This window comes from Nocardia sp. No.11 (assembly GCF_038752175.1).
Taxonomy (GTDB): domain Bacteria; phylum Actinomycetota; class Actinomycetes; order Mycobacteriales; family Mycobacteriaceae; genus Nocardia; species Nocardia canadensis.
Genome location: NZ_JBCGFB010000038.1, coordinates 1 through 53,278, shown reverse-complemented (window position 1 = coordinate 53,278; position 53,278 = coordinate 1). Strand labels below are relative to the sequence as shown.

53 protein-coding genes are annotated in these 53,278 nt (G+C 70.0%); 35 read left to right on the top strand and 18 right to left on the bottom strand.

What is annotated here, in order from left to right:
• Positions 1-934, bottom strand: a 934-nt coding sequence (glyA, locus tag V8688_RS14695) for a serine hydroxymethyltransferase (RefSeq protein WP_342801029.1), incomplete at its 3' end; no start/stop codon positions are given.
• A gap of 171 nt (positions 935-1,105) precedes the next feature.
• Between glyA and V8688_RS14690 the strand changes: the two genes are divergently transcribed.
• Positions 1,106-1,228, top strand: coding sequence for a hypothetical protein (locus V8688_RS14690; RefSeq protein ID WP_255588081.1), 123 nt, complete (start codon positions 1,106-1,108; stop codon positions 1,226-1,228).
• Position 1,229: 1 nt separating this feature from the next.
• Here the strand turns inward: V8688_RS14690 and V8688_RS14685 are convergent, their stop codons facing one another.
• Positions 1,230-2,432 (bottom strand): DUF885 domain-containing protein, encoded by a 1,203-nt coding sequence (locus V8688_RS14685; RefSeq protein WP_342801028.1) that lies wholly within the window; start codon positions 2,430-2,432, stop codon positions 1,230-1,232.
• Positions 2,433-2,632: 200 nt separating this feature from the next.
• Here V8688_RS14685 and coaA point away from each other — a divergent pair, with 200 nt between their 5' ends.
• The gene (coaA, locus tag V8688_RS14680; protein WP_218719534.1) at positions 2,633-3,565 is read left to right on the top strand and encodes a type I pantothenate kinase; all 933 of its coding nucleotides are present in this window, start codon (positions 2,633-2,635) and stop codon (positions 3,563-3,565) included.
• A gap of 1,457 nt (positions 3,566-5,022) precedes the next feature.
• On the opposite strand, the gene V8688_RS14675 is transcribed toward coaA, so the two are convergent.
• Both V8688_RS14675 and V8688_RS14670 read right to left on the bottom strand, forming a co-directional pair.
• On the bottom strand, positions 5,023-6,150 hold the full coding sequence (locus V8688_RS14675) for a hypothetical protein (protein ID WP_342801027.1): 1,128 nt from the start codon (positions 6,148-6,150) through the stop codon (positions 5,023-5,025).
• 135 nt (positions 6,151-6,285) lie between these two features.
• Entirely contained in the window at positions 6,286-7,065 is a 780-nt protein-coding gene (locus V8688_RS14670; RefSeq protein WP_218719531.1) for an isoprenyl transferase, read from the bottom strand.
• A gap of 169 nt (positions 7,066-7,234) precedes the next feature.
• Between V8688_RS14670 and V8688_RS14665 the strand changes: the two genes are divergently transcribed.
• Complete coding sequence (locus tag V8688_RS14665; protein WP_342801026.1) at positions 7,235-7,903, top strand: hemolysin III family protein; 669 nt, start codon at positions 7,235-7,237, stop codon at positions 7,901-7,903.
• Between the two features lie 115 nt (positions 7,904-8,018).
• Complete coding sequence (locus V8688_RS14660) at positions 8,019-9,500, top strand: adenylate/guanylate cyclase domain-containing protein (protein WP_342801025.1); 1,482 nt, start codon at positions 8,019-8,021, stop codon at positions 9,498-9,500.
• A 9-nt stretch (positions 9,501-9,509) separates the two neighbouring features.
• Here V8688_RS14660 and V8688_RS14655 read toward each other — a convergent pair whose 3' ends face one another.
• The gene (locus V8688_RS14655) at positions 9,510-11,561 is read right to left on the bottom strand and encodes a thioredoxin domain-containing protein (protein ID WP_342801024.1); all 2,052 of its coding nucleotides are present in this window, start codon (positions 11,559-11,561) and stop codon (positions 9,510-9,512) included.
• Between the two features lie 142 nt (positions 11,562-11,703).
• Here V8688_RS14655 and V8688_RS14650 point away from each other — a divergent pair, with 142 nt between their 5' ends.
• Positions 11,704-12,894, top strand: a complete 1,191-nt coding sequence (locus tag V8688_RS14650) for an FAD-dependent oxidoreductase (RefSeq protein WP_316576027.1) — start codon at positions 11,704-11,706, stop codon at positions 12,892-12,894.
• Positions 12,895-12,904: 10 nt separating this feature from the next.
• Positions 12,905-13,843: a sigma-70 family RNA polymerase sigma factor gene (locus V8688_RS14645; protein ID WP_342801023.1), complete on the top strand. Its 939-nt coding sequence runs from the start codon at positions 12,905-12,907 to the stop codon at positions 13,841-13,843.
• Between the two features lie 263 nt (positions 13,844-14,106).
• Here V8688_RS14645 and V8688_RS14640 read toward each other — a convergent pair whose 3' ends face one another.
• Positions 14,107-15,297 carry a DUF418 domain-containing protein gene (locus V8688_RS14640; RefSeq protein ID WP_218719527.1) on the bottom strand — a complete coding sequence of 397 codons (1,191 nt, stop codon included), beginning with the start codon at positions 15,295-15,297 and terminating at the stop codon, positions 14,107-14,109.
• Between the two features lie 118 nt (positions 15,298-15,415).
• On the opposite strand from V8688_RS14640, the gene V8688_RS14635 reads away from it, so the two are divergent.
• The gene (locus tag V8688_RS14635) at positions 15,416-16,171 is read left to right on the top strand and encodes a helix-turn-helix domain-containing protein (RefSeq protein WP_316576030.1); all 756 of its coding nucleotides are present in this window, start codon (positions 15,416-15,418) and stop codon (positions 16,169-16,171) included.
• Here the strand turns inward: V8688_RS14635 and V8688_RS14630 are convergent.
• A complete protein-coding gene (locus tag V8688_RS14630) occupies positions 16,125-17,114 on the bottom strand; it encodes an alpha/beta hydrolase (RefSeq protein WP_342801022.1) in 990 nt (329 codons plus the stop codon). The genes V8688_RS14635 and V8688_RS14630 overlap by 47 nt on opposite strands.
• Positions 17,115-17,408: 294 nt before the next feature.
• Positions 17,409-17,624, bottom strand: coding sequence for a hypothetical protein (locus V8688_RS14625; RefSeq protein WP_218719524.1), 216 nt, complete (start codon positions 17,622-17,624; stop codon positions 17,409-17,411).
• Positions 17,625-17,754: 130 nt separating this feature from the next.
• Between V8688_RS14625 and V8688_RS14620 the strand changes: the two genes are divergently transcribed.
• From V8688_RS14620 to V8688_RS14580, 9 genes are all read left to right on the top strand, one after another.
• Positions 17,755-18,966, top strand: coding sequence for a helix-turn-helix domain-containing protein (locus V8688_RS14620; protein ID WP_218719523.1), 1,212 nt, complete (start codon positions 17,755-17,757; stop codon positions 18,964-18,966).
• 87 nt (positions 18,967-19,053) lie between these two features.
• Positions 19,054-20,571 carry an aldehyde dehydrogenase gene (adh, locus tag V8688_RS14615; RefSeq protein WP_218719522.1) on the top strand — a complete coding sequence of 506 codons (1,518 nt, stop codon included), beginning with the start codon at positions 19,054-19,056 and terminating at the stop codon, positions 20,569-20,571.
• Positions 20,572-20,584: 13 nt separating this feature from the next.
• Positions 20,585-20,980 (top strand): DUF779 domain-containing protein, encoded by a 396-nt coding sequence (locus V8688_RS14610; protein WP_218719521.1) that lies wholly within the window; start codon positions 20,585-20,587, stop codon positions 20,978-20,980.
• Between the two features lie 163 nt (positions 20,981-21,143).
• A complete protein-coding gene (gene eat, locus V8688_RS14605) occupies positions 21,144-22,571 on the top strand; it encodes an ethanolamine permease (protein ID WP_342801021.1) in 1,428 nt (475 codons plus the stop codon).
• Between the two features lie 72 nt (positions 22,572-22,643).
• A complete protein-coding gene (locus V8688_RS14600; protein WP_218719519.1) occupies positions 22,644-24,056 on the top strand; it encodes an ethanolamine ammonia-lyase subunit EutB in 1,413 nt (470 codons plus the stop codon).
• A 104-nt stretch (positions 24,057-24,160) separates the two neighbouring features.
• Complete coding sequence (gene eutC / locus V8688_RS14595) at positions 24,161-24,937, top strand: ethanolamine ammonia-lyase subunit EutC (RefSeq protein ID WP_308248556.1); 777 nt, start codon at positions 24,161-24,163, stop codon at positions 24,935-24,937.
• A 1-nt stretch (position 24,938) separates the two neighbouring features.
• Positions 24,939-26,201: a haloacid dehalogenase-like hydrolase gene (locus V8688_RS14590; RefSeq protein ID WP_218719517.1), complete on the top strand. Its 1,263-nt coding sequence runs from the start codon at positions 24,939-24,941 to the stop codon at positions 26,199-26,201.
• A gap of 50 nt (positions 26,202-26,251) precedes the next feature.
• On the top strand, positions 26,252-26,650 hold the full coding sequence (locus V8688_RS14585; protein WP_218719516.1) for an NUDIX domain-containing protein: 399 nt from the start codon (positions 26,252-26,254) through the stop codon (positions 26,648-26,650).
• Between the two features lie 52 nt (positions 26,651-26,702).
• On the top strand, positions 26,703-26,909 hold the full coding sequence (locus V8688_RS14580; RefSeq protein ID WP_218719515.1) for a hypothetical protein: 207 nt from the start codon (positions 26,703-26,705) through the stop codon (positions 26,907-26,909).
• 1 nt (position 26,910) lies between these two features.
• Here V8688_RS14580 and V8688_RS14575 read toward each other — a convergent pair whose 3' ends face one another.
• Positions 26,911-27,171 carry a hypothetical protein gene (locus V8688_RS14575; protein WP_218719580.1) on the bottom strand — a complete coding sequence of 87 codons (261 nt, stop codon included), beginning with the start codon at positions 27,169-27,171 and terminating at the stop codon, positions 26,911-26,913.
• Entirely contained in the window at positions 27,171-28,031 is an 861-nt protein-coding gene (mca, locus tag V8688_RS14570; protein WP_218719579.1) for a mycothiol conjugate amidase Mca, read from the bottom strand. Before mca ends, V8688_RS14575 begins: the two co-directional genes overlap by 1 nt.
• A gap of 121 nt (positions 28,032-28,152) precedes the next feature.
• On the opposite strand from mca, the gene V8688_RS14565 reads away from it, so the two are divergent.
• Positions 28,153-28,611: a DUF4307 domain-containing protein gene (locus tag V8688_RS14565; RefSeq protein WP_218719514.1), complete on the top strand. Its 459-nt coding sequence runs from the start codon at positions 28,153-28,155 to the stop codon at positions 28,609-28,611.
• Between the two features lie 238 nt (positions 28,612-28,849).
• On the top strand, positions 28,850-29,341 hold the full coding sequence (gene greA / locus V8688_RS14560) for a transcription elongation factor GreA (protein WP_218719513.1): 492 nt from the start codon (positions 28,850-28,852) through the stop codon (positions 29,339-29,341).
• Between the two features lie 95 nt (positions 29,342-29,436).
• Here greA and V8688_RS14555 read toward each other — a convergent pair whose 3' ends face one another.
• Complete coding sequence (locus V8688_RS14555; RefSeq protein ID WP_218719512.1) at positions 29,437-30,579, bottom strand: cystathionine gamma-synthase; 1,143 nt, start codon at positions 30,577-30,579, stop codon at positions 29,437-29,439.
• Between the two features lie 99 nt (positions 30,580-30,678).
• Here V8688_RS14555 and V8688_RS14550 point away from each other — a divergent pair, with 99 nt between their 5' ends.
• Positions 30,679-31,860, top strand: coding sequence for an acyl-CoA dehydrogenase family protein (locus tag V8688_RS14550; RefSeq protein ID WP_218719511.1), 1,182 nt, complete (start codon positions 30,679-30,681; stop codon positions 31,858-31,860).
• 21 nt (positions 31,861-31,881) lie between these two features.
• Here V8688_RS14550 and V8688_RS14545 read toward each other — a convergent pair whose 3' ends face one another.
• Positions 31,882-32,211, bottom strand: a complete 330-nt coding sequence (locus V8688_RS14545; RefSeq protein ID WP_218719510.1) for a hypothetical protein — start codon at positions 32,209-32,211, stop codon at positions 31,882-31,884.
• Positions 32,212-32,372: 161 nt separating this feature from the next.
• Between V8688_RS14545 and V8688_RS14540 the strand changes: the two genes are divergently transcribed.
• Both V8688_RS14540 and V8688_RS14535 read left to right on the top strand, forming a co-directional pair.
• Positions 32,373-32,987, top strand: coding sequence for a TetR/AcrR family transcriptional regulator (locus V8688_RS14540; RefSeq protein WP_218719509.1), 615 nt, complete (start codon positions 32,373-32,375; stop codon positions 32,985-32,987).
• Positions 32,984-33,754, top strand: coding sequence for a maleylpyruvate isomerase family mycothiol-dependent enzyme (locus V8688_RS14535; RefSeq protein ID WP_342801020.1), 771 nt, complete (start codon positions 32,984-32,986; stop codon positions 33,752-33,754). Before V8688_RS14540 ends, V8688_RS14535 begins: the two co-directional genes overlap by 4 nt.
• 4 nt (positions 33,755-33,758) lie before the next feature.
• On the opposite strand, the gene V8688_RS14530 is transcribed toward V8688_RS14535, so the two are convergent.
• Positions 33,759-35,045, bottom strand: coding sequence for an NtaA/DmoA family FMN-dependent monooxygenase (locus tag V8688_RS14530; protein WP_342801019.1), 1,287 nt, complete (start codon positions 35,043-35,045; stop codon positions 33,759-33,761).
• Between the two features lie 190 nt (positions 35,046-35,235).
• Here V8688_RS14530 and V8688_RS14525 point away from each other — a divergent pair, with 190 nt between their 5' ends.
• Positions 35,236-35,508 carry a DUF6401 family natural product biosynthesis protein gene (locus V8688_RS14525; protein ID WP_255588076.1) on the top strand — a complete coding sequence of 91 codons (273 nt, stop codon included), beginning with the start codon at positions 35,236-35,238 and terminating at the stop codon, positions 35,506-35,508.
• 56 nt (positions 35,509-35,564) lie between these two features.
• Here the strand turns inward: V8688_RS14525 and V8688_RS14520 are convergent, their stop codons facing one another.
• Entirely contained in the window at positions 35,565-36,404 is an 840-nt protein-coding gene (locus V8688_RS14520; RefSeq protein ID WP_218719506.1) for a hypothetical protein, read from the bottom strand.
• A 193-nt stretch (positions 36,405-36,597) separates the two neighbouring features.
• Between V8688_RS14520 and V8688_RS14515 the strand changes: the two genes are divergently transcribed.
• The 3 genes from V8688_RS14515 (at position 36,598) to erm (ending at position 39,507) form a co-directional block, all read left to right on the top strand.
• On the top strand, positions 36,598-37,245 hold the full coding sequence (locus V8688_RS14515; RefSeq protein WP_316576038.1) for a helix-turn-helix domain-containing protein: 648 nt from the start codon (positions 36,598-36,600) through the stop codon (positions 37,243-37,245).
• Positions 37,245-38,429: an FAD-dependent oxidoreductase gene (locus tag V8688_RS14510; protein WP_218719504.1), complete on the top strand. Its 1,185-nt coding sequence runs from the start codon at positions 37,245-37,247 to the stop codon at positions 38,427-38,429. Before V8688_RS14515 ends, V8688_RS14510 begins: the two co-directional genes overlap by 1 nt.
• A gap of 253 nt (positions 38,430-38,682) precedes the next feature.
• Positions 38,683-39,507 carry an ErmE/ErmH/ErmO/ErmR family 23S rRNA (adenine(2058)-N(6))-methyltransferase gene (erm, locus tag V8688_RS14505; protein WP_218719503.1) on the top strand — a complete coding sequence of 275 codons (825 nt, stop codon included), beginning with the start codon at positions 38,683-38,685 and terminating at the stop codon, positions 39,505-39,507.
• Positions 39,508-39,549: 42 nt separating this feature from the next.
• Here the strand turns inward: erm and V8688_RS14500 are convergent, their stop codons facing one another.
• A complete protein-coding gene (locus tag V8688_RS14500) occupies positions 39,550-40,938 on the bottom strand; it encodes a cystathionine beta-synthase (protein ID WP_218719502.1) in 1,389 nt (462 codons plus the stop codon).
• A gap of 136 nt (positions 40,939-41,074) precedes the next feature.
• Between V8688_RS14500 and V8688_RS14495 the strand changes: the two genes are divergently transcribed.
• Positions 41,075-41,944, top strand: coding sequence for an SGNH/GDSL hydrolase family protein (locus V8688_RS14495; RefSeq protein ID WP_342801018.1), 870 nt, complete (start codon positions 41,075-41,077; stop codon positions 41,942-41,944).
• A gap of 60 nt (positions 41,945-42,004) precedes the next feature.
• Positions 42,005-43,225, top strand: a complete 1,221-nt coding sequence (locus tag V8688_RS14490; protein WP_218719500.1) for an acetyl-CoA C-acetyltransferase — start codon at positions 42,005-42,007, stop codon at positions 43,223-43,225.
• 59 nt (positions 43,226-43,284) lie between these two features.
• Here the strand turns inward: V8688_RS14490 and V8688_RS14485 are convergent, their stop codons facing one another.
• Both V8688_RS14485 and V8688_RS14480 read right to left on the bottom strand, forming a co-directional pair.
• Positions 43,285-44,145: a Bax inhibitor-1/YccA family protein gene (locus V8688_RS14485; protein WP_218719499.1), complete on the bottom strand. Its 861-nt coding sequence runs from the start codon at positions 44,143-44,145 to the stop codon at positions 43,285-43,287.
• A gap of 154 nt (positions 44,146-44,299) precedes the next feature.
• Positions 44,300-45,448 (bottom strand): methyltransferase, encoded by a 1,149-nt coding sequence (locus tag V8688_RS14480; protein WP_342801017.1) that lies wholly within the window; start codon positions 45,446-45,448, stop codon positions 44,300-44,302.
• A gap of 400 nt (positions 45,449-45,848) precedes the next feature.
• Between V8688_RS14480 and V8688_RS14475 the strand changes: the two genes are divergently transcribed.
• The 8 genes from V8688_RS14475 to V8688_RS14440 all read left to right on the top strand — a co-directional run bounded on the left by V8688_RS14475 (position 45,849) and on the right by V8688_RS14440 (position 51,744).
• On the top strand, positions 45,849-46,427 hold the full coding sequence (locus tag V8688_RS14475) for a hypothetical protein (RefSeq protein ID WP_218719497.1): 579 nt from the start codon (positions 45,849-45,851) through the stop codon (positions 46,425-46,427).
• A gap of 63 nt (positions 46,428-46,490) precedes the next feature.
• Positions 46,491-47,171, top strand: a complete 681-nt coding sequence (locus tag V8688_RS14470; RefSeq protein ID WP_342801016.1) for a hypothetical protein — start codon at positions 46,491-46,493, stop codon at positions 47,169-47,171.
• A 72-nt stretch (positions 47,172-47,243) separates the two neighbouring features.
• Positions 47,244-47,867, top strand: coding sequence for a DUF305 domain-containing protein (locus tag V8688_RS14465; RefSeq protein ID WP_218719495.1), 624 nt, complete (start codon positions 47,244-47,246; stop codon positions 47,865-47,867).
• A 171-nt stretch (positions 47,868-48,038) separates the two neighbouring features.
• Positions 48,039-48,554, top strand: coding sequence for a hypothetical protein (locus V8688_RS14460; RefSeq protein WP_255588074.1), 516 nt, complete (start codon positions 48,039-48,041; stop codon positions 48,552-48,554).
• Between the two features lie 87 nt (positions 48,555-48,641).
• A complete protein-coding gene (locus tag V8688_RS14455) occupies positions 48,642-49,949 on the top strand; it encodes a serine hydrolase (protein ID WP_218719494.1) in 1,308 nt (435 codons plus the stop codon).
• A gap of 183 nt (positions 49,950-50,132) precedes the next feature.
• Positions 50,133-50,507, top strand: a complete 375-nt coding sequence (locus V8688_RS14450) for an SHOCT domain-containing protein (protein WP_218719493.1) — start codon at positions 50,133-50,135, stop codon at positions 50,505-50,507.
• Between the two features lie 163 nt (positions 50,508-50,670).
• The gene (locus tag V8688_RS14445; RefSeq protein WP_316576043.1) at positions 50,671-51,402 is read left to right on the top strand and encodes a GntR family transcriptional regulator; all 732 of its coding nucleotides are present in this window, start codon (positions 50,671-50,673) and stop codon (positions 51,400-51,402) included.
• 63 nt (positions 51,403-51,465) lie between these two features.
• Positions 51,466-51,744, top strand: coding sequence for a hypothetical protein (locus tag V8688_RS14440; RefSeq protein WP_218719491.1), 279 nt, complete (start codon positions 51,466-51,468; stop codon positions 51,742-51,744).
• A gap of 42 nt (positions 51,745-51,786) precedes the next feature.
• Here V8688_RS14440 and V8688_RS14435 read toward each other — a convergent pair.
• On the bottom strand, positions 51,787-53,278 hold a 1,492-nt coding region (locus tag V8688_RS14435; protein ID WP_342801015.1), incomplete at its 5' end, for a GMC oxidoreductase.

The following is a 53,278-nucleotide window of genomic DNA, read 5'->3' as shown; positions in this document are numbered from 1 at the left end:
CCTTGACGTCGGCGCCGGTCAGACGCTCGGCGAGGATCCGGGAGCCGGACAGGGTGCGCACCTGGCGGTCCTTGAACTCCTCGGTCGCGGCGATCTTGAAGGCGGCGGCCTTGGCGGCGATCACGTGCATCAGCGGGCCGCCCTGCTGACCCGGGAAGACCGCCGAGTTCAGCTTCTTGGCGAATTCCTGCTTGGCCAGGATCAGGCCGGAGCGGGGGCCGCCGAGGGTCTTGTGCACGGTGGAGGACACCACGTCGGCGTACGGGACCGGGGAGGGGTGCAGACCGGCGGCGACCAGACCGGCGAAGTGCGCCATGTCGACCCACAGGTAGGCGCCGACCTCGTCGGCGATCTCCCGGAACTTGGCGAAGTCCTGGTGGCGCGGGTAGGCCGACCAGCCGGCCACGATCACCTTCGGCTTGGACGCCTTGGCGATGTCGCGCACCTCGTCCATGTCGATGCGGTGGTCTTCCTTCGACACACCGTAGGAGTGGACGTCGTAGAGCTTGCCCGAGAAGTTCAGGCGCATGCCGTGGGTGAGGTGACCGCCGTGGGCCAGGTCCAGGCCCAGCAGGGTCTCGCCCGGGTTCATCAGCGCCATCAGCACCGCGGCGTTGGCCTGCGCGCCGGAGTGGGGCTGCACGTTGGCGAACTCGGCGCCGAAGAGCTCCTTGGCGCGGTCGCGCGCCAGGGTCTCCACCACGTCGACGGCCTCGCAGCCGCCGTAGTAGCGGCGGCCCGGGTAGCCCTCGGCGTACTTGTTGGTGAGCACGGAACCCTGCGCCTGCAGGACCGCACGCGGCACGAAGTTCTCCGAGGCGATCATCTCGAGGGTGTCGCGTTCGCGGGCGAGCTCGCCCGCCATCGCGGCGGCCAACTCGGGATCGAGCTCACCGAGAGACTGGGTATTCACCGAAGCGGTCGTCTGCGTCACGACCCTCAGTCTATGGGCCGCGCGCGGACGCCCGAGCACGGGGATAGCGCAACACCGACGGAGCCGCCACCCGGGAGACGCAGCTCACAGCCCTGCGGCCGCGCCGACGACCCCTATCGAGCAGCACCGGCGGCCGTAACAGCCGCCCCGCCGGTGACCGATGACACAGTCGTGGACCTCCTCCCCGTGACACCGGCCATCGCACCGTCCAACCCGATCGAAGCGCTGCTGCTCCAGGTGAGTTACCTGATCTGCTCGCTGTTCAACCCGGGCGGCTGCGCCGTCATCCTGTAGTTCACACCGGCATCCGCCGGATCGCGCCCGGGGTGAGCGGCTCGTCGAGCAGACGGCCGAACCGCTCGACCCGATCCTGCACGTCGACCGCGCCGTCGAGCCAGCCGCCGAGCAGGCGGTAGCCCTCCACGTAGGTGCTGATGTAGGCCCGCCACAGCGGCGAGGACAGGAACCGCAGCGATTGGCGCGCCCGCTCCGGCGTGGCCAGGCTCCACCGCTGCAGGAAGGCCGCGACCTCGTCCTCGCCGCGCCGCTGATCGTGCAGCAGCAGCGCCGCGTCCTGGCGCACGCTCAGCAGTTTCGCCGACGCGGTCGAGAAGCGCTCGGCCCGTTCACCGTCGAAGCGCAGCCCCAGGTCGGCGTAGATCTCCTGGGCCCACAGTCCCCAGCCCGGCCCGATGATCGACTGCAGCGCCAGGTCGGCCAGGCCCTCGGCCATCAGGCACTGCGGGGTGTTGACCAGGAACAGCGTCTGTTCGTCCTCGCCCGCGGCGACCAGCCCGGCTTCCTTGCGGCAGTGTTCGGTGTGATGGCCCGGGTAGGCCTCGTGCGCGATGAGCGCGGGCAGGTGCGCCATGTGCTGCTTGAGGTCGGAGTTGATCGCGACCTTGGAGTGGAAGTTGCCCAGGTAGTAGTTGAATCCGGACCACGGCTTGTCACCGACCACCTCGTAGGTGACGGTCTCGTGGTCGGGCAGCGGGTAGCGCTCGCGGACCCGCTCGCGCAGCGCGCTGGAGAACGCCTCGACGCAGACCGCGAGCTTGTCCGGCGGGATCTCGTCGCCGCGCCGGTAGGCGGCGGCGCGCTCGGCCAGCGGGCCCTCCCCGCCGAGCACCTCGTCCATCCGGCGGTGTGCCTCGCGGTAGTCGTCGGGGTCGCCGGGCGCGATGTCGACATCGAAGTAGGCGCGGACCTCGTCGACGAACCCGATCTCCTCCCCGGCGAACTTGCGCGCCGAGCACTCCATCGCGACCAGGTGGGCGTCGAGGAATTCGGTGCGCCGTGCCGACAGCCCCGCATCGGCCAGGCCGGCGCGCAGGTCGACGGCCCGCTTCACCAGCTCCGCCGGGTCGGGGACCGGCGCGTTCTCGATGTCGCGACGCAGCTGCGGGTCGCCGGTGTAGGCGTCGACGAAGCCTTCTTCGAGCCGGTCGAAAGCCAGTCCGAGCCGCAGGTATTCAGTGACGAGTGGATGTGACCCCATGCCGTCCGACCTTACGGGGTAATTCGGAAAAGCGGGTCCTACCTCGGTGTTGTCGCTCGTTACCGACGGGTAGCCAAACCCCCTGTTGCGCGCCGACGGCCGGGACGGAGCACAATCGCGGCATGCGGTCAGAGTTATCCCGGATCTCACTGGACGGGCAGCCCAGCTGTGCGTGTGCGCCCGGACGGAGCGTCGGGTAGGTGGCACGGATGAGCGAGCCGAGCCCGTATGTGGAGTTCGACCGGAAGCAGTGGCGCACCCTGCGCAAGTCGACTCCCCTGGTCCTGACCGAGGAGGAACTGACCGGCCTACGTGGTCTCGGCGAGCAGATCGATCTCGAGGAAGTCGCCGAGGTCTACCTGCCGCTCGCCCGTCTCATCCACCTGCAGGTCGCGGCCCGCCAGCGGCTGTTCGCCGCCACCGCGACCTTCCTCGGGGAGAAGCATCCCGACAAGCAGGTGCCGTTCGTGATCGGCGTCGCGGGCAGTGTCGCGGTCGGCAAGTCGACCACCGCGCGTGTGCTGCAGGCGCTGCTGGCCCGCTGGGACCACCATCCCCGGGTCGACCTGGTGACCACCGACGGTTTCCTCTACCCCACCGCCGAACTCACCCGCCGCGGCATCATGCACCGCAAAGGTTTCCCCGAGAGCTACGACCGGCGCAAGCTGCTGCGGTTCGTCACCGAGGTGAAGTCCGGCGCCGAAGAGGTGTGCGCGCCGGTCTATTCGCACAAGTCCTACGACATCGTGCCCGACGAGAAGCACTGTGTGCGCCAGCCCGACATCCTCATCGTCGAGGGCCTCAACGTGCTGCAGACCGGTCCGCGGCTGATGGTGTCGGACCTGTTCGACTTCTCCATCTACGTCGACGCCAGGATCGAGGACATCGAGAACTGGTACGTGCAGCGCTTTCTCGCGCTGCGCGAGACCGGCTTCGCCGACCCCGACGCGCACTTCCACCACTACGCCGGGTTCAGCGACGAGCAGGCCACCGCGGCCGCGCGCGACATCTGGAACTCCACCAACCGGCCCAACCTGGTGGAGAACATCCTGCCGACCCGCCCGCGCGCGACCCTGGTGCTGCGCAAGGACGCCGACCACACCATCAACCGGTTGCGGCTGCGCAAGCTCTGATCAGCGGTGCGTCGCCCGCACCTCGATCACGTCGCGCAGCACCGTCTTCCCGTCGACGGTCAGGTCCCCGGCGATGGTGCCGAACGGCGCCGCCGCGCCGGTGTGGCGCAGCTCGACGGCGAGCGGATCGGTGAGGACGCGCAGGGCCGGGTCGGCGCCGGCCTGGGTCCAGCCGTCGCGGTAGCGCCACACCGTCGAGGACCCGAGCTGCTGCGGTTCGTCGCGGTTCCAGACCAGGCGGGTCAGCACGACATCCGTTCCGTCGCCGCGGATGTCGGCGATCGAGCTGCACGACGGGAACGGCGGGCCCACGGAATCCACTGTCCCGGTAGCGAGATCGAGCCGGTGCACCGAGGCGGTGCCGCAGGCGACATTGTCGCGGCTGTAGCCCGCGACGACGACCGAGCGTCCGCCGGGCGCGATCGCCGCCTGCCGGAACGGCGTGTTCACCTCGGCGATGCGGCCGAACTGCCGCACCGCACCGGAATTCAGGTCGACGACATAGAGGTGATTGATGCCCCAGTTCGCGCCGGGGACGGATTCGATCCGGGTGAGCACGGCGCGGTCGCGGTCCAGGGCGATCAGCTCGGTGCCGGTGAGGGCGGCGCCCTCCCCCAGCGGATCACGCGGCGTGGGCAGCGAGATCGACCGCAGCACAGTGGGATCGGGGGTGCGCAGGTCGGCCTGCATGATCGCGCCGTCGCGCCACCAGCCGACCACCGCGTCGTGCAGCGGGAACACCCGGGCGCACCGGCAGTCGATGCGGCCCGAGGCGACCAGCAGCTCGGCGACCTCCAGCGCGCTCACCACACCGGCCCCGTCGACCGCGTAGGCCAGCGAATTGTCCTGGCTGAAACCGAAATCGCGATAGTCGCCGACCCGGTCGCCGCGCATCCCGGAGGCATCGGCGATCCCCATCCCGGTCGTCGTGCGCACCGCGAACAGCGGCGCCGATTGCGGTGCCGCCGTCACGATCTGCGGCCTCTGCGGCGTCGCGGTCGCGCATCCCGCCCCGAAGACCGCGACCGCCGCCGCGGCGACGACCATCCGAAACCCACTGATCCGCATNGGTGCCGCCGTCACGATCTGCGGCCTCTGCGGCGTCGCGGTCGCGCATCCCGCCCCGAAGACCGCGACCGCCGCCGCGGCGACGACCATCCGAAACCCACTGATCCGCATCACTACCTCCGGCGCTCCCCCGCCTCGGCGCCGCCGTGCGGCGCCGATCGGCCGGGCACTGTGCCCGGCGCGCGGGTATACGGACCCGACGCCGCAGCGGTTCGATCGGCTCCCGAAGCCGGGACTCGTGCCTGGTAATCGGTCGCCGTCGCGCTCCAGCGCTACCCGGCAGCGCGGCGGAACCGCCCGCCGGGGTCGCGGTCGATCACCACGGCCGAGGCCGTGACGGCGCGGAGCCACCCGGATCGGTCGAGCCAGCGGCGGATCGTGGGGCCGATCTACCTTCGGGTCGCGGCAGGCGCGCCCAGCGATACCACCTGGGTGGCGAGTTCGGTACGCGTGCCGCCCTTTTCGACGACGAGCACCCCGCGTGGGGTGTCGCGCGCCGCCGTCGGATCACCCGCGACGACCTGGATCACCGATTCCTGCGCGCGCGGCAGCATGTCGACCACCGGCTGCTCGCCGACCGGCGCCCAGCCCTGGGCCGCCGACTGCAACCGGTCGACGGCGCTCGGCGCGCCCGCCAGGTCGGCCCACTTCCTGGTGGCGACGGTGATCGTGCCGTCGCCGCCCCAGCGCGGGCTGTAGGCCGACGAGCACTCGCCCGGCAGCGCGGGCAGCGCCTGCACGGCGTTGGAGCGGACGTCGATGGTCGCCACGTGGCCGGTGCCGCAGGACGCGCTGCGTGCGGTCGTGCCCGCCAGCACGAAGGTATGGCCGTCGGGTCCGGCGGCGGCCGACAGGTTGGCGTCGAGCCCGGGCACGCGACCCAGCGGCAGGATCGCCTCGGTGCCGATCGCGTAGAGGTGGCTCTTCTCCCACCACAGGCCGCGCGACTCGACCCGGGCCAACAGCAGGAACTCGTCGGTCGCCGCGACCAGCCGGGCCCCGTCCCACGAGCCGCCCGAGAGCGGACTCGGCGAATCCGGCAGTGTCACATCCTGTTCCGGCGCCGGGGGCGCGGTGCCGGACAGGTCCATGGTCATGATCTGCCCCGGTTCCCGCCACCACGCCAGCACCGAGCCGCGCACCGCGACGGCGTCGGTGCAGTCGCACTCGACCCGCGACACCGCCCCGTCGGCGGCCCGGACCGTCACCAGCGTCTTCGACCCCGACTCCACCGCGAACGCGAACTCGCCGTTCCTGGTGAAGTTCACCGCGGCCGACGAATAGCCGAAGCTGCCCGGCGCGCGGAAGGTGTCGGCCCCGCGCACCACCGCCAGCTCGGCCTCGGTGCGATAGGCGAACACCGCGCCCGACGCCTGTGGCTGGTCCTCGGGCGTGATCCGGGGCGGTGCCGTCCGGTCGGCGCCGCAGCCCGCGACGAGCAGCACGGCGCTGGCCACCGCGCCGAGCGCCGCGATCCGCGCGCGCCGACTCGATCCCGGCTTGGTCACAACTCCCACAGCTCACCCCTGCACGTATCGTCGGGCCTGGTCTCGCGCAGCAGCGTAGCCCCCGCGCGCCGGGGATCGGGGCGACTCTCCTACAACTCCCGGACCGCGTCGATCCGCTGGTCGTGGTGCGCGAGCGCGAGGACCTCACACGCCGAAGCGACGGTGCCGCGCGGCGTAATCGCGCAGCGCGCGCAAGAAGTCGACCCGGCGGAACTCCGGCCAATACGCCTCGGTGAACCAGATCTCCGAATAGGCGCTCTGCCACAGCAGGAATCCCGAAAGCCGCTGCTCACCCGAGGTTCTGATGACGAGGTCCGGATCCGGCTGACCCGAGGTGTAGAGATGCTGCCCGATCGCGTCGACCGTGATCGACTGCACGAGGTCCTCACCCGACTCGCCGGCGGCGATCTCCTGGCGCACCAGCGAACGCACCGCGTCGGTGATCTCCTGGCGCCCGCCGTACCCGACCGCCACATTCACGTGCACACCGTCGCGACCGCTCGTGCGCTCGGCCGCCACCCGCAGCCGCTTCGCGATCAGCTCGGGGAACCCCGCCAGCGAGCCGACGATCCGCACGCTCCAGTTCTGCTCCGGCGCCGACAACTCCTCCACCACATCGGTGATGACCTCGAACAGCGTCTCCAGCTCGTCCGGATCCCGGCGCAGATTCTCCGTCGACAGCAGATAGACGGTCACCATCTCGATGCCCTCGTCCGAGCACCAGCCGACCAGCTCGGCGATCTTCAGCGCGCCGACCCGATGACCGTGGCTGACATCGGTGAACCCGTTCTCGCGCGCCCAGCGGCGATTGCCGTCACACATCACGGCGACATGGCGAGGATGCTGCTTGTCGGCCAGCTGCTTGGACAGCCTGGCTTCGTAGATGCGGTACGGCAGACCACGCACCCGACCGAGAAACTCCACGCCCGCACCCTACGCCTGGACCGCCTCTGCGGGTATTTCGCCGGTCGCGAGGGGGACATGGATCGCTGTGGGGGTGGGCACGTTTGTGGTGGTGGGGGTGGGTTCTGACGTACTGTGGACGATAACTTACGGTACCGTAGGTTTAGACCTTGGAGGATGCGTGGAGGCTGTGCGGGCTGGAGTCGAGGAGCCGGTCGTGCTCGGCAAACCGCTGCTGCGGGGGTGGATTCACACGTGGGCGGTGGGGGTCGCCGCTGTCGCGGTGACGGTGCTCGTGGTGTTCGGGTTCCGGGAGTCGCCGACCGCGGGCTGGTCGACACTGCTCTACGGGGTCTCGGTGTGCGCGCTGTTCGGGATCAGCGCGGTCTATCACCGGGTGACCTGGCGCAGCGTGCGGGCGCGGGTGCGGATGAAGCGGGCCGATCACTCGATGATCTTCCTGTTCATCGCCGGGAGCTACACGCCGTTCGCGCTGCTCGGGCTGCCCGGGTCGACCGGGCTGACCTTGCTGGCCATCGTGTGGGCGGGCGCGCTCGCCGGGGTGGCGCTGAAGCTGTTGTGGCCGACGGCGCCGCGCTGGGTCGGGGTACCGCTGTACCTGCTGCTGGGGTGGGCGATCGTGCCGGTGGCGCCCGAACTGCTGCACAACGTGGGTGTCTTGCCGCTGGTCCTGCTGGCCGTGGGCGGGGTGATCTACAGCGTCGGCGCGATCCTCTACGCGACGAAGTGGCCGAACCCGTGGCCGACGCACTTCGGGCATCACGAGTTCTTCCACGCCGCCACCGTGGTCGCGGCGCTGTGTCATTACGTCGCGATCTGGCTGGTCGTGCTGGGCTGAACGGCGCGTGCGCGCGGTGGGCGCGGCGGAGCCTTCTATGCTCGATATTCGTGTCACCCGTCAGCGCAGCTCGTGATAGCCGGGCGTTTCGGCGCGCCGGACCCGGGCGTGCGGGATGAACCGGCTGGTCCGCTGGGCGCTGCGCAGCTACTGGGGCCTGGCGCTGGTCGTCATCACCGCCAATATCGTCGGCCTCGCGGCCATCTTCCTCATCGCCTGGGCCGACGGCGTCTTCAGCCGGGTCGGGCCGAACTGGCAGGAAGCGGCCTCGCTGCTGGCCATCTATCCCACCTTCGCCGTCGGTGTCGGCATCGCGATGGCCATCTACGACCGGCGCCGCTATCTGCGCTGGCTCGACGACGGCCGTAAGCCGACCCCGGAGGAGGCGCGGCGCCTGATCGCGCTGCCCGCGGCGATCACGGTGCGCGCGGTCGTGCTGTGGATCCCGGGCATCGCGCTGACGGTCTGGCTGGTCGACCGGTTCACCGACTACGACAACAAAGCGGTCGTGATCGCCGGATTCGCGCTGGGCGCCCTGGAATCGGCGGGCGCGACGTACTTGATCCTGGACCGGCTGATCCGGCCCGCCGTCCCCATCATCACCGCGGTGCTCGGACCCACCGTGCATCCGAGCTCGACCGTGCTCGTGCGGGTGCTGGTCACCTGGGCGGTGTCGAGCGCACTGCCCGGCCTGATCATCATCACGGTGCTCAACGACCCGGCCACCCCGGCCGAGGACCGGGTGCGCGCCGCCTGGATCTTCACGCTGGTCGCCCTCGCCGTCGGTGCACTCGCCACCGCGCTGCTCGCCCGCTCGGTCGCCACCCCGATGCGCACGATGTACCGGGCGCTGGACCGGATCACCCGGGGCGAACTCGACGTCCGGGTGCCCGTCGGCAGCGCCAGCGAGATCGGCAGGCTGGAACACTCCGTCAACGAGCTGGCCGCGACCCTGCAGGACCAGCAGCACACCGAGGACATCTTCGGCAGGCACGTCGGCTCGACCGTCGCCGAACGCGCGCTGTCGGGCGGTTCCGGCCTGACCGGCGACGTGCGGATCGTGTCGGCGCTGTTCGTCGATGTCACCGGATCGGTGCAGCTGTCGGCCGAGATGGCGCCGGAACAGTTCGTGCACAAGCTCAACCGGCTGCTCGCGACCGTGGTGGCCGCCACCGAGGACAACGGCGGCCTGGTCAACAAATTCGCCGGCGACGCCGCCCTGTGCATCTTCGGCGCCCCCTCCGCCCTCGACGACAACGCCACGCCCGCCCTGCGCGCCGCCCGCCGCATCCGCGACGAGGTCGTGGCTACCGGCGAACTCGACGTCGGCATCGGCGTCGCCCGCGGCCAGGTCTTCGCCGGTGACGTCGGCGCCGACACCCGCCTCGAGTTCACCGTCATCGGCGACGCGGTCAACGAGGCCGCCCGGCTCACCACCATGGCCAAGAACGTCGACCGCCGCGTCCTGGTCAGCGACGCGGTCCTGCAGGCCGCGACCGCCACCGAGCGCGCCCGCTGGAAGCGCTACAAGGACCTGCGCCTGCGCGGCATCCCCGGCCGCACCCGCACCTGGACCGATATCAAGCCGGGACGGTAGCCCGAGGCGTCAGCCGCGCAGGGCGGCGGTCAGCGCGGTCGGGTCGGTGACCGGCAGGTCGCAGACCGAGCCGCGGCAGACGTAGGCGGCGGGAGCGTCCTCGACCAACGGGCGGTCGGCCAGCAGCGGCGCGGAGTCGGGCGGGCCGGCGAGCACGATCGCGCCACCGGGAGCCGAGGTGCGCGCGGCCGCGAGGAGTTCGGTGGCGGCGGAGGACTTCTCGGTGGCGGTGATCGCCACCTGAAGGGGGCCACGCAGCGCGGCTTCGGCGACCGAGAGCCAGTGACCGGCGGTGCGCGGGGCGCGGGCGAGCAGGACCGCGCCGCGGGCGAGGGTGTGCTCGGCGAGCTCGCGGTAGCGGACGGCGCGCTCGGTCTCGGCGACGGCGGAGGCGGTCAGCAGGGCTTCGGCGAGGGCCGAGGAACCCGCCGGGGTGGCGCCGTCGACCGGGTCGCGCGGACGGGCGACGAGGGTCTCGGCGTCGTCGGCGGTGTCGAACCAGCTGCCGGGGCGTTCCGGATCGGCGAAGTGGTCGATCGCGCTGTCCAGCAACACCTGCGCGGCGGCGAGCCAGTCGGGCTCGCCGGTGGCCTGGTAGAGGGCGAGCAGGCCGGTGGTGAGCCAGGCGTAGTCCTCGAGGACGCCGGGCGGGGTGCCCGCGACGCCGTCGAGCGAGGCGCGGCGCAGCCTGCCGTCGACCAGGTGGATATCGAGCAGGAAGCGCGCGCAGCGGACCGCGGCCGCCACCCACGACGGTTCCTCCAGTGCCGCACCGGCTTCGGCGAGCGCGGTGATCACCATGCCGTTCCAGGCGGTGACCACCTTGTCGTCGCGGGCGGGCTGCGGACGCTGGGCGCGCAGTTCCAGCAGCCGGGTGCGCAGGCGGTCGAAGCGGGCCGACTGTTCGGCGTCGACGGGATCGCTGCGGCGGGTGAGCACCGAGGTGCCCTGTTCGAAATTACCGCCCGTGCTGACGCCGAAAGCCTCTGCCGCCCAGACGCCGTCGAGCGGGCCGAGGTCGCCGATCAGTTCCGAGGGCGTCCACACATAGGTGGCGCCCTCGACCCCGGGGCCGCCCGGTTCCAGGTGGGTGTCGGCGTCGAGCGCCGAGGCGAACGCGCCGTCCGCGGTGCCGAGATCGGCGAGCAGGAATTCGACCGTCTCGCGAGTCACGCGGTGCGGCAACGACTCCAGCGGCGTCGGGGGCACGCGGCGGGCGAGATGAGCGTAGGCGCGCAGCAGCAGGGCGTTGTCGTAGAGCATCTTCTCGAAGTGCGGGATGAGCCAGCCCGCGTCGACCGAGTAGCGGGAGAAGCCGCCGCGCAACTGGTCGTAGATGCCGCCGCGGGCCATCGCCTCGGCGGTGCGCTCGACCAGGTCGAACACGGCCTGATCACCGGTGCGCTCCCAGTGCCGCAGCAGACCTTCCAGCAGCGCCGACGGTGGAAACTTCGGCGCCCCACCGAAACCGCCGTGCTCGCGGTCCTCGTCGGCGGCGATCGCCAGCACCGCCTTGTCGAGAAGTTCCGGTACGACGGCGAATTCGGCGTCGGGCAGCCCGGTCGCCTGCGCCCGCAGCGCGTCGGTGACCTGCTCGGCCGCCTTGTCCACGTCCTCGCGCCGGTTGCGCCAGGTGTCGGTGATGGCGCTGAGCAGCTGGGTGAACGACGGCATCCCGCCGCGCGGCTGTTTCGGGTAGTAGGTGCCGCAGTAGAACGGCGCGCCGTCAGGGGTGAGGAAGCAGGTCATCGGCCACCCGCCCTGCCCGGTCATGGCGACGGTCGCGTTCATGTACACCGCGTCCAGGTCGGGCCGTTCCTCCCGATCCACCTTCACGCACACGAAGTCGGCGTTCATCTGCTCGGCCGTGGCCGCGTCCTCGAACGACTCGTGCGCCATCACATGGCACCAGTGACACGACGCGTAGCCGATCGACAGCAGGATCGGCACATCCCGCTCGGCCGCTTCCGCGAGCGCATCGGCATCCCACTCCCGCCAATGCACCGGATTGTCGGCATGCTGACGCAGATACGGCGAAGTCGCGCTACCCAACCGGTTCACAGTGCCAGCCTTCCAGATCGGTGAGACCTCAGCCTAGTGCTGCCCCGTTTCCCGGAGAGTGACCCATGCCACTGGTGGACCCTGTCAGGAAATCCGGAGCTGTCTCGTTCAAGGAGCACACGAAGCAGACAGGGAGCCAATCATGAAGCACCGCATCGTCGTCCTCGGAGCCGGTTACGCCGGGGCCTTCACCGCCGGGTATCTGGCCCGTCAGCTGCACACCGCCGACGTCGAGATCACCGTCGTCAATGCCGCACCCGATTTCGTCGAGCGGCTGCGTCTGCATCAGCTCGCCGCCGGGCACGATCTTCCGCACCGGCCGCTGACCGAGATCTTCGCCGGCACCGGCATCGAGCTCCGCGTGGCCCGGGTGACCGGCGTCGACGTGGACCGCCGGACGGTGACGATCACCGACGACGTGGGTACCGACCGCCTCGGCTACGACACCCTGCTCTACACGCTCGGCAGTACCGCCGCCGAGCACGGGGTTCCCGGCGTCGCCGAACATGCCTTCCACGTAGCCGCCCGGCAGTCCGCACTGCGCCTGCGGGCCCGCTTGGACGAACTGACCGAGGACGGGCAGGTCCTGGTGGTCGGCGGCAATCTGACCGCGATCGAGACGGCCACCGAGATCGCCGAAGCCCGTCCGGGGCTCCGCGTCGGTCTGGCCACCAGCGGTGAGCTGGGCGGCTGGCTGGGGCCGAAAGCGCACGAGCACCTCCGGCGCGCCTTCGACCGGTTCGGCATCACGGTCCACGAGCACACCGAGATAGCGCGGGTCGAACAGCACGGAGCCGTCGCCGTCGACGGAACCGTGCTCGCCGCCGACGCGACCGTGTGGGCCGCCGGGTTCGCCGTCGGGCCGATCGCCGCCGCCAGTGCGCTGGCGGTCGAGCCCGACGGCCGGATCACGGTCGACCGGCAGATGCGGTCGATCTCGCACCCGGAGGTGTACGTGGCCGGCGACAGCGTCTTCGTCCTCGGCGAGAACGGGCTGCCCCTGCCGATGTCGTGCGCGTCGGCGGGATTCACCGGCGCGCAGGCGGCGGCGGCGATCATCGGTGACCTGACCGGGCGCAAGATCAAGGCGACCAAGCTGTCCTATGTCGGCAACCATGTCAGTCTCGGGCGCGAGGACGGCATCTTCCAGCTGGTCGACGGCCGGGCACGCGCCAAGTCCGGTGCCCTGCGCGGGCGACCGGCGGCGCGGGTCAAGGCGGCGATCGTGGCGACCAGCGCCTGGGCGATCAGCCGCCCGACCTTCGGTAGGCCGAATCACCGATACCGCTTGGCCACCGACCGCGCGGTCTCGCCCCGGGTGGTCCCCGCCTAGGGTCGTGCGCATGGACCTCGTCGCCGTGGAGCACTTCGAGGCCAGCCGGAACCGGCTGGCCTCGTTGGCGTACCGCCTCCTGGGTTCGGCCGCCGACGCCGAGGACACGGTGCAGGACGCGTTCCTGCGGTGGCAGGACGCCGACCGGGAGTACGTCGACGTGCCGGAGGCGTGGTTGACCAAGATCGTCACCAACCTGGCGATCGATCGCCTCCGCTCGGCCCGGGTACGCCACGAACGTTCGGTCGGCGCGTGGCTGCCCGAGCCGCTGCTCGACGGCGATCCCATGCTGGGTCCGGCCGAGACCGCCGTACAACGCGAATCCGTGACGCTGGCGGTGCTGCTGCTGATGGAGCGGCTCTCGCCGGTCGAACGGGCCGTCTACGTACTGCGCGAAGCCTTTTCCCACAGTCATGCCGAGATCGCCGGGATTCTCGGCATCACCGAGTCCGCGAGTCAGCAGCATGCCCACCGGGCCCGGCGCCGAATCGCCGCCGCGGGCAACGAGACCGGCACCGACCAGGCGGCCGCACGGCGGATCGTCGAGGCGTTCGTCGCGGCCGCGACGTCGGGCCGGACCGAGCGCCTGGTGGCCCTGCTGACCGACGACGCGACCGGCGTCTCCGACGGCGCGCTCGGCCTGGCCGGCACGCTGATCCGGTACTCGACCCCGGCACGGCTCGCCGCCGCGGTGCGGATCGGCTTCACGCCGACGCCCGCCAAGCACGAACTCGTCGGCGGCTCGCCGTCGATCCATGCGGCCGTCGTCAACAGGTGCCCGGCCATGCTGTTCACGCTCGACGATCGCGTTCTCGGGGTGGCGATCCTGGAGATCCGGGACGGCAAGATCGCCGGCGTCGGCAGTGTCTCCGCCCAGGCCCGGCTCGGTCGACTCACCGAGCGATGGCGACAGCGCCCGCACGACGCCCCGCTGATCGAATCCTGGTGAACACGAAGAGGTCTCACACTTCCCCAGCGATCGCGACATAGGCCGCGATGGCGCCGACGGTCAGGCGGAACGGGGAGTACACCGCCAGGTCCCATCGGGTGAACAGGGTGCGCTCGGCGAGCGACCCCGAGTAGACCGGACCCAGGGATCCGCGGAGCAGGAGGCCGCCGGCGATGGTGGCGACGGCCGCGCGGCCGAGGCGGGCGGGCAGCGGGCAGCGGTGCCACGGGAGCCGTCGGGCGGCAAGGATCTCCTCGCGAACCTCAGCCGACCGGGGACAGCGGCGCTCGCCAGGCCGGCCTGCGCCCGATGGTCACCCAGCGCAGCAGCCACTCGGCGGGCCCGTATCGATACCAGCGCAGCCACAGCGCGCTCACCCACAGCTGCACCGCGAAGATCACCGCGGCCAGCGTCATCGTCTCGAGCGGAGACAAGCGCCCGGCCAGGCCGAACCCGACCCCGGTGAACAGGATCAGCCCGATCGCGGACTGGCCGAGGTAATTGGTCAGGGCAATCCGTCCCGCCGGCGCCAGCGCCGAGCGGATCCACGCGGTGCGCGGACTGTGCATCAGACGCAGCAGCGTCGCGACATACGCGGCGGCGAGCAGCGGCGCGGTGGCCACGCTGACGGCGACGGCCACCGTATGCCCATTGCCGCCACCGAAGGTGTACGCCAGACCACCGGCCACACCCACCGGAAAGCCGATCCACTGGACACGCCGCAGGATCGGTTCGTCGCCACGCACCCGCGCGAGCACCTTCCGCCGACCCGCGACCAGGCCGAGCAGGAACATCGCGAGCGCGGTCGGCCCCTGCAGAGTGAGCGCTTGCAGGATCAGCAGCCACAGGCCGTCGAGGTGCCGGCCGATGATCTCGCCCCAGCCACCCAGCATCGCCGCGGTCGACTGCTCGGCGGCGGCACGCGCCTGCTCCGCCGACGGCAGCACGGCCGACGCGTCGAGGAACAGCCCGCTCGACACGAGGCCCACCAGCACGACGCCGTACAGCGCGGCGGCCACCCGCAGCGCGGTGCGGTCCGCGCACCCCCGCATCCAGAACAGGACCAGACCGGCCACCGCGTAGGTCGTCAGCACATCCCCGCCGTACAGGAACACGATGTGCAGCACGCCGAGCAGGATCAACCCCGCGATCCGGCGCAGCATGCGCGGCTCGAAGGCGGCCCCGGCCGCGGCCGCCGATTCCATCTGCAAGGTGAAGGAGTAGCCGAACAGGAAGGAGAACAGCACATAGAACTTCATGTCGACGAACACCGACGACACGCCGCGCACGACCTCGTCGAGACGCGAGGTGAACTGCGGGTCGACGACCAGATTGCCCGGATACCCCGAGGCCATGAAGGTGATGTTGACGACGAAGATCCCCAGCAGCGCGAAGCCGCGCAGGGCGTCCACATCGTGCACCCGGGACCCGGGAGCGACCAGTTGATCGGTCATGAGATTGCCCGTCTCGTAGATAGTGTCTAGGAGATAGTATCTCAGGGAGACTAACTATGGCGATAGTATTCCCGCAGCGGCCGAGCCGACGCCGCCGAACTCCGAGGAGGTAGTTGCCGTGACGGCCGACGAGGCGATCCCCGCCGACCTGGCCAGGCTCTGGCGACTACCCACCCCGGCCCGGCTCGGACGACCGGCCGAACTCGATGTCGACACGGTCGTGCGCACCGCGGTGGACCTGGCCGACCGGGGCGGCCTGGACGAGGTGACGCTGACCAAAGTCGCGGCGGCCCTGGGCTTTACGAAGATGGCGCTCTACCGCCACGTCGGCTCGAAGGACGAGCTGTTCGAGCTGATGGCCGACTTCGCGCTCGGTCCCGCGCCGACGTGGACGACCCCGGCCCAGTGGCGCGAGGGACTCCGCCGCTGGGCCCACGCCCTGCTCGCGGCCTACGCCGCGCACCCGTGGGTGCCGCAGCTGCCGATCGCCGGGCCGCCGCGCGGACCCCACGCGATCAGCTGGATGGATGCCGCGCTGCGCCCCCTCGCGGCGACCCGGCTCGACTGGGCGACCAAGGTGGGCGTCGTGATGCTGGTGAGCATGCACGTCCGGCAGGCGAGCCTGCTCACCCAGCAATTGACCGACGGCAGAGCGGAATCCGGCCTGAGCGAGTCCCAGGTCAACCAGAACTACGGCGCCGCGCTGGCCCGGCTCGTCGACGCGGAGCGATTCCCGGAGGCGGCCGGACTCTTCGCCGCGCCGGTCTTCCGGTCGCCGTCGGACCAGCCCGCCGACAGCGACTTCGTCTTCGGTCTCGAACTGATCCTCAACGGCGTTGCCGCGGAGATCGGTGCGCCACAAGACGATCGGTGAGGAACTCGACCATCTGGGCCCGCGCGGCCTTCGCCTGGGAAACCAGTCCGGGCAGGGTGATGAAGGCGTGCGGCGCGCCGGGATGTTCGGCGAGCCGCACCGGGGTCCCGGATTCGCGCAGCCGCTCGGCGTAGCGGCGGCCTTGGCCGGCGACCGGATCGACCGTCGGGATCAGGACGAGTGCCGGGGCCAGCCCTGCCAGCTCGGCGTAGAGCGGCGAGACCGCGCGGGCATCCGAGCCCGGCGGAACGGCCAGCCGCTGGAACAGATCGAGGCGTGGGCGGGTCAGCATGGGGCTGTCGGCGTGCTCGGTCATCGAGGGATAGTCGAATATCGTCGCGGTGAGGTCGACGGCCGGATTGACCAGGATCTGCGCCCGGAGCGGGAATTCGGTGGCCGCGGCCCGGATCGCGGCCATGGCGGCGATCAGGCCGCCGGTGCTCTCCCCGGCCACGGCGACCCGTGCCGGATCGATGCCCCAGTCCTCGGCGTGCGCGACCACGTGGCGCAACACATCCCAGCCGTCGTCGACGGCCGCGGCCAGCGGAGTGCCCGGCGCGAGCAGCCGATGCTCGACCGAGACGACGAGCGCGGGCAGACGGGCGGCGAGATGACTGTTGGCCCAGTCGCATTGGGTCGCGGTGCCGACGAATCCACCACCGTGGACGTGCACGATCAGCGGCAGGGGCGTGGCACCGTCGCGCACCGGCCGGTACACCCGCACCGGGAGCACGCGATCGGGCAGGACCACTTCCCGCCAGTCGATTGCGGCGCCACGATCGGGAGAACCGGTGATCACGCGGGCGAGACGGGCGGAGGCCTTGCGGTTGGCGGCATCCCGGACGACGACCAGATCCTCGGGCGTGAGCGACGGCCAGTCCGGCTCCTTCTGTAAGGCGTGCAGCAGCCGTACGCCCCGGGGCGCTCGTTCGCGTGCGGTCATATCGATCCTCCTCGCTCACGCCGCGTCACCGATGACGCGGTTTCGGATACGACACACAGCATCGGCCGCAGGCCGATCGAGGTATTGGACAAATATTCCCGTCGCGGATCCCGTGCCACGTCCAGGTGTACCGGGACCTGTCGCCTCCGGCGGACGCACTCGTTCGCGGCGCGACGATCGATCAGCGATGTCGCCGCCCAGCGGATCAACCGACGGTCGCGGTCGCGTACGGCCGACCGGCCCACGCGACATCGTCGACCGAGAGCCACGGCGCGCTCGCCGGCGCCGCCGGTGTCAGCCCGGTGAAAGCCCCGCCTCATCACCGGCGTCGACGAGAAACCCGTCCCCGACATCGAGGAAGACCGTCACCGCCGGATACGGCACCAGCCGCAGCTCGACATCCGTCGTGGCCTGCCCGGCGAACCCCGCCATCGCCACCCCCGGCAGCGACGACCCCGGGACCGCGACATCCACCGCGGCCCCGGCGATCCGAACCGGCTCGACAGGCACACCGCCATCGGACGAGCGGTCGACGAGGCCGTCGTCCGCCCTCGAAAGTGCTGCTCAGCGGGCGGAGGTGGGGCATGATGAGAGGTGCAGACCGTATCGTGCAATCGAACAGGAAGACGCGAAACCGCTGATGGCATCGCAGCTGACACTCTCGGCACAGCGCGCTGCGCTGGAGCGGGAGTGGGCGCAGTGGGTGCCCGCGGGGGAATCGGCGCTCGGGCGTAGTTCGGCCGTGCGGACCGAGGTGGCGCAATCGTGGCTGCGGTCGTTGCGGACGGTGGATCCGGGGCGGGACTGCGCCCCGGAGAGCGAGACCGACATCGGGCCGCGGTGGGCGGAGTCGCCGCTGCGCGGGCCGGTGACCGAACTCAAGGAACAACTGCACAGCGTCGCCGACGACGCCGGATACGTCGCCGCGGTGACCGACGCGTCGGGCACCATCCTGTGGACCTACGGCGGACCGGTCATGCGCAGGCGGGCCGAGCAGGTCAACTTCGCGCCAGGGGGCCGCTGGGACGAGGCGCACATGGGCACCAACGCCCTGTCGCTGGCATTGCGCACCGATCAGCCGCACACCGTGTTCTCGGCCGAGCATCTGGTCGCCGCCCTGCACGGCTGGGTCTGCTACTGCGCGCCGATCCGCGCCGCCGACGGCACCCTGCTCGGCGTGCTCGACCTGTCGACCACATGGAAGCGCTCCCATCCGCTGGCGATGGCGACCGTGCGCACCATGACCACGGCCATCGAATCCAAACTGCACGCGGCGCTGCCCGCGCCGGCGGGCATGCGGCTGACCTGCCTGGGCACCGGCCGGTTGATGCGCGACGGCACCCCGATCCGGCTGCGCCCGCGCCAGCTCGAGATCCTCACTCTGCTCGCCCTCGACGACGACGGCTACAGCCACGAACGCCTGCACTACGCCGTCTACGGCGATCGAGCGGTCGGCGCGAGCACGCTGAAATCGGAGATGTCCTACCTGCGCCGCGCCACCGGCGGCGACATCACCAGCCGCGTCTACCGCTTCACCACCGCCCTGTCCTGCGACGCCGTCGACGTCGTGCGCGCGCTCGAGACCGGCGACCTCGACACGGCCGTCCGGCTGTATCACGGTCCGCTGCTGCCGGATTCGGACACGCCGGGCATCAGCGAATGGCGCGACTACCTCGAGGTCGCCATGCGCAATGCCGTGCTGGCCAGCCCCGACGCCGACCACGCGCTCACCTACGGCGAGGCCGCCCCCGACGACATCGCGGTGCACGAACACGCCCTGGCCCTGCTGCCCCCGCGTGACGCGCGCCGCGCCGTCGCCGCGGCCCGCCTGCACAGCGCACTTCGCGCCTGATCGGTCCGGCTTCAACGTTTCATCAACCCTCGCGGCGGATAGTGATGGGCGTCACGCTTCACCGGAATCAGCGAGGAGCCTCCGCACATGATCTACGCCAAGCCGGGCACCGAGGGCAGCATCGTCAGCTACGCGCCGCGGTACGACAATTTCATCGACGGCAAGTGGGTCCCGCCCGTCGAGGGCCGGTACTTCGAGAACACCTCGCCGGTGGACGGGCAGCCGTTCTGCGAGATCGCCCGCTCGACCGCGGCCGACATCGAACTGGCCCTCGACGCCGCCCACCGCGCCGCCGACGCCTGGGGTGCGACCTCCGCCGCCGAGCGCGCCAACATCCTGAACAAGATCGCCGACCGGATCGAGGCGAACCTCGAGGCGCTGGCCGTCGCCGAGACCTGGGACAACGGCAAGCCGGTCCGCGAGACCCTGGCCGCCGACCTGCCGCTGGCGGTCGATCACTTCCGCTACTTCGCCGGTGTGCTGCGGGCGCAGGAGGGCGGGATCAGCGAGGTCGACGCCGACACCATCGCCTACCACTTCCACGAGCCGCTCGGCGTGGTCGCCCAGATCATCCCGTGGAACTTCCCGATCCTGATGGCGACCTGGAAGCTGGCGCCCGCGCTCGCGGCGGGCAACGCCGTGGTGCTCAAGCCCGCCGAACAGACCCCGGCCTCGATCATGAAGGTGGTCGAACTCGTCGCGGATCTGCTGCCGCCGGGTGTGCTCAACGTGGTCAACGGCTTCGGTGTCGAGGCGGGCAAGCCGCTGGCGTCGAGCCCGCGCGTGGCCAAGGTCGCCTTCACCGGTGAGACCACCACCGGCCGGCTGATCATGCAGTACGCCAGCGAGAACATCATCCCGGTGACGCTGGAGCTGGGCGGCAAGAGCCCCAACATCTTCCTGCCCGACGTGATGGCCGCCGACGACGACTTCCTGGACAAGGCCGTCGAGGGCTTCGTGATGTTCGCGCTCAACCAGGGCGAGGTCTGCACCTGTCCCTCGCGCGCGCTGATCGCGTCCTCGATCTACGACGAGTTCATGGCCCGCTGCGTGGAGCGCACCAAGGCGATCGTCAGCGGCAATCCGCTCGACGAGGCCACCATGATCGGCGCGCAGGCCAGCAACGATCAGTTCGAGAAGATCCTGTCCTACATCGACATCGGTAAGAAGGAAGGCGCCGAGGTCCTCACCGGTGGCTCGGTGCGCGCCGTCGACGGGCTGGCCGGGGGCTTCTACATCGAGCCGACCATCTTCAAGGGCAGCAACGACATGCGCGTGTTCCAGGAGGAGATCTTCGGTCCGGTCGTCGCGGTGACCACCTTCGACTCCACCGACGAGGCGCTGAAGATCGCCAACGACACCCTCTACGGCCTCGGCGCCGGCGTGTGGACCCGCGATATGAACACCGCCTACCGGCTGGGCCGCGGGATCAAGGCGGGCCGGGTGTGGACCAACTGCTACCACGCCTACCCGGCGCACGCGGCGTTCGGCGGCTACAAGAAGTCCGGCATCGGCCGCGAGAATCACAAGATGATGCTCGACCACTACCAGCAGACCAAGAACCTGCTGGTCAGCTACTCGCCGCAGAAGCTCGGCTTCTTCTGATGGCGCGACGCTGATGGTAGGGCGAGTAGACCTCACCGACCAGGCGGCGACGCTGCTGCGGGAACTGACCGGGCAGCACGGCCCGGTCATGTTCCACCAATCCGGCGGCTGCTGCGACGGCAGTTCCCCGATGTGTTACCCACGCGGCGAGTTCCGCGTGGGCGCCTCGGACGTGCTGCTGGGATATCTGCCGGGCGAGACCCCGTTCTGGATGAGCGCCGACCAGTTCGAGTACTGGAAGCACACCCATCTCACCGTCGACGTGGTGCCCGGCCGGGGCAGCGGCTTCTCGCTGGAAGCCCCCGAAGGCGTGCGGTTCCTGATCCGCTCGCGCCTGCTCACCGACGACGAGGTGGCCGCGCTGGAATCCCAGCCGCCGCCGCCCACCGGTGACACCGTTCAACAGTGATGTGAAACACGCGCAATCACATCGTTTCCGCAGGTCGGCGGCGCTCGATACGCGCCGCTGACCTGCGGGTTCCACGGCCGTAACAGTCGTCAACCATTCTTCAACCCTCGACGATCACCGTTGCCGTCGCTACGCGCTTGTTTGTTGATGAGGAGATTTCCCTGTGAGTACCGACGCGATTCCCGCCGCGGGGTCGGACACCCCCGCCGACGACTATCTCGCCAAACGCACCCTGCGCTCCGGCTCGGCCGGCTGGGTGCTGCTGGCCGGCCTCGGCGTGAGCTATGTGATCTCCGGTGACTACTCCGGCTGGAATTTCGGCCTCGCCGAGGGCGGTTTCGGTGGTCTGCTGATCGCCGCGATCGTCATCGCGGCCATGTATCTGGCCATGGTGCTCGGCATGGCCGAGCTGTCCTCGGCACTGCCCGCGGCAGGCGGCGGCTACACCTTCGCCCGGCGCGCGCTCGGACCGTGGGGCGGATTCGCCACCGGCACAGCGGTTCTCATCGAGTACGCGATCGCGCCCGCCGCCATCGCCACCTTCATCGGCGCCTACGTGGAATCGCTGAACCTGTTCGGGATCACCGACGGCTGGTGGGTGTATCTGGCGGTGTACGCGCTGTTCATCGGCATCCACCTCGGGGGCGCGGGCGAGGCGCTCAAGGCGATGTTCGTGATCACCGCGATCGCGCTGGTCGGCCTGGTCATCTTCGCGATCGCCGCGCTCGGCAAGTTCGACGTGGCCAACCTGACCAACATCGCGCCCGACCTCGACGCCGCCGGTTCCTCGTCGTTCCTGCCGTTCGGCTACCTGGGTGTCTGGGCAGCGATCCCCTTCGCCATCTGGTTCTTCCTGGCCGTCGAAGGCGTGCCACTGGCGGCCGAGGAGGCCACCGAGCCGGAGAAGAACGTGCCCAAGGGCATCATCGTCGCGATGCTGCTGCTGGTGGTCACCGGCGCGGTGGTGCTGTTCCTGGTGACCGGCGCGCTCGGCGCCCAGGGCGCGTCGTCCTCGGGCAACCCGCTGGTCGAGGCGCTCGGCGACAGCCCGGCGGCCAAGGTGGTCAACTACATCGGCCTGGCCGGTCTGGTGGCCAGCTTCTTCTCCATCGTCTACGCCTACTCCCGGCAGACCTTCGCGCTCTCGCGGGCCGGCTATCTGCCCACCAGCCTGTCGGTGACCAACTCCCGCAAGGCGCCGGTGCTGGCGCTGATCGTGCCGGGTGTCATCGGCTTCGCCCTCTCGCTCACCGGCGAGGGCGCGATGCTGCTGAACATGGCCGTGTTCGGCGCGGCCGTGAGCTACGTGCTGATGATGGTGAGCCACATCGTGCTCCGGGTCCGCGAGCCGAACATGCCGCGCCCCTACCGCACCCCCGGCGGCATCGCGACCACCTCGTTCGCCCTGGTCATCGCGGCGGCATCGGTCGCGGCGACCTTCCTGGTCGACCCGAAGGCGGCACTGTTCACCCTCGGTGTGTTCTGCGCCTTCATGGCCTACTTCGGCCTCTACAGTCGCAAACACCTGGTCGCCAAGTCGCCCGACGAGGAATTCGCCGCGCTGGCCAAGGCCGAACAAGACCTCGAATAACCGCACCCCAGGCACCCGGCGGCGACGCGATCGCCGCCGGGTCACCGATCCCGCGAAAGGAGGCGGCACCCGATGACCGTGTACCGCAGTTCCGCCGGCACCACGACCTATACGTTCGACGGCCTGGTCGATCTCCTGGCCAAGGCCACCCCCGAACGCAGCGGCGACCAGCTCGCCGGCTGCGCCGCCGCGACCGACGCCGAACGGGCGGCCGCGCAGTGGGCGCTGGCCGACGTGCCACTGACCACCTTCCTCGACGAAGTGGTCGTGCCGTACGAGACCGACGAGGTCACCCGGCTGATCATCGACAGCCACGACCGCACCGCGTTCGGCCCGATCGCCCACCTCACCGTGGGCGGGCTGCGCGACTGGCTGCTCGCGGTCGCCGCCACCGACGACGCCGCGACGACGCTGGCCGCGGTGTCGCCCGGACTGACGCCGGAGATGGTGGCGGCGGTCAGCAAGATCATGCGCAATCAGGATCTGATCGCGGTGGCCAAGGCGACCGTGGTGACCGCGGGCTTCCGCACCACCATCGGCCTGCCCGGCCGGTTGAGCACCCGGCTGCAACCCAACCATCCGACCGACGATCCGCGCGGGATCGCCGCCGCCACCCTGGACGGGCTCCTGCTCGGCTGCGGTGACGCGGTGATCGGCATCAACCCGGCCACCGACTCGCCCCAGGCCACCGCCGACCTGCTGCACCTGCTCGACGAGGTCCGGCTGCGCTTCGACATCCCGACCCAGTCGTGCGTGCTCTCCCACGTCACCACGACCATCGGGCTGATCGAGGCGGGCGCGCCGGTGGATCTGGTGTTCCAGTCGGTGGCAGGCACCGAGGGCGCGAACGCCGGCTTCGGCGTGAACCTCGCGCTGCTGCGCGAGGGCAACGAGGCCGGACGCTCACTCGCGCGCGGCACCGTCGGCGACAACGTGATGTACCTGGAAACCGGGCAGGGCTCGGCGCTGAGCGCGAACGCTCATCTGGGCGTGGGTGATCGGCCGGTGGATCAGCAGACGCTGGAAGCACGCGCCTACGCCGTCGCCCGGGAGCTGCGGCCGCTGCTGGTGAACACGGTCGTCGGGTTCATCGGACCCGAGTACCTCTACGACGGCAAGCAGATCATCCGGGCCGGGCTAGAGGACCACTTCTGCGGCAAGCTGCTCGGCCTGCCGATGGGCGTGGACGTCTGCTACACCAACCACGCCGAAGCCGACCAGGACGACATGGACACCCTGCTCACCCTGCTGGGGGCGGCGGGCTGCGCCTTCGTCATCGCCGTGCCGGGCGCCGACGACGTGATGCTGGGCTACCAGAGCCTGAGCTTCCACGACGCGCTCTACGCGCGGCAGGTGCTGAACCTGCGCCCCGCACCGGAATTCGAGGCGTGGCTGTCCGGGCTCGGCATGCTCGACGCCAACGGCCGGATCCGCCAGGTGGCACCGCTGTCGTCACCGCTGCGCGCCCTGGCGGCGAACCGATGAAACCCATCGCGACCAAGCCCGTGCTGCGCATCGTGCGATCGAATACCGAGCCGAGAGGACACGTCGTGGGCGAGTCGACACCGGACGAGCGCGCCGAAGCCGCTGTGGCCCAGGAGTTCTGGCGCGATCTGCGGCGCAACACCCAGGCCAGGATCGGGCTCGGCCGCACCGGTGACGCCCTGCCCACCACCGAGGTCCTGGCCCTGCGGGCCGCGCACGCCGCCGCCCGCGACGCGGTGCACGTCCCGCTCGACGTGGAGATCTTCACCGAGCAGATCGCGAGCATGGGCCTGGGTGAGCCGGTGACGGTGACCAGCAAGGCCGCCGACCGCTCGGAATATCTGCGCCGTCCCGACCTCGGCAGGCTGCCCGCCGACCTGTCCGGCATCGACAACCACGGTGCCGACATCGGTTTCGTGCTCGCCGACGGGTTGTCCCCGCGCGCGCTCACCGACCACGGCGCGGGTCTGCTGGGCGCGCTGGCCGACGAACTCGCCGACCGCTACACCCTGGCCCCGCCGGTGATCGCCACCCAGGCGCGCGTGGCCCTGGGCGACCACATCGCCGCGGCGATGGGCGTGCGGACGGTCCTGGTGATCATCGGGGAACGCCCCGGCCTCTCGGTCGCCGACAGTCTGGGCATCTATCTGACCCACGCCCCGCGTCCCGGCCGCGCCGACGCCGAGCGCAACTGCATCTCCAACATCCACCCGCCCGACGGACTCACCTACCTCGACGCCGCCCGCGTCGTGGCGGGACTGGTCGCGGGCGCGCGCAGGCTCGGACGCTCGGGCGTCGACCTCAAGGACACCTCCCGCGCCGACAGTCTGGGCGCAGATACCTCGACCATCGCCGCGGCGCTGGAGAACAAGGACCACTGACATGACGAAGATCTCCGCCCTAGCGGCGGTGGCGATGACGGCTGCCCTGATGACCGCGACCGCCTGCGGAACCGACGAATCACGCTCGGTGTCGGAGGCCTGTTCGACCCTCGACGCGAGCCAGGTCTGGTACGGGGACAACAAGGAACGGATCGCGCGGTTCATCGAGGAGACCGGGCGGTGCGGCGCGGGCGGTACCGGCGCGGCGCCGCTGGCGCTGTTCGATTGGGACAACACGGTCGTGAAGAACGATATCGGCGTCGCCACGTTCTATTGGATGCTGGCCAACGACAAGGTATTGCAGCCCGTCGACCGGAACTGGGCCACGGTCGGCGCGCATCTGAGCCCGGACGCCGCGGGCGCGCTCGCCGCGGCCTGCGGTGCCGCCGATCCGAACACCCCGCTGCCCACCTCGACGAACACCGCCTGCGCCGACGAGCTGGTCGCGGTGGCCGACAGCGCCAAGACCACATCGGGCAAAGCCGCCTTCACGCAGTACGATCACCGCCGCACCGAACCCGGCTACGCGTTGGTCGTTCAGCTGATGCGCGGCTACACCGAGGCCCAGATCACCGACTTCGCCCGCGCCGCCCGCGCGCAGAACCTCGCCGCGGCCGAAGGAGCCGAGCAGACCGTCGGCACCACGAAGGTCGACGGCTGGGTGCGCTACTACCCGCAGATGACGGACCTCATCCGGGTGCTGCGGGACAACGGGTTCGACGTGCGCATCATCTCCGCCTCGGCCGAACCGGTGGTCAAGGTCTGGGCCGAGGAACTGAACATCCCCGGTGACCGGGTCATGGGCGTTCCCCTGCTGGCCGACAACGGCGTCTACACCGGGCACCTCCCCGGCTGTGGCGATGCCGGGACCGACCAGGTGATCACCTACATCGACGGCAAGCGGTGCCGGATCAACGAGCAGGTGTTCGGCGTCCGGGGCGCCGCGGCCTTCCAGCAGCTGCCCGCCGACCGGCGCGCCGCCTTCGCCGCGGGTGATTCCGACACCGACGTGGTCTTCCTCGGCGACGCGACCGGCCTGCGCCTGGTCATCAACCGCAACAAGACCGAACTGATGTGCAATGCCTACGGCTCGGCGGACGGCACGTGGGTGGTGAACCCGATGTTCCTCGGCCCCAAGCCGCGCAAGTCCGATCCGTATCCTTGCGCGACGGCGGGTTACATCACCCCCTCGGGCGGCGGCGCGCCGTTGCACCGTCCCGACGGCAGCGTGATCCCCGATCAGCAGGACCTCGTGTTCGGGTGAGAGCCGGATCACCGGTCGACGATGTGGCGAGTCACCCTAGAGTGATCTCCATGATCCGCACCGCCGCCCTCGCCCATGTCCGCGACCGCAGGCTGATCCAGACGCGCCCGGAAGGCAAGGACGTCTTCTACATGGCGGGCGGCAAGATCGATCCGGGCGAAACCCCCCTGGAGGCGCTCCATCGCGAGATCGAGGAGGAACTCGGCGTCGGGCTCTCCGGCGTCGCCGAACTCGGCATCTTCGAGGCCGAGGCCTTCGGTCACGGCAAGAACACCGGCCTGCACATGACCTGTTTCCTCGCCGACTTCACCGGCGAACCCCACGCCACCGGCGAAATCGCCGAATTCCGCTACTTCACCGTCAGCGAATACGCCGCCATGGACCACGTGGCCCCCGGCTCCATGATGGTCTTCCGCCGCCTCCACGAGCTCGACCTCATCGATTGGTGAGTACCAGGCGTTTCGGCGAAACATTGCGCGCCGGTGCGACGATCACACTCTCGTGACGGGGACAGAGGCACTACAGAGCACGGAGTTGACCGCGGCCGAGCGCAGAGCCGCGCTCCGCAGGCTCGTGGTCATCTTCGGGTTGATGAACAAGATGATCGAGCTCAGCGCGACCGGTGCGCCGCGGCAGCTGGCCGAGCACGCGGCCGCCGCCAGGGATCTGGTCGGCGAGCTGGTGACCGATATGGCGCAGCTGCCCTAGCTCAGTCGGTCTTCGGGGCCGGCGGGGTGCTGTCGCCGGCTTCCGGCTCGATGGCGCCCGGCTCGGTGCCCTCGTCCGCCTTCTGGTCCGGTTCCGGGTGCTCGGGCTCGAACGTCTCGGGCAGGCCCTTGAGATGCTTGTTCATCGAGCGCACGAGCAGCACGGTGCCCGCGAGCAGGATCAGGATGACCAGCAGGCCCAGCGGCGACGCCTTGCCGAACTCGGGTCCGGTCGGGGTGTTCTGAGCGAGGTAGACCAACATCACCGGTCGGCGTCCTCGATGCCGGCGAACAGGTCGGTCTCCGGGATGGCGGTGCTCACCCTCGTCTTGGCCAATTCGAACTCCTCGGTCGGCCAGAGCCGCTGCTGCATCTCCAACGGGATCGCGAAGAACGCCCCGTTCGGATCGATCTGGGTAGCGTGCGCGCGCAGGGCGTCGTCACGCTGGGGGAAGTATTTGGAGCATTCGATCTGGGTGGTGACCCGGCTCCACGAATCGCCGCGCTTGAACTGCTTCATCCGGTCCAGCCACTCCTGCAGCGGGAACGGTTCGCCGATGCGCTCGTACTCCTCGGCGAAGGCCTCCAGGCGCTTCATGCTGAAACCGTGGTCGTAGTACAGCTTGAGCGGGGTCCACGGCTCGCCCGCCGCGGGGAACTTCGCCGGATCGCCCGCCGTCTCGTACGCGGCGACCGACACCTCGTGGCACCGGATGTGATCCGGATGCGGGTAGCCGCCGTTCTCGTCGTAGGTGGTGATCACGTGCGGCTTGAAATCGCGCACGACGCGCACCAGTGCCTCGGTCGACTCCTCGAGCGGCACCAGCGCGAAGCAGCCCTCGGGCAGCGGCGGCAGCGGGTCGCCCTCGGGCAGGCCGGAGTCGACGAAGCCGAGCCAGTGCTGGCGCACGCCCAGCGCGTGGGCGGCCGCGGCCATCTCCTCGCGCCGGACCTCCTCGATCCGGTCCAGGACACCGGGGGTGTCCATCGCGGGGTTGAGGATGCTGCCGCGTTCACCACCGGTCAACGTCACGACCAGGACGTCGACGCCCTCGGCCGCGTACCTGGCCATGGTCGCGGCGCCCTTGCTCGATTCGTCGTCGGGGTGTGCGTGCACCGCCATGAGGCGAAGGCCACTCACGTCTCGTTCACCATCGCTCTCGCTCGCGGGTGTCAGAACTTCGTTCCCTATAGTTCCATCCGACCCCCCGTTTGTTCCGACCACCCCCGGGAGCGAGAAACCGATGACCGAGCCCGCACCGGACTCCGCGGCGACCTCGGCCGCCGCCGCAGCCCGACACGCCGACCGTTACGGCACAAAACCACCGGCGCGCCGGACGTGGGTGCTGGTCGTTCTCGGGATCGGTGTGCTGGTCGCCGGGGTCGGCGTCGCCTTTCTGGGGTTCCAGAAGTACGGCCCGAAGGCGATCGAGACCGAGCAACTCGGCTACGTGGTCGTCGACGACGCCACGCTGACGGTGCGGATGAAGGTCACCCGCGACGACCCGCGGCAGCCCGTCGTCTGCTTCGTGCGTGCCATGGATCGCGACAGCGCCGAGGTCGGCAGGCGGGAGGTGCTCGTGCCCGGCTCCGATTCCACCAGCGTCCAGGTGACCACCACGGTCAGGTCCTCCGCGCGCCCGTCGGCGGGCGATATCTACGGCTGCACCGACCAGGTCCCGGGCTATTTGCGCGCCGAATAGCAGGCTCGCCTAGCCTGACCTGCATATTTATGAGACATGCTAAAATGGCCTGATACACGGTTCCGGGGCTCGGAGCCGTGTTTGCTGCATTGGCGGCCAGCGGTGCTGTTTCCGGGTTACGGGTTCACCCCCAGGATCGCTCCAGCCGTCGGGCTGGTGCATGCCCTCCTCCGGAGGGTACAGCGCCGGTTTCAGGGAATCCCGGTGCGCCGGGAACAACTACTAGGGAGTGATCGAGATGACCGAGAATGTGACCTGGCTTACCCAGGAGTCGCACGACAGGCTCAAGGGCGAGCTGGACTCGCTCATTGCCAATCGTCCGGTCATTGCCGCCGAGATCAACGAGCGCCGCGAAGAGGGCGACCTCAAGGAGAACGGCGGCTACCACGCCGCGCGCGAGGAGCAGGGCCAGCAGGAGGCGCGGATCCGCCAGCTGCAGGAGCTGCTGAACAACGCCAAGGTCGGCGTCGCCCCCACCAAGTCCGGCGTCGCCCTGCCGGGTTCGGTCGTCACGGTCTACTACGACGGCGACGAAGACGACACCGAGACCTTCCTGATCGCGACTCGCGAAGAGGGCCTGGGCGCCACCAACCTCGAGACCTACTCGCCGAACTCCCCGCTGGGCGGCGCGCTGATCGACGCCAAGGTGGGCGAGACCCGCGAGTACACGCTGCCCAACGGCAACACCATGAAGGTGACGCTGGTCAGCGCCGAGCCGTACCACGGCTGATCCTGGCCTGACCGAGCCCGCACCAACCGAACCCGAACGCGAGCGGCCGCACCCGAACATCGGATGCGGCCGCTTCGTCATCTGTGGGGTCCCGGTCAGCTCAGAGCCTGCTCGACATCGGCGAGCAGGTCGCTGATGTCCTCGATGCCGACCGAGAGGCGCACCAGGTCGGCGGGGACCTCCAGCGCCGAACCCTCGGTGCTGGCGTGGGTCATCGCGCCCGGGTGCTCGATGAGCGACTCGATACCGCCCAGCGACTCGGCCAGGGTGAAGATCTCGGTGCGCGAGCAGAACTTCAGCGCGGCCTCCCGGCCGCCTGCCAGTCGCACCGAGATCATGCCGCCGCTGCGGCGCATCTGCTTCTGCGCGATCTGGTAGCCCGGATGGGTCGGCAGGCCCGGGTAGATCACCTGCGAGATGGCCGGGTGGTTGGTCAGGAACTCCGCGATCACCTCGGCGTTGTCGCAGTGCTTCTCCATCCGCACGGCCAGGGTCTTGATGCCGCGCAAGGTGAGGAAGGCGTCGAACGGGCCGGGCACCGCGCCCGCGCCGTTCTGCAGGAACGCGAACGCGGTGTCGAGCTCCTCGCTGTTGGTGATCAGGGCGCCGCCGACGACGTCGGAGTGCCCACCCAGGTACTTGGTGGTCGAGTGCACGACGATGTCGGCGCCGAGCAGCAGCGGCTGCTGCAGGTACGGGGTGGCGAAGGTGTTGTCGACGACCAGCTTGGCGTCGGCCTCATGCGCGATGTCGGCCAGCGCCGGGATGTCACCGATGCTCAGCAGCGGGTTGGTCGGGGTCTCGATCCACACCAGCTTGGTGTTGGGGCGGATGGCCGCGCGCACCTGGTCGAGATCGGCGATGTGCGCGGGCGAGTGCTCGATGCCCCACTGGCTGAAGACCTTGTCGATGAGCCGGAAGGTGCCGCCGTAGGCGTCGTCGGGGATCACGATGTGATCGCCGGGGCGCAGGGTGGCGCGCAGCGCGCAGTCGGTGGCCGCCATGCCGGAGGCGAAAGCCCGCGCGAAGCTGCCCGATTCGAGGGCGGCGAGGTTGCCTTCCAGCGCGGTGCGCGTCGGGTTGCCGGTGCGCGCGTATTCGTAGCCGCCGCGCATGCCGCCGACGCCGTCCTGGGCGAAGGTGGAGCTCGCGTAGATGGGCACGTTGACCGCACCGGTCTGAGGATCGGGTTCATATCCGGCGTGGATGGCCCTGGTCGAGAATCCCAGCTCACTCATGGCCTCAGACTAGTTGGCCGGTTTCCGGGCCGTGCGCAGGGGTATTCGCGGTGTACCGAGTGCCGGATTCCCCGCCGACCGTGCGGCTACGCTGGCGCCATGGTGACTGTCGAAGAGTTGTTCGCGATCGACCCGTTGCTCTCCCCGGAGGAGCGCGAGATTCGCGACACGGTGGCCCGTTTCGGCGAGCGCAGGCTGCGCCCGCACATCGCCGACTGGTTCGAGGCAGGCACGTTCCCGGCCAGGGAGATCGCGCCCGAACTCGGCAAGCTCGGACTGCTCGGCATGCATCTGGAGGGCTACGGCTGCGCCGGGGCCTCGGCGACCGCCTACGGCCTGGCGTGCCAGGAACTCGAGGCCGTCGACTCCGGCGTGCGCAGCATGGTCTCGGTGCAGGGCTCGCTGGCGATGACCGCGATCCACTTCTTCGGCTCCGAGGAACAGAAGCAGCGGTACCTGCCCGCGATGGCGGCGGGCGAGGTGATCGGCTGTTTCGGGCTCACCGAACCCGACTACGGCTCCAACCCCGGCGGGATGCGCACCAGGGCCAAGCGCGACGGGGACGACTGGGTGCTCAACGGGTCCAAGATGTGGATCACCAACGGCTCGGTCGCCGACATCGCCGTCGTCTGGGCCTACGCCGAGGAGCCGGGCGAGGCCAAGCCGCGAGTGCGCGGCTTCCTGGTGCCCGCCGGCACTCCCGGCTTCACCACCCGCGAGATCCACCGCAAGCTGTCGCTGCGCGCTTCGCTCACCGCCGCACTGGATTTCGACGATGTGCGACTGCCCGCCGACGCGGTGCTGCCCGCATCGGGCGGGCTGAGCTCCCCGCTGGCGTGTCTGAGCGAGGCCCGCTTCGGCATCGTCTTCGGCGCGCTGGGCGCCGCGCGGGACTGTCTGGCCTCGGCGATCGACTACGCGCGCACCCGCGAGGTGTTCGACAAGCCGCTGGCCGCCTACCAGCTCACCCAGGCCAAGCTCGCCGATATGGCCCTGGAGCTCGGCAAGGGCCAGTTGCTGGCGCTGCACCTGGGCCGGTTGAAGGACCGGCACGAGATCACCGGCGAGCAGATCAGCGCGGGCAAGCTCAACAGCACCCGCGAGGCCATCGCGATCGCCCGAGAGTGCCGAACCATCTTGGGCGCCAACGGGATCACGCTGGACTACCCGGTGCTGCGGCACGCGAACAACCTGGAGTCGGTGCTCACCTACGAAGGCACCGCCGAGGTGCACCAGCTGGTGATCGGCAAGGCGCTGACCGACGCGAACGCCTTCCGCTAGCCGGAACCCGGCCGGTCGGGGTCAGCGCCCGGTCGGCACCCCCGGCCCGCGCCCGGCTACCGGCGCGGGCCGAATCAGGCCGCCCGCGAAGGCGATCCCCAGCACCGAGACCACGACGGTCAGCACCGTGAGCGCGATCGGGACGGTGATCGCTGCCGGGATGCCGAGCACCGTGAGCGACGCCAAACCGCCGCAGCCCCACGCGAACGCGGCGACGAGCCTGCCGAGCAGCGGGGCGTACGGCGACCGGCGCAACGAGCGGACGACGCCCTCGCGCGCCAAATACCCTGCTACAGCAGGAAATACAGGGGTCATGCCGAGCAGCTGAATGGCCGGTTCGGTGACGTCCACTACGGGCCCCTTCGCTCGCCGTGCTGGTTAGCCGAAAGTTGTCTCGAGTCGGTGCTACCCGCTCAGAATCCACCCGGTGCCCCGTTGACGCAACTTCGCCGCACCCCGAGACCTACGATAAACCCTTGACGAGAGTTGTGATATGCATCACAATTCTAACTGTGTTAGGTGAAACTACTCGCGATAGGCAGGCCGAACGCCGTGAGGCGACACGGCGGGAGATCCTGCAGGTCGCATGGGAACTCGCCAGGGAGAACGGGCTGGCGCAGATCACCCTGCGCGATGTCGCCGCCAGGGTCGGCATGCGCGCGCCCTCGCTGTACACCCATTTCCCGGCCAAACTCGCGATCTACGACGCGATGTTCGAGCAGGCGTGGACCGAATACGAGCAGTACGCGGTCCGGGTGACCGCCACCCTGCCCACCGCGCCGCGGGCCCGGCTGCTCGCCCTCGCCTACGGCTTCTTCGATTTCGCGGTCGCGGACCTGGCCCGCTACCAGCTGATGAATCAGCGCACGGTGCCCGGGTTCGAGCCCTCGCCCGCGGCGTTCGCACCGTCGGTGCGGGTGGTGCGCGCGGCCGTCGCCATGTTCGCCGAGGCAGGTGTCACCGATCGGGGTGACATCGAGATCTGGTTCAGCCTGATCGGCGGCCTCATCGACCAGCAACTCGCCAACGATCCGGCCGGCGACAGCAGACGCAGGCTGATCGAACGCGCGATGACCATGTGGGCCGACAGCGTCGGCCTGCCCCCGGAACCGAGGGATCCCCCATGACCACGACAACCCCGGCGCCGACCACACCGCGCCGCAGCGCCCTGCCCCGCCCCGAGTCGATGACTCTGGCCGCGACCGAATACGCCCGCATCGCCGGCGCCGTCGCGGCGCTCGACCCCGCCGACTGGGATCGGCCCACCGATTGCCCGGACTGGACTGTGCACCAGTTGATCTCGCACGTCGTCGGGATGGCCGCGATGACCGTGTCGATCACCGAGATGATCCGGCAGAACCGGGTCGCCGATCGACGGCCGAACGGCGAGGAACAGCGCATCGACGCGCTGACCGCCTTCCAGGTCACCCGCTACGGCGTCCGCTCCCCCGCCGAGCTCACCGCCCTGCTCGCCCGCCTCGGTCCGCGCGCCGCGGCCGCCCGGCGCAGGCTGCCCGGCTTCCTGCGCAAGCTGGCGATGCCAGGGTCCGAGCGGGTCAACGGTGTCGACGAGCGATGGACGGTCGGCTACCTGACCGAGGTGATCCTCACCCGCGACCCGTGGATGCACCGGATCGATCTGAGCCGGGCGACCGGGCGGCCGCTCGAACTCACCGCCGAGCACGACGGCCGCATCGTCGACGATGTCGTCCGCGAGTGGGCCCAGCGCCACGGCGCCCCGTACCGGCTCACCCTGCACGGCCCGGCGGGCGGTACCTGGGCGAGCGGCGCGGCCGATGGCCCGATGCTCGAGCTGGACGCGATCGAGTTCTGCCGCATCCTGTCCGGCCGCGCGAGCGGCTCCGGGCTGCTCACCACCGAGGTGCCGTTCTGAACCGCTAGCCGATCGCGGGCAGCTCCAGGTTCTCCCGATAGGTGCCCGCCAGGTAGTCGGAGTCGACCAACCCGCGGCGGCGCAGTTCGGGAAGCAGGCCGTTGACGACGAAGTCGCGGGTGCGCTCCTGCGCCAGGCCGCCCAGGGAGATCACGTCGAGCACGTCGGCCCGGTAGCGCTCCTCGATGGCGTCGGCGAGCTGCTCCGGGGTGCCCGCGGCGGCCCAGTGGCCGGTGTCCGCGGCGGCGACGACGAGTTCGCGCACGGTGGCGCCGGTGGCGGCGAGCTTGCTGAAAATCTCCACCCGGCCGCGTCGGCGACGCACCGTATCCAGCTGCGGGAGCAGGCTTTCCGGCAGCGGCTTGTCCAGCGGGAGGTCGGACAGGTCGATGTCGCCGCCGAGCATGTCCGCCAGCTGACGGCGGCCCGCGTCGAAGTCGGTGGCCTCGGCCGCCTCGCGGACGAGTCTGCGGGCCTCGGCTTCGGTGGCGCCGTAGGTCGCGTGGAAGGAACTGAAGATCAGCGGCAGGCCGTCCGCCCTGCCCAGTTCCGCGGCGCGGGTCCGGATCTTCTTCGTATAGGTGACCGCGTCTTCCAGCGTCGGCAGCGAGGTGAACACCACCTCGGCGAACCGCGCGCCGAGTTCGATGCCGCCCGCCGACTGCCCGGCCTGGAACTGCACCGGCCTGCCCTGCGGCAGCGGCGGGATGTTCAGCGGTCCACGCACCGAGAAGTACTGTCCCGCATGCTCGATCGGCCGCACCCGCGATTCGTGGAGCGTCGCGCCGCCGTGACCGTCGGGCCGCAGCGCGCCGGGCCGCCAGCTGTCGAACAGCGCGTTGACCACGGTCAGCACCTCGGTCGCGCGGGCGTAGCGCTCCTCCGGGCGCGGCAGATCCTGGTCGCCGTAGTTCTCCTCGCCGAGGGAGGAGGTCACCGCGTTCCAGGCCGCGCGGCCGTTGCTGACGTGATCGAGGGTGCCGAACAGCCGAGCCAGGTTGAACGGGTGCTGGAAGGTCGTGGTGACCGTCGCGATGAGGCCGACATGGGTGGTCACCGCGCTCAGCGCGGCCAGCTGGATCAGCGGTTCCTGCGCGCCGATCGCGCCCTGGGCGCCGAAGGCGAGCAGGTCGGCCGCGAATACCGCGCCGATCTTGTTGTCCTCGGCGATCCGGGCGATGCGCTGGGCCTCGTCGAGGGTGGAGCGAGTCGGATCGAGTGCGGCGGCGTAGACATCACGCGACCCGCTCACGCCCGTGACGGTCTTCAACTTGCGGCGTTCGGTGCCCATGCCGGCCAGTCCAGCAGAGTGGCGGCGGGCCCGACCATGGTTGCGCTCAACACAATTCGAGCGGAATGCGCGATAGCGCCGAGTTAGCCGTCGGCCGGATACTCGGGATTGTTACCATTTGGTGGTGTTTGCGCCCGGCCCCGCGTTGCTCGAATTATCGGCACGTCGAAATCTGCGACAACTGAATACCATGTACGGAGTTCCCGCGGCGGCCGCTGCCGCGCAGGCCCCCGGCCTGTCGGCTCAGCTCGACCAGCACGGCGCGGCCGTGCGGGACATTCTCGCTTTCGGCGTCGGCGGATCGGCACGTATTCCGATCGCCATTCTGCTGTCGGGGTATGCGCGCGGGCTGCTCGACCAGGTCGCCGAGGCGCTGCTCCCCGCGGCCCCGCACTCCTGGCACACGGCCGACTGGTGGCAGCTGCGCTTGGCCGCGGTCTGCCTGCACGCTGAACCGGCCTGAACACCGGAATCGGCGCTCCGCCACCGTGACGGTGACGGAACGCCGGCGCCGGTCGGTCAGCGTGCCGTGTCGCCGCCCCACTCCGGGCGACCCGGCTCCGGGTAGCCCGCGCCGGGGGTGACCCACTGCTGCGCGCCTTCGGCGGGCGCCGCGACCTGCCCACCCGCGCGCGCCGCGTCCTCACGGCCACGCTGGTAGGCCTCGGCATGACCCTTCATGGCGGGCATCTCCGCCTCGAGATTGCCGAGCCAGCTGTTCCAGCGCTGCTCCATGGGCCGGACCAGGCCGCCGCCGACACCGACCACCAGGATGCCGCCGATGGTCGCGAGCACCGCGATCAGGATCGGCGTGGTCACCGAGGTCGCGACGCCGATCTGGTTCAGCGCGGCGATGATGCCGATTCCCCAGATGAACACCGAGGCGATGCGGCCGAGCATCCGGCCGTAGGACAGCCCGCCGAGCACGGAGGTGACCAGCTCGCTCACCGCGTGCGCGATGGCCGCCGCGATCACCACGATCACGATCGCCACCGCCGCCTTCGGCAGCCAGGCCACGATGCCGGTGAGCAGATCGCTGACCGGGTTGGGTCCGAAGACACCGAAACCGATCTGCAGCGCGATCAGCAGGATGGCGTAGTAGGCGATCTTCGCGAGGAGATCGGAGGCGTCGTATTTACTGCGGGACATCATCTTCTGGAGCTGCCCGCGCTCGACCAGCCGATCGAATCCGACGCGCTCGAGCACCGCGTCGACGATCTTGGCGACCACTTTCGCGATGATCCAGCCGATCACCAGGATGGCGACGAACGCGGCCAATTTGGGGAGGAATTGCGCTACCGAACTCCAGGCATCGGTGAAACCTTGCTGGAAGTCGATCGCGATTACGGAGTTGTCCACAACACGTCCTTTCGCTCGTCCCACCCGGATGCCGTCCTTCGGTGGGTACCCGGGTTCCCGGAGCCGAATCGTCAATTTGCGAGAAATTTGCTCTTGCCGGAATCGGGTGTCGACGGCTGGTCGGACGGGGTCTTGCGCCCCGTGGTCTTCTCGGCCATCGTGTAAGTAAGTGGTTACTTACGACGGAGGGCATGTGACGCCGACATCGCGGGACCGGATCATGACCGAGGCCTTGCGCCTGTTCGGGGAACAGGGGTTCGCCAAGACCTCGGTCGCCCAGATCGAGCAGGCGGCCGGACTGTCCGGCGGGTCGGGGGCGCTGTACCGGCATTTCACGTCCAAGGACGAACTGCTGGTGCGCGCCGTGGCGACCCGGCTCGAGGATCGCGGCGAGTGGAATCGTTTCCTGTCGCCGGAGTTCTCCATCGCCGCGGCGCTGGATTCGCTCACCGCCGGGGGCGAGCTGGTCGAGAAGCTCGTCGCGCTGTGCCGGATCGGCCTGGCACGCCTCGACCACGACCGGGACGTGACCCGGATCCTGTTGCGGGACAACTCGATCCCCGGCGAACTGCTGGAGGTGTTCCGGCAGCAGGAGTACGCGGTGGTCATGTCGGCGGTCACCCGCGGCTTGATCGAACTCGCCGGTCCCGGTGCGCGTGTTCGGGATTGGGATGCCACCGCCGCCGTCCTGGTCGGCGCGCTCGCGCACTTCTGGATGATGCGCGACATCTTCGACGGCGGACACCCGGCGAATGTCGACGCCGACCGCTATCTGCGAGCCACCGCAGAGCTGATCGCCGCCCGGCTCGACCGGGCGGGAACCGAGGGAGAGGACAGCTGATGCGTACACCCATCACCGTTGTCGGGGGCGGACTGGCCGGCCTGACCGCCGCGATCGCCGCGGCCGAGACCGGAGCACCGGTCGTGCTGCACGAGGCGCACCGCACGCTCGGCGGTCGCGGGCGGGCCACCCCGGCGCCGTACGTGGCGCACGAGGGCGCCCACGTGTTCTACGCCGACGGACCGCATTACCGCTGGTTGAAGGAACGCGGTTTCGTCGCAGGCCTCGGCTTCCCGTCGATCGGGGAGGCGGTGAAGATCGGTTTCCGCGCCGACGACCGGATCCGGAAGGCGCCGCCGCTGGGGATGCTGCGCGCCCAGTCGCGCAAGTGGCTCCAGGCCCCGGTCGACGTCGACTTCCACCGCTGGGCCGCCGAGCGCTGGGGCGAACGCACCGCCACGCAGATCGCCAACGCGATCAGCGTGGTCACCTACGACGCGAACACCGGCAGGCTCTCGGCCGCCTTCGTCTGGGACCTGTTCCAGCGGGTGCTCGGGCCCGCCGTGCCCGCGGTCCGCTGGGTGCGGGGCGGCTGGCAGCAGACCATCGACCGGATGGTCACCCGCGCCACCGAACTGGGCGTGGCGATCGATACCGGTTCGCGCGTGGACGCGGTGCCCACCGGCGGGCCGGTCATCGTCGCCACCGACCTGGACTCCGCACGACGGCTGCTCGGCGACGACTCCCTGCGCGGCGTCAGCGGTTTCACCGCCCTGCTCGACCTCGGCGTGACGAAGGACAGCCGCGACCGCAACCTGGTCTTCGACCTGGACGCGGGCGGCTTCCACGAGAGCTACACGATGCAGGACGACACCATCGCGCCGACGGGCGAATCACTGTTCCAGCTCCAGATGCCGGTGCGCGACACCGAGTCCCGCGCCGAGGCGCACCGCCGCCTGGAAGCCTTCGCCGACGCCACCGTCCCGGAGTGGCGCTCGCGCACCACCTTCCACCGAACGGCGACGGCGAAGGGCCGCACGGGCGCTCTCGACCTGCCCGGCACCACCTGGCGCGACCGGCCCGCCATCGATCGCGGCGACGGGGTGTATCTGGTGGGCGACATGGTCGCGGCACCGGGAATGCGCGGCGAGATCGCCATCAACAGCGCCCTGACCGCCGCCGCGTCGGCCGTCGCCGGCCTGCGTACGGCGTCCAGCGCTGTGCCGAGCACCGACCCCGCCTAGCCGTCGGTGACCGATCCGATCGACGATTCCCGATGTCGGTCGGGTCGGGCCGAAATTCGGTTGCGCCGCTCGCCACCCGATTCCTAGGGTGAGCCACATGTCGTCTTCCATGTTCGCGTGCAACGTGTTCATTCGCATCCGCTCCGCCCGGGCTCTGGCCCGCTAGCGGACGCGGATACCTCATCGGCGTCCACCGGCGCGCCCAGGGCCCATCGAGCTCTCACCTACTCGATGACCCGAAGGGGCAACTGCCGTGGCGCAGGATTTTGCACACCGAAACTACTCACACACTCAGCGCAAGGTCACCGGGCGCGGCGGCGGCCGGACGCCGCGCGATCTGGCGAGAAGGACGCTCTCGCAGAACTTTCTGGTGGACCGGACGGCCGTCGACGCGATGCTGACGGTCGCCGATCCGGCGGGCGAGATACTCGAACCCGGCGCGGGGGAAGGCGTCCTCACGCGGGCGCTGGCCGGCCGTGGCGCGCGGGTCACGGCCTACGAGATCGATCCGCTGCTGGCGGCGAAACTCTCGGCGCAGACCAGGGCCGAGCGCGGAATCCGCGTGGTGCGTGGCGATTTCACCAAGGCCAAGGCGCCGCGCACGCCGTTCGCGGTGGTCGGGAACATCCCGTTCTCGGTGACCTCCGAGATCGTCGACTGGTGCCTGGCCGCACCGGCGCTCACCTCGGCGACCCTGCTCACCCAGCGGGAATACGCGCGCAAACGCACCGGCGACTACGGGCGGTGGAGTCTGCTGACCGCGACGAGCTGGCCGTGGTTCGGCTGGCGGCTGCACGGACAGGTGCACCGCACCAGCTTCCGGCCGGTCCCCGCCGTCGACTCCGCCATCCTGCGGATCGACCGGCGTCCGGAACCGCTTGTCGCGCACCGGGACTCCTACACCGAACTGGTGCGCACCGGATTCTCCGGGGTCGGCGGCACGGTGCGCGCCTCGCTGCGCGCCCGATACCAGGGCGTGGACGCGGCCCTGGCCGAGGCGGGCATCGCCGATGACACCGTGGTCGCCTACGTCCACCCGGAACAGTGGGTCGCCCTGCATTCCGCGCTCACCCGCTAGCCGGGCACCGCTGCCGCCCCGGCGCGCGGGGCGGCAGCGGGCTCAGTGGCCGATGGAGCCGGTGCTGAGGAAGCCGAGCAGGTCGTGGCGGGTGATGACGCCGACCGGCTTGCCGTCCTCGACGACCATCAGGGCGTCGGAGTCGGACAGCGCCTTGGTGGCGGTGGACAGCGGTTCGCCCGAGCCGATCAGCGGGAACGACGGGCTCATGTGCTGGGCCACCGAGTCGGTCAGCTGTGCCCGGCCCTCGAAGACGGCCGAGAGCAGGTCGCGCTCGGTGACACTGCCGGCGACCTCGCCCGCCATCACCGGCGGCTCGGCGCCCACGACCGGCATCTGCGAGACGCCGTACTCGCGCAGGATCTCGATCGCGTCGCGCAGGGTCTCCGACGGGTGGGTGTGCACCAGGTCGGGCAGCGCGCCGGACTTGCCGCGCAGCACGTCGCCGACGAGCGGTTCGGGCCCGGCCTCCAGCGGGGTGGTGAGGAAGCCGTAGGAGCTCATCCACTTGTCGTTGAAGATCTTCGACAGGTAGCCGCGGCCACCGTCGGGCAGCAGCACCACGACCACGGCGTCGGGATCGCGCCGGGCGACCTCGATCGCGGCGACCACGGCCATGCCGCAGGAGCCACCGACCAGCAGGCCCTCCTCGCGGGCCAAGCGGCGGGTCATCTCGAAGGAGTCGGCGTCGGAGACGGCGATGATCTCGTCGGGAACGCTCGGGTCGTAGGCCGAGGGCCAGAAGTCCTCGCCGACACCCTCGACCAGGTACGGGCGGCCGGTGCCGCCGGAGTACACCGAGCCCTCGGGATCGGCGCCGATGATCTTCACCTTGCCGCCCGAGACCTCCTTGAGGTAGCGGCCGGTGCCGGTGATGGTGCCGCCGGTACCGACGCCGGCGACGAAGTGGGTGACCTTGCCTTCGGTGTCGCGCCAGATCTCCGGACCGGTGGTCTCGTAGTGGCTGTCCGGGCCGCCCGGGTTGGCGTACTGGTTGGGCTTCCAGGCGCCCTCGATCTCGCGGACCAGGCGATCGGAGACGTTGTAGTAACTGTCCGGGTGCTCCGGCGGCACGGCGGTCGGGCAGACCACGACCTCGGCGCCGTAGGCACGCAGGACGTTGCGCTTGTCCTCGCTGACCTTGTCCGGGCAGACGAACACGCACTTGTAGCCGCGCTGCTGGGCGACCAGCGCGAGGCCGACACCGGTGTTACCCGAGGTGGGCTCGACGATGGTGCCGCCCGGCTTCAGCAGCCCTTCCTCTTCGGCGGCGTCGATCATCTTGACCGCGATCCGGTCCTTGGAGCTGCCGCCCGGGTTGAGGTATTCGATCTTGGCGGCGACCAGGCCCGCGTTCGGGCCGACCACCGAGTTCAGCCGAACCAGAGGGGTGTTGCCGATGAGGTCGACGACATGATCCGCGATACGCATACCCCCATCGTTGCAGAGCCGTAGCTCGACGTCGCGACCTGGTCGGATCCTGTGAGCAGTGGCACCACCGGCGGCGCCGCGCTCGGCCGGTCCGGCAGCTGCTGCGCGGCCGATTCGCGCCGTAGAATTTTCGGATGTGAGCGCACCTCGAATCAGCTGGCGGACCGCTGTCGTCACCGGGGCCACCACCGTGCTCGCCGGATCGAGTGCGGGCACCGTCTCCTGGGCGACGTATCGACTGCTGATGACGCAGGCCGGGGCGGCGCGCGCGGTCATCGGGCGCGACACCTCCAAACCACCGGAGGCCGACGGCGTCTACGCTCCCGGCGCGCAGCTGCCCGAACCGTGGCGCAAGGGCGTACCCAGCGACCTGCACCTGATGATCTTCGGTGACTCGACCGCCGCCGGACTCGGCTGCCTGAGCGCGGCCGACGTCCCGGGCGTGCGGCTGGCGCGCGGGCTCGCCGACGCCACCGGCTCGCGCATCCGGCTCAGCACCAAGGCGATCTCCGGCGCCACCTCCAAGGGCCTGGCCGGGCAGGTGGACGCGATGTTCGTCGCGGGGCCGCCGCCGGACGCCGCCGTCATCCTGGTCGGTGCCAACGACATCACCAAGAAGCACTCCATCCGGGCCTCGGCGCGCAGGCTGGCCGCCGCGGTGTCGCGGCTGCACGCGGCCGACGCGCTGGTCGTCGTCGGCACCTGCCCGAACCTGGGCACCGTCACCGCGATCCAGCAGCCGCTGCGCACGGTGGTGGCGAACTGGAGCGTGCGTCTGGCCAAGGCGCAGACCGTCGCCACCACGCTGGCAGGTGGTACCCCGGTGCCGATGGGTTCACCACTGGTCGCCTCGGAGTTCCGCGCCGCCCCGGAAATACTGTTCGCCACCGACGGATTCCACCCCTCCGCGGCGGGGTACGAATTGGCCGCCGCCCAGCTGCTTCCGGTCCTCGTCGAGGCGGTGCGCAGCCGACCTGCCCTTCCCGTCACGCACGGCGAGACGTAGATTCACGAAAGACCGGCAAGGTAAACAGCCGTTCACAGAACCATCCGAAAAGGAGTCCTCATGCCCGAGGCCGTTATCGTCTCCATCGCCCGCTCCCCCATCGGCCGTGCCGTCAAGGGGTCCCTGGCGGGTATGCGTCCGGATGACCTGACCGCCCAGATGGTGCGCGCCGCGTTGGCCAAGGTCCCCGCGCTCGACCCGAGCACGATCAACGACATCATGCTCGGCACCGGCTCCCCCGCGGGTGAGGGCGGCTTCGGCATGGCTCGCAACGTCGCCGTGCAGCTGGGCCTCGACACCGTGCCGGGCACCACCGTCCAGCGCTACTGTGCGTCGTCGCTGCAGACCACCCGGATGGCCTTCCACGCGATCAAGGCCGGCGAGGGTGACGTGTTCATCTCCGCCGGTGTGGAGACCGTCTCCCGCTACGCCAAGGGCTCGGCCGACAGCTGGCCCGACACCAAGAACCCCGAGTTCGCCGAGGCCGAGGCCCGCACCAAGAAGACCGCCGAGGGCGGCGCGGGCCAGTGGCACGACCCGCGCGAGGACAACCTGCTCCCCGACGTCTACATCCCGATGGGCCAGACCGCCGAGAACGTCGCGACGCTGACCGGCATCTCCCGCGAGGACCAGGACCACTGGGGCGTGCGTTCGCAGAACCGCGCCGAGGAGGCCATCAAGAACGGCTTCTTCGAGCGCGAGATCACCCCGGTGACCCTGCCCGACGGCTCGGTCGTCAGCAAGGACGACGGCCCGCGCGCCGGCGTCACCTACGAGGCGGTCAGCCAGCTCAAGCCGGTCTTCCGTCCCGACGGCACCGTCACCGCGGGCAACTGCTGCCCGCTCAACGACGGCGCGGCCGCGCTGGTCATCATGAGCGACACCAAGGCCAAGGAGCTGGGCCTGACCCCGCTGGCCCGCATCGTCTCCACCGGCGTGTCCGGCCTGTCCCCCGAGATCATGGGCCTGGGCCCGGTCGAGGCCGTGCAGCGCGCGCTGGCGCTGGCGGGCAAGTCGGTCTCCGACATCGACCTGTTCGAGATCAACGAGGCCTTCGCCGTGCAGGTGCTCGGCTCGGCTCGTGAGCTGAAGATCGACGAGGACAAGCTCAACGTCTCCGGTGGCGCCATCGCGCTGGGCCACCCGTTCGGCATGACCGGTGCCCGCATCACCGCGACCCTGCTGAACAACCTGCAGACCTACGACAAGCAGTTCGGTGTCGAGACCATGTGCGTCGGCGGCGGCCAGGGCATGGCCCTCGTGATCGAGCGCCTCAGCTGAGATAGACATAAAAGAGCGGCCCACCGAATTCGGTGGGCCGCTCTTTTATGTCTCGGCTGTCAATCCCGCTGGAAGTAGCTCAGCAGGCGCAGGATCTCGACGTAGAGCCAGACCAGGGTGACGGTCAGGCCGAGGGCGACGCCCCAGGCGGCCTTCTCGGGGGCCTGGGCGCGGATCAGCTGATCGGCGGCGTCGAAGTCCAGCAGGAAGCTGAACGCGGCGATGGCGATGCAGACCAGGCTGAACACGATCGCCAGGGCGCCACCGTCGCGCAGGCCGAAGCCGCCGTCGGTGAAGAAGCTCGCGATCAGGTTGCCCACCATCAGCACCAGCACGCCGACCATGGCGCCGAGCAGCATGCGGGTGAAGCGCGGGGTGACCCGGATCGCGCCCGTCTTGTAGACGACCAGCATGCCGAAGAACACGCCGAAGGTGCCGAGCACCGCCTGGCCGATCAGCGCGCTACCGCCCACACCGCCGAAGGTCACGTCGGTGAACATCAGCGACAGCGCGCCGAGGAACAGGCCCTCGAACGCCGCGTAGGACAGCACGATGGCGGGGTTGTCCATCTTGCGGCCGAAGCTCGCGACCATCACCAGCACGAAGCCGATCAGGCCGCCGCCGATGACGAACAGCGGAGCCAGCGAGGGGTTGGCCGAGGACAGCGCGAACGAGGCGATCGCCGCGACGGTCAGCACCGCGAGGGTGATGCCGGTCTTGGTGACCACGTCGTCGATGGTCATCGCGCGGGTGGCGGGGGCCTGCTGGAATTGCTGGCCGTACTGCTGCCCGTACTCGCCGTACTGCTGCTGGTTGCCCAGCTGACCCGCGCCGGCCACGCCCGAACCGAAGTTCGCGTAACCGCCGACACCCTCCTGGCGAGGTAAGTTCTTGAACACCGGATTCGATGAGGTACGCACCGTGCGCCTTTCTTGGAGTGAATAGTCGCTGTTCGCCTGACGGCGGGCAACAGCTCCAACTGCCCTGTACAACGCGTCGTGATCGGACATAGTTCCCAGCGGATCGCCGCACCGCCCGACCGGACAAATCGGACTCTACCGCGTCCGACCGGCTCTATCGTTGTACGTCGCGCAGACCACGAACGGACCGCGTCACCGTGAACTTCTGGTTCCGGCCGATCACATCGGTGTGCCCGACCATCCGCTCGACCACGCCGCGATAGTTCAGGTGCGAGTTGTAGACCGTCCACAGCTCCCCGCCCGGCCGCAGCACCCGGCCGGTCTCGGCGAACATCTTGATCGCCGAGCCGGTGTGCACGGCCGCGCCGACGTGGAACGGCGGATTGCACAGCACCAGGTCGGCGCTGTTGTCGGCGGCCGAGGACATGGCGTCGTCGCGCACCACCGTCACCCGGTCGGCGACACCGTTGGCGGCCGCGGTCGCCCGGGCCGAGGCGACCGCCGCGGCGGACTGATCGGTGCCGACGACCCGCAGGTGCGGCCGCGACTTGGCCAGCGCCACCGCGAGGATGCCGGTGCCGCAACCGAGGTCGATGGCCTCGCGCGCGTCGGGCTTCATCCGGTCCAGATGCTCGAGCAGGAAGCGGGTGCCGATATCGAGGCGGGGCCCGGAGAAGGCGGCGCCGTAGGCGAGCACGTCACCGTCGATCTCGGCGATGCGCTCGGCCACCGGGAACCGCGACTCGCCGACCGGCTTCGGCTCCGCGACGACCAGCACCCGGGACTTCTGCCTGCCCCGGCCCGCGCGCACCTGCCCGAAGGATTCGGCGAACACCTCGTTCATGGCCGGGGTGAGGTACTTGTCGCGGCCGCCCGCGAACACGACGACCTCCGGCGCGGCGTACCTGGCGACGGCCTCGGCGATCTCGGCCAGCCCCGACAGCATCCGGGGCAGGCGCATCAGCACCACCCGCGCACCGGTCAGCAACTCGGCGTCGAGGCCGTGCGCGGTGTAGCGGTCGGTCAGGCCGAGGTTCTTGGCGTTGCCCGCGAGCGCGAGTTCCCCGGTGAGCAGGTCCTGATGCACCCGCACACCGGTGAGGTCGTGGCGGGTGGCCGCGCCGATGGTGAGTGCGCCGTAGGCGTCGCCGATCACCGCAACCTCGCCGCTACCCACCGCTGCCAGAGCCTCGGACGCGGTGTCGAGGAGCAAACGGTCGGCGGCGTCGACGGCATAGAGGTTCGGCGCCTCCACGTCCGGATACCGGCGCAGCCGGGTGAATACGTCCTCGACTCTGTCCACGCGACAAGTGTGCTAGATCGTTGCCCCACCGTCACATCCGGCCCTGATATCCGCCGGTGGCCTTGCTCACAGTGCGTAATGGGAGTGGGTATTCCGATGGGCACGAACAGCTTCCGCCGATTTGCGACACCCTTGCAGACCGGCGCGAGCCGGCCGATCTCACGAATCCCGTTGTTCCCCAATGTTTCGGCCAGATGAACGAACAGAGACCGGCCCCGAACATCGCGGTGACGGCGGCCGGGCGGGCGGGCGAATCCGTCGCCACCGCGGGCCGAGCACGGCACCAGCGGCGATCGGGCCGCTCCGCGCGCGGTTCGGCACTCCAGCAAACTCACCGTAGCCCGAACACACCCACGTTCGTGCCCTCGTCACGGCGCCTGCCCTGCGTACCATCAGCCTCATGCGTAACGCTCTCGTGTTCGGATTGGTCGCCCTCGCCGCGCTGACACTGCCCGGCTGCGGCACCGACGACGCGCCGGCGGCTACGCCACCTCCGACGAGCACCACCAGCACCTTCGCCGATGCCACCGGCGCGGCGCCCAGCGACAACGCCCCCAAGTCCGGCGCGGCCTCGGCGGGCGCGGCCCTGACCGTGACCGACATCAGGATCGGCAAGCAGCCCGGCTTCGACCGGGTGGTCTTCGAGCTCGGCGGCACCGGCACCCCCGGCTGGCAGGTCGAGTACACCGATCGCGCGGTTCAGGACGGCAGCGGCAAGACCGTCGATGTGGCCGGTCGCTCGATTCTCGAGGTGCGCATTCTCGGATCGGCCTATCCGTTCGATTCCCCGGTGCCGCCCTTCGCCGGGCCCGACCCGGTGACCGACCCGAACGTCCCGAACATCACCGGCGTCTACAAGAAGATCGTGTACGAGGGCACCACCCAGTCGTTCATCGGTGTCGACGCCGACGCGCCCGCGTTCGCGGTCACCACGCTGACCGACCCGCCGCGCCTGGTCGTCGACATCGCGAGCCCGTAGCCGCTACCCCTACCGTGTGCGGGTATTCCGGGTCCCCCGATCGCGCTGGTTAGACTGGGCGTCGTGACCGACCAGCATTCGCGCGTGCGCGCACCCGGCATCGCCAGGGTGCTCGCGGTGTTGGCGCTGCTGGCCGGAATCGTCGCCATGCACTCGGCGGTCTTCGGCACCGCCCACGCCCACGACACCGCGTCCGAGTCGCATGCCCTCCCGGCCACGCTCGACACCGCCGCGGTGAGGCACGCCGCTCCGGCACCGAGCGACAGCGCGAACACCACGACCTCCGGTCTCGCCGACGGCCCGCCGAACCACGGCCTGCTCGCGGCCGCCCTCCCCAGCGACGACCCACTCGCCGCCACCGGCTCAGTCGACGCCGCCGCGCACCTCGCTTTCCCCGGCGAGGACCAGCTCACGGACACCGACATCGCACCCCCCGGCGACAGCCGGCTCGCGGCCGCCGCCGCAGGGTCCGACGCCACCCACATCGCCCGCCCCGGTGACGACAAGCACGCGATGGGATCCGGCTGCGGGACATCGGAGTGCGACGAGCGCGCGGGTATCCACGGCTGTGTCTTCGTCTTGGCCGCGCTCGCCGCCGCCCTGACCCTGGTCCTGCTCTACCGGCTCACCGACGACGACTCGACCGGCGGCGCCGCCGCCGCCCGGCCCTGGCGGGGCAGGCGCGAGCGCCCGCCGCCGTGGACCGTCCTGACCCTGTCCCAACTGGCGATTCTGCGGATCTGACAGGTCCACCGCCCCGGCTTCGCCGGTGGCGGGACCGAATCACATCCACATCGAATCCCCAGGAGGATCACCATGTCCATCAGCCGTACCCGCGCCACCGTTCTCGCCGTCACCGCCGCGAGCGCCCTGCTGCTCGCCGCGGGTTGTAGCGACGACAACGACACGGCCACGCACGACACCCACTCCGCGACGAGCACCACCAGCTCGGCCGCGCCGTCGGCCGCTGCCCGCACCGACTTCAACGATGCCGACGTCACCTTCCTGCAGATGATGTACCCGCACCACGCGCAGGCCGTCGACATGGCGAAGATGGTGCCGACGCACACCCAGAACGCGCAGCTGATCGCCTTGGCCGCGCAGGTGGAGAAGGCTCAGGCGCCGGAGATGCAGCAGATCACCGGTTTGCTGGCCGGCTTCGGCAAGCCGGCGCCCAGCGCGAGCGGCGGCCACGACGGGCACGCCATGCCCGGCATGATGACCGACGCGCAGATGAGCGCGCTGCAATCCGCCCAGGGCGCCGATTTCGACAAGCAGTGGCTGGAGATGATGATCGCCCACCACGAGGGCGCGGTCGCCATGGCCCAGACCGAGCTCGCCGGCGGCGTCAACCCTGAATCGCGGCAGCTGGCGACGGCGATCGTGGCCGATCAGCAGGCCGAGATCGCCACCATGCGCGGCATGCTCGGCCAGAGCTGAGCGGGAGCGGCGCCGGGGCAGCCGGTCCCGGCGCCGCGACCGGTCGACGTCTCGGTTGGTCATCGAAATCGCCACCGCGAGCTGACGTCACCCGCCTCCAGCCAGTACGGTCGATATGTTCGGCTCCGGCGCAATCCGCGGGCCGACGGTCCCGAGGGAGGAGAGGGAGACATGAGACAACGGGAACGAATGGGGGTCGGCACGGCGCTCGTGGCCGTGGCGACCGGCCTGGTCCTGGTCGCCTGCACCAAGCAGGTGCCCGGCGACGCGCAGGCCAACCAGACCGACCTCGCCTCTTACACTTCCGAGGTCGCCGCCTCGTCGGCGGCGCGGGTGGCCAAGGCCAACGACGCGGCCTGCGACGGCCTGCGCGCGGCCAACAAGAGCTCGGTGACCGCGTTCAACGCCTATATCGACGCCAGCAACACCAGGGCGGCCGACACCGACGCCAAGGCCAACGACGCGGTCACCACGCTGCGCAACAACGCCAAGGACCTGGGCCGCAAGATCACCAACGACGTGATCTCGACCCTGGCCACGCCGCTGCGCTCCTACCGCGACAACACCAATACCCTCGCCGACACGCTCGAGCGCCGCGCGCCGACCGACGAACTCAACGGCGTGATCGACACGTTCAACGCCGCCAAGGACACCGCGATCGACGTGTGCAAGCCGTACGGAAACTGAGCACCCGTAACAAGAACGTGACTGTTCACGATTCACCTCCGGAATCTCTTTCTGGAGGGTGGAGTGCGCAGCTATCTGAAACATGTTGTGGCAGCGGCGGTTACGGCGCTGACGCTGACGTCGGGTGCACTGCTGCCCACGGTGGCGCAGGCCGAACCGGTGACCGCCAAGCAGTGTGAGGTCAGCTCGGGGCGCACGCCGCAGACCGCGACGCCCGCCGAGGCCGCCTTCGACCCCGCGCGGCTCGCCGACGCCATGAATCTGGCGATCGACACCACCCGGTTCAACATCCAGCTGTACCGGAACAACTGCCTGGTCGCCACGGGGCCGCGCAATGCCGAATCCGGCGGCGTGGCCTGGAATCTGTGGAGCGGGACCAAGAGCGTGGTCGCGCTGGTCGCGGGGCTGGCCGTGGACGAGGGCAGGCTGGACATCGACGAGCCGATCGGGCGCTATCTGCCCGCGGGTCTCGGCGACGAGGCGCACCGGTCGATCACCGTGCGCAACCTGCTCACCGAGTCCTCCGGGATGGAGGTCGCCGTCGCCGCCGAGGGCGCGACCGGGCTGGCCGCACTGGATCCGAACGTCGTCGCCCAGGCGCTGGCGATGCCGATCGAGCGCCCGCAGGGCACCATGTTCCGCTACAGCCAGCGCGCGGTGGACCTGCTGGTCTATGTCATCGGGCAGTCCGTCGGTGAGGACTTCCAGAGCTTCGCGCAGCGAAAGCTGTTCGACCCGTTGGGCATCGCCCGCGGCGACTACTTCTGGGCCCGCGACCGCGCCGGGAACACCTACGGCCACGCGCATCTGATCCTGCCACCGGACGACTTCGCCAAACTCGGCCTGCTCGTAGGCAATCGGGGTCGCTGGAACGATCAGCAGGTGATCTCGGACGACTACATGCGCGCGGCGCTGTCACCCTCGGCGAGCATGCCCTGCTACGGCTTCCTGTTCGTGATCAACGGCGCGCCGTGCGTCCTCGAGTTCCCCGGCCTGCCGCTGGACGCGGTGAAGATGTCGGGCATGCTGCGCAACGACAGCTACATCGTGCCCAGCCTGGGCCTGATGCTGAACTGGACCGGCGTCGCGACGCCGGGTGCCTCGTCCACCTACACCCACAATGTGATGCGCACGCTGGTCTCGGCCTTCGTCGACCAGCAACTCCCCGATCCCGGACCGTACCGGGAACGCCCGGACGTGAGCGTCACCGATCCGATGATCGCGCGTCCCGACGCGCTGCTGGGCACCTTCGGGATCGGGCCATACGCCTACCCGGGGTGCAGTTTCCTCGACTGCCTGGGCGAGACTCCGAAGCCGCCGTTCTCCGACTGGCCGCCCGGTTGCGTCGTCCTCGGCTGCGTCGGCAACAACCCGGCCACCCCCGGCATCCGCTGACTCGCGGGTGGCGGCGACGCGCCGCCACCTGTGCCGTCCGGGTCCTGACGCGTACGCTGACTGGTACCCACCCTGAACAGGGTCAACGAAACACCCGACGACCGGCAATTTTCCAGCAAGAAGCGTGCTTCAATCGATCGCCCCACAACAGACGATCGATCCCTCTCCCCCTCGAGGTGTGCCATGTCATTCTGGGAAGTCATCTGGCTCATCATTGTGAGCTTCGCGTTCGTCGCCTACCTGCTCATGCTCTTCATGATCATCGGAGACCTCTTCCGCGATCACAAGACCTCGGGCTGGGTGAAGGCGATCTGGATCGTCTGCTTGCTCATCTTCCCGTTCCTCACCGCGCTGGTGTACCTGATCGTGCGCGGTCAGGGCATGGCCGAGCGCTCGAACGCCGAGGCCGCGAAGATCCAGCAGGCGCAGGATTCCTACATCAAGGAGACCGCGGGCACCAATCCCGCGGCGCAGATCGCCGACGCCAAGCGGCTGCTCGACGAAGGCTCGATCACCCAGGCCGAATACGAACAGCTCAAGGCCAAAGCGCTGTCCTGATCACCCGTTCCACCGCAGGCCCCGCACCGATACCCTCGGTCAGCGGGGCTTTCGGCGTTCCGGAGGAGAATTCCCTGGGCCGAGGGGTCGCCGTCGCGTATTCTCGAACACACCGGACAGGACCAGTAGGGACCGGTGCACCCTCACCGAAGGAGCCACCTTCATGCCCGCACCGCTGCGCGACAGCGCAGTGCCCAAACACGAACAGCTGCGCGCGATCCTGCTGCAGAAATGCACGCGCGAGCTACAGCCGGGCGATCTGATGACCAGCGAACGCAACCTCATGCAGGATTACGGCGTCAGCCGGATCACCGTACGCGAGGCGATCGGGCAGCTGGTCAACGAGGGCTATCTGGTCCGGGTGCGCGGCAAGGGCACCTTCGTCGCGCACCGGCCGGTGCAGTCGCGACTGCATCTGGCCTCCTTCACCGAGGAGATGCGCGCCCTCGGACATCAGCCGACCACCCTGGTGCTGGTCGCCGAGGAAGCGGTGCCGCCGGAGGCCACCGCCCGCGCGCTGCGGCTGCCGCCGGACACGGACGCCTACCACGTGCGCAGGCTGCGGCTGGCCGACGAGGAGCCGGTGAGCGTCGACGACGCCTGGTTCAACCCCGAGCTGCTGCCCGGCCTGATCTCGCACGACCTCACCGGTTCGATCTACCGGACGACCGCCGATCGCTACGGCAGGCCGATCGAGCGGGCCGAACAGACCGTCGACGCCCAGGGCGCCGAGTCCGGCGTCGCGATGCTGCTCGGCGTCAAGAAGGGCGCTCCCGTCCTGCATTTCGACCGGGTGTCGTTCAGCGCGGAGGTGCCGATCGAGCACACCCACAGCTGGTATCGCGCCGACCGCTATCGCGTGCAGATGGAAGTCGGCCGTCGATCACAGGTATGAAACTGTCATATTTCAGATACTGTATGAGCGCTATCACAGCGAAGTGCTCGGAGGTATCACCCCATGTCCATTCGTAAGTCCACCACCCGGGCGGGCCTGCTGGCCGTGCTCGCCGCGGGAACCCTGCTCGGTGCGGGCGGCACCGCCAACGCCGCCGGCGGTCTCGATTGGGACCTGTGGCCCTCGGGCTCGGTCGAAATCGGTCCGCCGACAGGCAGTTCGATGGGCTCGGTCGACGCCGACTTCGGCAGCGGCACCGGCTCCTTCGACGCCGACCTCGGCTCGGCCGGACCGCGGCCGCCCTCGACGGGCTCCGCGGTGCTCCCCGGTTCCGCGGGCTGATCGACGGTCGGCGCGCCACCTCGGTGGCGCGCCGATCCCCGCTCAGATCAGCGTGCCCACGTCGGTACGGACCAGATTCTCCAGCGCGCGCTCGGCGACCGCGGCGATGGTCATCGACGGATTGCACGCCGCGGTATTGCCCGGCATGAGCGCCCCGTCGAGAACGTAGAGCCCACGCTGCCCGAGGACGCGACCGTCGAGATCGCAGACCGCGCCCATATTCGCCCCGCCGAGGGGATGCCAGGTCGAGGGGAACAGGGCGTTGGTGTCGATGAGCGTGCTGCCCGGGCCCGCGATGCGCCGCACCGCCGGATCGATGTGACCGTCCTGGATCGCCCGGTCACCGTCGCCGGGCCAGCGCAGGGTCGCGGTATCGGCGCCCGCGTCGTAGCCGAACTCGCCCCGCCCGGAACTGACGCCGTAGCCGACCAGCATGGTGGCGCCCGGGTCGACCGGCAGCGACGGGATCGACGCCTGGATGACGGTGAAGGCGGCCCGCGGGTCGTCCCAGTTCTTGCTGCCGTAGACCACCGGACCACCCTGTGCCGCACCGAATCCCGCCGATCCGTCGCGCCACACGTAGATCCGGTCGGCATTGGTCCCCCAGCCCCGGCCGAGCTCGTCGGGCAGATCGGGGATGTGGCCCAGCGCCTGGGCCCGCACGAGCATCCGGGTGGTGTTGAGGCTGCCCGCCGCCAGCACCAGCGCGCCGGTGGTGATGACCTTGTTCTCCAGTACGGTGCCCGCGGTGTCGACCCGGTCGACGCGCACCACCCAGCGCCCGTCGGCGGCGCGCTCGATCCCGGTCACCTCGTGCAGGGTGCGCACCTCGACCAGGCCGGTCGCTTCCGCCGCGGCGACATAGGTGACGTCGACGGAGTGTTTGCCGCCGTTGTTCACACCGAGCGCGCCGTCGCCGTTGGTATAGGACGGCGTCATCTCCCCACGCAGTTCGGCGAGGGCGTAGTTCCAGTCGATCGGCATCGGGATCTTCGACAGCGGCAGGCCCGCGCCACGCACGCGGTCGGCGAAGATTCTCGCGGCGGCGTAGTTCTCATGGGCGACCAACTCGTCCGGGGCGGTGGCGAGCCCGAGCATGCGGGCCACCCGGGGATAGTGGACCTGGTCCATCCGGCCCCAGTCCAGTCCCGCCGGGAAGTGCGTCTCGAACACCTCGCGCGCGGGTTGCAGCGACATGCCCTGGTAGATCAGGGAACCGCCGCCGAGTCCGGCGGCGCACAGCGCGGTCATCCCGGCGCCCGGAACCGCTTCCAGCAGACCGGCATACGGCTCGAACACCAGCGGTCGGCCGAACACCATCGGATCGGAGCGGTACCAGAGCATCCGCTTGTCCGGGCGGGTGGCCAGTGGGAACGTCTGGGAGTTCGGGCCCGTCGCCCAGCGCCTGCCGCGCTCGAGCAGCAGGACCGGGACGCCCGCTTCGGCCAGGCGCAGCGCGGTCACCCCGCCGCCGAAGCCCGAGCCGATCACGACGACCCGGCGGTCCTCGGTGGTGAGCGGGATGGCGCCGGTG

Excerpts from the sequence above, each read along its gene's own strand:
- V8688_RS14685 (WP_342801028.1), bottom strand. The coding sequence starts at position 2,432 with ATGGGGTCACATCCACTCGTCACTGAATACCTGCGGCTCGGACTGGCT.
- V8688_RS14660 (WP_342801025.1), top strand. The coding sequence starts at position 8,019 with ATGAACCGGCTGGTCCGCTGGGCGCTGCGCAGCTACTGGGGCCTGGCG.
- V8688_RS14650 (WP_316576027.1), top strand. The coding sequence starts at position 11,704 with ATGAAGCACCGCATCGTCGTCCTCGGAGCCGGTTACGCCGGGGCCTTC.
- V8688_RS14645 (WP_342801023.1), top strand. The coding sequence starts at position 12,905 with ATGGACCTCGTCGCCGTGGAGCACTTCGAGGCCAGCCGGAACCGGCTG.
- V8688_RS14640 (WP_218719527.1), bottom strand. The coding sequence starts at position 15,297 with ATGACCGATCAACTGGTCGCTCCCGGGTCCCGGGTGCACGATGTGGAC.
- V8688_RS14630 (WP_342801022.1), bottom strand. The coding sequence starts at position 17,114 with ATGACCGCACGCGAACGAGCGCCCCGGGGCGTACGGCTGCTGCACGCC.
- V8688_RS14620 (WP_218719523.1), top strand. The coding sequence starts at position 17,755 with ATGGCATCGCAGCTGACACTCTCGGCACAGCGCGCTGCGCTGGAGCGG.
- adh (WP_218719522.1), top strand. The coding sequence starts at position 19,054 with ATGATCTACGCCAAGCCGGGCACCGAGGGCAGCATCGTCAGCTACGCG.
- V8688_RS14610 (WP_218719521.1), top strand. The coding sequence starts at position 20,585 with ATGGTAGGGCGAGTAGACCTCACCGACCAGGCGGCGACGCTGCTGCGG.
- V8688_RS14600 (WP_218719519.1), top strand. The coding sequence starts at position 22,644 with ATGACCGTGTACCGCAGTTCCGCCGGCACCACGACCTATACGTTCGAC.
- V8688_RS14590 (WP_218719517.1), top strand. The coding sequence starts at position 24,939 with ATGACGAAGATCTCCGCCCTAGCGGCGGTGGCGATGACGGCTGCCCTG.
- V8688_RS14585 (WP_218719516.1), top strand. The coding sequence starts at position 26,252 with ATGATCCGCACCGCCGCCCTCGCCCATGTCCGCGACCGCAGGCTGATC.
- V8688_RS14575 (WP_218719580.1), bottom strand. The coding sequence starts at position 27,171 with ATGTTGGTCTACCTCGCTCAGAACACCCCGACCGGACCCGAGTTCGGC.
- mca (WP_218719579.1), bottom strand. The coding sequence starts at position 28,031 with ATGGCGGTGCACGCACACCCCGACGACGAATCGAGCAAGGGCGCCGCG.
- V8688_RS14565 (WP_218719514.1), top strand. The coding sequence starts at position 28,153 with ATGACCGAGCCCGCACCGGACTCCGCGGCGACCTCGGCCGCCGCCGCA.
- greA (WP_218719513.1), top strand. The coding sequence starts at position 28,850 with ATGACCGAGAATGTGACCTGGCTTACCCAGGAGTCGCACGACAGGCTC.
- V8688_RS14555 (WP_218719512.1), bottom strand. The coding sequence starts at position 30,579 with ATGAGTGAGCTGGGATTCTCGACCAGGGCCATCCACGCCGGATATGAA.
- V8688_RS14550 (WP_218719511.1), top strand. The coding sequence starts at position 30,679 with ATGGTGACTGTCGAAGAGTTGTTCGCGATCGACCCGTTGCTCTCCCCG.
- V8688_RS14535 (WP_342801020.1), top strand. The coding sequence starts at position 32,984 with ATGACCACGACAACCCCGGCGCCGACCACACCGCGCCGCAGCGCCCTG.
- V8688_RS14530 (WP_342801019.1), bottom strand. The coding sequence starts at position 35,045 with ATGGGCACCGAACGCCGCAAGTTGAAGACCGTCACGGGCGTGAGCGGG.
- V8688_RS14525 (WP_255588076.1), top strand. The coding sequence starts at position 35,236 with ATGTACGGAGTTCCCGCGGCGGCCGCTGCCGCGCAGGCCCCCGGCCTG.
- V8688_RS14510 (WP_218719504.1), top strand. The coding sequence starts at position 37,245 with ATGCGTACACCCATCACCGTTGTCGGGGGCGGACTGGCCGGCCTGACC.
- V8688_RS14500 (WP_218719502.1), bottom strand. The coding sequence starts at position 40,938 with ATGCGTATCGCGGATCATGTCGTCGACCTCATCGGCAACACCCCTCTG.
- V8688_RS14490 (WP_218719500.1), top strand. The coding sequence starts at position 42,005 with ATGCCCGAGGCCGTTATCGTCTCCATCGCCCGCTCCCCCATCGGCCGT.
- V8688_RS14475 (WP_218719497.1), top strand. The coding sequence starts at position 45,849 with ATGCGTAACGCTCTCGTGTTCGGATTGGTCGCCCTCGCCGCGCTGACA.
- V8688_RS14465 (WP_218719495.1), top strand. The coding sequence starts at position 47,244 with ATGTCCATCAGCCGTACCCGCGCCACCGTTCTCGCCGTCACCGCCGCG.
- V8688_RS14460 (WP_255588074.1), top strand. The coding sequence starts at position 48,039 with ATGAGACAACGGGAACGAATGGGGGTCGGCACGGCGCTCGTGGCCGTG.
- V8688_RS14450 (WP_218719493.1), top strand. The coding sequence starts at position 50,133 with ATGTCATTCTGGGAAGTCATCTGGCTCATCATTGTGAGCTTCGCGTTC.
- V8688_RS14445 (WP_316576043.1), top strand. The coding sequence starts at position 50,671 with ATGCCCGCACCGCTGCGCGACAGCGCAGTGCCCAAACACGAACAGCTG.
- V8688_RS14440 (WP_218719491.1), top strand. The coding sequence starts at position 51,466 with ATGTCCATTCGTAAGTCCACCACCCGGGCGGGCCTGCTGGCCGTGCTC.